The organism is Flavobacterium sp. B330r (assembly GCF_056824325.1).
The window spans coordinates 2,537,544-2,595,214 of record NZ_CP124860.1 but is presented as its reverse complement, the minus strand read 5'-3'; the positions used below and the strand labels follow the sequence as shown (position 1 = coordinate 2,595,214).

The 57,671-nt window shown below is 33.8% G+C and carries 60 protein-coding genes, 2 tRNA genes and 1 riboswitch (2 of these 63 cut by a window edge); of the genes, 37 read left to right on the top strand and 25 right to left on the bottom strand.

All coding sequences use genetic code 11. The annotated features are described in order from the left end of the window. On the bottom strand, positions 1 to 571 hold the 5' portion of the coding sequence (nusA, locus tag QLQ95_RS11680) for a transcription termination factor NusA (RefSeq protein WP_095927936.1). It extends 683 nt beyond the left edge of the window; 571 of the gene's 1,254 nt are visible here — the first part of the coding sequence; it begins with the start codon at positions 569 to 571; its stop codon lies beyond the left edge, outside the window. 19 nt (positions 572 to 590) lie between these two features. Then, positions 591 to 1,055 (bottom strand): ribosome assembly cofactor RimP, encoded by a 465-nt coding sequence (rimP, locus tag QLQ95_RS11675; RefSeq protein WP_172426838.1) that lies wholly within the window; start codon positions 1,053 to 1,055, stop codon positions 591 to 593. A 174-nt stretch (positions 1,056 to 1,229) separates the two neighbouring features. Between rimP and QLQ95_RS11670 the strand changes: the two genes are divergently transcribed. Then, the gene (locus QLQ95_RS11670; protein WP_095927938.1) at positions 1,230 to 2,054 is read left to right on the top strand and encodes a universal stress protein; all 825 of its coding nucleotides are present in this window, start codon (positions 1,230 to 1,232) and stop codon (positions 2,052 to 2,054) included. Between the two features lie 79 nt (positions 2,055 to 2,133). On the opposite strand, the gene QLQ95_RS11665 is transcribed toward QLQ95_RS11670, so the two are convergent. Further along, on the bottom strand, positions 2,134 to 2,301 hold the full coding sequence (locus tag QLQ95_RS11665) for a hypothetical protein (RefSeq protein WP_172426839.1): 168 nt from the start codon (positions 2,299 to 2,301) through the stop codon (positions 2,134 to 2,136). A gap of 319 nt (positions 2,302 to 2,620) precedes the next feature. Between QLQ95_RS11665 and QLQ95_RS11660 the strand changes: the two genes are divergently transcribed. Continuing rightward, positions 2,621 to 4,042, top strand: coding sequence for an aldehyde dehydrogenase family protein (locus QLQ95_RS11660; protein ID WP_482503897.1), 1,422 nt, complete (start codon positions 2,621 to 2,623; stop codon positions 4,040 to 4,042). A gap of 62 nt (positions 4,043 to 4,104) precedes the next feature. Further along, complete coding sequence (locus QLQ95_RS11655) at positions 4,105 to 4,911, top strand: AraC family transcriptional regulator (RefSeq protein ID WP_095927940.1); 807 nt, start codon at positions 4,105 to 4,107, stop codon at positions 4,909 to 4,911. Positions 4,912 to 5,010: 99 nt separating this feature from the next. Here the strand turns inward: QLQ95_RS11655 and QLQ95_RS11650 are convergent. Together QLQ95_RS11650 and QLQ95_RS11645 are read right to left on the bottom strand one after the other, a co-directional pair. Beyond that, a tRNA-Gln gene (locus QLQ95_RS11650) sits at positions 5,011 to 5,081 on the bottom strand. Between the two features lie 109 nt (positions 5,082 to 5,190). Next, positions 5,191 to 5,261: transfer RNA gene (locus tag QLQ95_RS11645), tRNA-Gln, on the bottom strand. Between the two features lie 245 nt (positions 5,262 to 5,506). On the opposite strand from QLQ95_RS11645, the gene QLQ95_RS11640 reads away from it, so the two are divergent. Together QLQ95_RS11640 and QLQ95_RS11635 are read left to right on the top strand one after the other, a co-directional pair. Continuing rightward, entirely contained in the window at positions 5,507 to 8,788 is a 3,282-nt protein-coding gene (locus tag QLQ95_RS11640; RefSeq protein ID WP_320493325.1) for a glycosyltransferase family 117 protein, read from the top strand. 97 nt (positions 8,789 to 8,885) lie between these two features. Then, a complete protein-coding gene (locus QLQ95_RS11635; RefSeq protein ID WP_320493326.1) occupies positions 8,886 to 9,527 on the top strand; it encodes a polysaccharide deacetylase family protein in 642 nt (213 codons plus the stop codon). A 24-nt stretch (positions 9,528 to 9,551) separates the two neighbouring features. Here QLQ95_RS11635 and QLQ95_RS11630 read toward each other — a convergent pair whose 3' ends face one another. The 6 genes from QLQ95_RS11630 to QLQ95_RS11605 form a co-directional block, all read right to left on the bottom strand. Then, positions 9,552 to 9,854 (bottom strand): thioredoxin family protein, encoded by a 303-nt coding sequence (locus QLQ95_RS11630; protein WP_008466807.1) that lies wholly within the window; start codon positions 9,852 to 9,854, stop codon positions 9,552 to 9,554. A gap of 73 nt (positions 9,855 to 9,927) precedes the next feature. Further along, entirely contained in the window at positions 9,928 to 11,163 is a 1,236-nt protein-coding gene (locus QLQ95_RS11625; protein ID WP_320493327.1) for a metallophosphoesterase, read from the bottom strand. Positions 11,164 to 11,323: 160 nt separating this feature from the next. Beyond that, the gene (locus QLQ95_RS11620; RefSeq protein WP_248729350.1) at positions 11,324 to 11,524 is read right to left on the bottom strand and encodes a hypothetical protein; all 201 of its coding nucleotides are present in this window, start codon (positions 11,522 to 11,524) and stop codon (positions 11,324 to 11,326) included. Between the two features lie 105 nt (positions 11,525 to 11,629). After that, complete coding sequence (locus QLQ95_RS11615) at positions 11,630 to 12,958, bottom strand: sensor histidine kinase (RefSeq protein ID WP_320493328.1); 1,329 nt, start codon at positions 12,956 to 12,958, stop codon at positions 11,630 to 11,632. 10 nt (positions 12,959 to 12,968) lie between these two features. Next, positions 12,969 to 13,643 (bottom strand): response regulator transcription factor, encoded by a 675-nt coding sequence (locus QLQ95_RS11610; protein WP_320493329.1) that lies wholly within the window; start codon positions 13,641 to 13,643, stop codon positions 12,969 to 12,971. A gap of 185 nt (positions 13,644 to 13,828) precedes the next feature. After that, positions 13,829 to 14,056 (bottom strand): hypothetical protein, encoded by a 228-nt coding sequence (locus QLQ95_RS11605; protein ID WP_248729347.1) that lies wholly within the window; start codon positions 14,054 to 14,056, stop codon positions 13,829 to 13,831. Positions 14,057 to 14,383: 327 nt separating this feature from the next. Here QLQ95_RS11605 and polA point away from each other — a divergent pair, with 327 nt between their 5' ends. Next, positions 14,384 to 17,224: a DNA polymerase I gene (gene polA / locus QLQ95_RS11600; protein WP_482503894.1), complete on the top strand. Its 2,841-nt coding sequence runs from the start codon at positions 14,384 to 14,386 to the stop codon at positions 17,222 to 17,224. Positions 17,225 to 17,332: 108 nt separating this feature from the next. On the opposite strand, the gene QLQ95_RS11595 is transcribed toward polA, so the two are convergent. Continuing rightward, positions 17,333 to 18,358 carry a LacI family DNA-binding transcriptional regulator gene (locus tag QLQ95_RS11595; protein ID WP_095927950.1) on the bottom strand — a complete coding sequence of 342 codons (1,026 nt, stop codon included), beginning with the start codon at positions 18,356 to 18,358 and terminating at the stop codon, positions 17,333 to 17,335. 208 nt (positions 18,359 to 18,566) lie between these two features. Between QLQ95_RS11595 and QLQ95_RS11590 the strand changes: the two genes are divergently transcribed. From QLQ95_RS11590 to tsf, 6 genes are all read left to right on the top strand, one after another. Next, the gene (locus QLQ95_RS11590) at positions 18,567 to 19,313 is read left to right on the top strand and encodes a ferritin-like domain-containing protein (RefSeq protein ID WP_095927951.1); all 747 of its coding nucleotides are present in this window, start codon (positions 18,567 to 18,569) and stop codon (positions 19,311 to 19,313) included. Between the two features lie 26 nt (positions 19,314 to 19,339). Continuing rightward, entirely contained in the window at positions 19,340 to 20,152 is an 813-nt protein-coding gene (locus tag QLQ95_RS11585; RefSeq protein ID WP_320493331.1) for a ferritin-like domain-containing protein, read from the top strand. A 194-nt stretch (positions 20,153 to 20,346) separates the two neighbouring features. Continuing rightward, positions 20,347 to 20,802, top strand: coding sequence for a 50S ribosomal protein L13 (rplM, locus tag QLQ95_RS11580; protein ID WP_095927953.1), 456 nt, complete (start codon positions 20,347 to 20,349; stop codon positions 20,800 to 20,802). Beyond that, the gene (gene rpsI, locus QLQ95_RS11575; RefSeq protein ID WP_035645327.1) at positions 20,802 to 21,188 is read left to right on the top strand and encodes a 30S ribosomal protein S9; all 387 of its coding nucleotides are present in this window, start codon (positions 20,802 to 20,804) and stop codon (positions 21,186 to 21,188) included. The genes rplM and rpsI overlap by 1 nt, the downstream gene beginning before the upstream one ends. A 176-nt stretch (positions 21,189 to 21,364) precedes the next feature. Next, entirely contained in the window at positions 21,365 to 22,129 is a 765-nt protein-coding gene (rpsB, locus tag QLQ95_RS11570) for a 30S ribosomal protein S2 (RefSeq protein WP_095927954.1), read from the top strand. A gap of 140 nt (positions 22,130 to 22,269) precedes the next feature. Then, positions 22,270 to 23,232 (top strand): translation elongation factor Ts, encoded by a 963-nt coding sequence (gene tsf / locus QLQ95_RS11565; protein WP_095927955.1) that lies wholly within the window; start codon positions 22,270 to 22,272, stop codon positions 23,230 to 23,232. A gap of 61 nt (positions 23,233 to 23,293) precedes the next feature. On the opposite strand, the gene QLQ95_RS11560 is transcribed toward tsf, so the two are convergent. Then, entirely contained in the window at positions 23,294 to 25,357 is a 2,064-nt protein-coding gene (locus QLQ95_RS11560) for a M3 family metallopeptidase (protein ID WP_482503891.1), read from the bottom strand. 169 nt (positions 25,358 to 25,526) lie between these two features. Between QLQ95_RS11560 and QLQ95_RS11555 the strand changes: the two genes are divergently transcribed. The 13 genes from QLQ95_RS11555 (at position 25,527) to QLQ95_RS11495 (ending at position 35,767) form a co-directional block, all read left to right on the top strand. Next, a complete protein-coding gene (locus tag QLQ95_RS11555; protein ID WP_095927957.1) occupies positions 25,527 to 26,189 on the top strand; it encodes a queuosine precursor transporter in 663 nt (220 codons plus the stop codon). Positions 26,190 to 26,206: 17 nt separating this feature from the next. Continuing rightward, positions 26,207 to 26,887, top strand: coding sequence for a hypothetical protein (locus tag QLQ95_RS11550; RefSeq protein ID WP_482503890.1), 681 nt, complete (start codon positions 26,207 to 26,209; stop codon positions 26,885 to 26,887). Between the two features lie 165 nt (positions 26,888 to 27,052). Beyond that, positions 27,053 to 27,478 (top strand): lipocalin-like domain-containing protein, encoded by a 426-nt coding sequence (locus QLQ95_RS11545; protein WP_141248110.1) that lies wholly within the window; start codon positions 27,053 to 27,055, stop codon positions 27,476 to 27,478. A 70-nt stretch (positions 27,479 to 27,548) separates the two neighbouring features. Further along, positions 27,549 to 28,112: a DNA-3-methyladenine glycosylase I gene (locus QLQ95_RS11540; RefSeq protein ID WP_095927960.1), complete on the top strand. Its 564-nt coding sequence runs from the start codon at positions 27,549 to 27,551 to the stop codon at positions 28,110 to 28,112. An 85-nt stretch (positions 28,113 to 28,197) separates the two neighbouring features. Next, positions 28,198 to 28,295, top strand: a riboswitch (TPP riboswitch). A gap of 67 nt (positions 28,296 to 28,362) precedes the next feature. Further along, positions 28,363 to 28,569: a sulfur carrier protein ThiS gene (thiS, locus tag QLQ95_RS11535; RefSeq protein WP_095927961.1), complete on the top strand. Its 207-nt coding sequence runs from the start codon at positions 28,363 to 28,365 to the stop codon at positions 28,567 to 28,569. 113 nt (positions 28,570 to 28,682) lie between these two features. Continuing rightward, entirely contained in the window at positions 28,683 to 30,506 is a 1,824-nt protein-coding gene (gene thiC, locus QLQ95_RS11530; protein ID WP_320493335.1) for a phosphomethylpyrimidine synthase ThiC, read from the top strand. Between the two features lie 19 nt (positions 30,507 to 30,525). Further along, a complete protein-coding gene (locus QLQ95_RS11525) occupies positions 30,526 to 31,131 on the top strand; it encodes a thiamine phosphate synthase (protein WP_320493336.1) in 606 nt (201 codons plus the stop codon). Beyond that, complete coding sequence (locus tag QLQ95_RS11520; RefSeq protein WP_320493337.1) at positions 31,098 to 31,838, top strand: hydroxymethylpyrimidine/phosphomethylpyrimidine kinase; 741 nt, start codon at positions 31,098 to 31,100, stop codon at positions 31,836 to 31,838. The genes QLQ95_RS11525 and QLQ95_RS11520 overlap by 34 nt, the downstream gene beginning before the upstream one ends. Further along, complete coding sequence (locus QLQ95_RS11515; RefSeq protein ID WP_320493338.1) at positions 31,831 to 32,469, top strand: thiamine phosphate synthase; 639 nt, start codon at positions 31,831 to 31,833, stop codon at positions 32,467 to 32,469. The genes QLQ95_RS11520 and QLQ95_RS11515 overlap by 8 nt, the downstream gene beginning before the upstream one ends. After that, positions 32,450 to 33,226, top strand: coding sequence for a thiazole synthase (locus tag QLQ95_RS11510; protein WP_095927966.1), 777 nt, complete (start codon positions 32,450 to 32,452; stop codon positions 33,224 to 33,226). Before QLQ95_RS11515 ends, QLQ95_RS11510 begins: the two co-directional genes overlap by 20 nt. Before the next feature lie 140 nt (positions 33,227 to 33,366). After that, positions 33,367 to 33,744, top strand: coding sequence for a GxxExxY protein (locus QLQ95_RS11505; protein ID WP_095927967.1), 378 nt, complete (start codon positions 33,367 to 33,369; stop codon positions 33,742 to 33,744). Positions 33,745 to 33,818: 74 nt separating this feature from the next. Further along, positions 33,819 to 34,931 (top strand): 2-iminoacetate synthase ThiH, encoded by a 1,113-nt coding sequence (gene thiH, locus QLQ95_RS11500; RefSeq protein ID WP_095927968.1) that lies wholly within the window; start codon positions 33,819 to 33,821, stop codon positions 34,929 to 34,931. 125 nt (positions 34,932 to 35,056) lie between these two features. After that, a complete protein-coding gene (locus tag QLQ95_RS11495) occupies positions 35,057 to 35,767 on the top strand; it encodes a HesA/MoeB/ThiF family protein (RefSeq protein WP_482503886.1) in 711 nt (236 codons plus the stop codon). Here the strand turns inward: QLQ95_RS11495 and QLQ95_RS11490 are convergent. From QLQ95_RS11490 to QLQ95_RS11475, 4 genes are all read right to left on the bottom strand, one after another. Next, a complete protein-coding gene (locus QLQ95_RS11490) occupies positions 35,764 to 36,558 on the bottom strand; it encodes an MOSC domain-containing protein (protein WP_482503884.1) in 795 nt (264 codons plus the stop codon). The two genes, QLQ95_RS11495 and QLQ95_RS11490, sit on opposite strands and share 4 nt — an antisense overlap. Positions 36,559 to 36,561: 3 nt before the next feature. Next, positions 36,562 to 37,200, bottom strand: coding sequence for a leucyl/phenylalanyl-tRNA--protein transferase (gene aat / locus QLQ95_RS11485; protein ID WP_428238843.1), 639 nt, complete (start codon positions 37,198 to 37,200; stop codon positions 36,562 to 36,564). A 121-nt stretch (positions 37,201 to 37,321) separates the two neighbouring features. After that, positions 37,322 to 37,693: a DUF3127 domain-containing protein gene (locus tag QLQ95_RS11480; RefSeq protein WP_095927972.1), complete on the bottom strand. Its 372-nt coding sequence runs from the start codon at positions 37,691 to 37,693 to the stop codon at positions 37,322 to 37,324. A 33-nt stretch (positions 37,694 to 37,726) separates the two neighbouring features. Continuing rightward, the gene (locus tag QLQ95_RS11475; protein WP_428238842.1) at positions 37,727 to 38,602 is read right to left on the bottom strand and encodes a flavin reductase family protein; all 876 of its coding nucleotides are present in this window, start codon (positions 38,600 to 38,602) and stop codon (positions 37,727 to 37,729) included. 160 nt (positions 38,603 to 38,762) lie between these two features. On the opposite strand from QLQ95_RS11475, the gene QLQ95_RS11470 reads away from it, so the two are divergent. Next, a complete protein-coding gene (locus tag QLQ95_RS11470; protein ID WP_095927974.1) occupies positions 38,763 to 39,914 on the top strand; it encodes a sensor histidine kinase in 1,152 nt (383 codons plus the stop codon). Positions 39,915 to 40,004: 90 nt separating this feature from the next. Here the strand turns inward: QLQ95_RS11470 and QLQ95_RS11465 are convergent, their stop codons facing one another. Then, positions 40,005 to 40,394 (bottom strand): HIT family protein, encoded by a 390-nt coding sequence (locus QLQ95_RS11465; protein WP_095927975.1) that lies wholly within the window; start codon positions 40,392 to 40,394, stop codon positions 40,005 to 40,007. A gap of 55 nt (positions 40,395 to 40,449) precedes the next feature. Beyond that, positions 40,450 to 40,926, bottom strand: coding sequence for a transcription elongation factor GreA (gene greA, locus QLQ95_RS11460; RefSeq protein WP_057117494.1), 477 nt, complete (start codon positions 40,924 to 40,926; stop codon positions 40,450 to 40,452). Positions 40,927 to 41,083: 157 nt separating this feature from the next. Between greA and QLQ95_RS11455 the strand changes: the two genes are divergently transcribed. Further along, positions 41,084 to 41,500 (top strand): Rieske (2Fe-2S) protein, encoded by a 417-nt coding sequence (locus QLQ95_RS11455; RefSeq protein ID WP_095927976.1) that lies wholly within the window; start codon positions 41,084 to 41,086, stop codon positions 41,498 to 41,500. A gap of 52 nt (positions 41,501 to 41,552) precedes the next feature. Here QLQ95_RS11455 and QLQ95_RS11450 read toward each other — a convergent pair whose 3' ends face one another. The 5 genes from QLQ95_RS11450 to QLQ95_RS11430 all read right to left on the bottom strand — a co-directional run bounded on the left by QLQ95_RS11450 (position 41,553) and on the right by QLQ95_RS11430 (position 47,851). Continuing rightward, a complete protein-coding gene (locus tag QLQ95_RS11450; RefSeq protein WP_482503880.1) occupies positions 41,553 to 43,715 on the bottom strand; it encodes a TonB-dependent receptor in 2,163 nt (720 codons plus the stop codon). A gap of 281 nt (positions 43,716 to 43,996) precedes the next feature. Next, entirely contained in the window at positions 43,997 to 44,401 is a 405-nt protein-coding gene (gene arfB, locus QLQ95_RS11445; RefSeq protein ID WP_095927978.1) for an alternative ribosome rescue aminoacyl-tRNA hydrolase ArfB, read from the bottom strand. A gap of 1 nt (position 44,402) precedes the next feature. Further along, positions 44,403 to 46,517 carry a DUF4301 family protein gene (locus QLQ95_RS11440; RefSeq protein ID WP_095927979.1) on the bottom strand — a complete coding sequence of 705 codons (2,115 nt, stop codon included), beginning with the start codon at positions 46,515 to 46,517 and terminating at the stop codon, positions 44,403 to 44,405. Then, on the bottom strand, positions 46,478 to 47,101 hold the full coding sequence (gene pnuC, locus QLQ95_RS11435; protein ID WP_095927980.1) for a nicotinamide riboside transporter PnuC: 624 nt from the start codon (positions 47,099 to 47,101) through the stop codon (positions 46,478 to 46,480). Before pnuC ends, QLQ95_RS11440 begins: the two co-directional genes overlap by 40 nt. A gap of 21 nt (positions 47,102 to 47,122) precedes the next feature. Next, a complete protein-coding gene (locus QLQ95_RS11430; RefSeq protein ID WP_095927981.1) occupies positions 47,123 to 47,851 on the bottom strand; it encodes a phosphoglycerol geranylgeranyltransferase in 729 nt (242 codons plus the stop codon). A 95-nt stretch (positions 47,852 to 47,946) separates the two neighbouring features. Between QLQ95_RS11430 and QLQ95_RS11425 the strand changes: the two genes are divergently transcribed. From QLQ95_RS11425 to QLQ95_RS11415, 3 genes are all read left to right on the top strand, one after another. After that, positions 47,947 to 48,543 (top strand): Crp/Fnr family transcriptional regulator, encoded by a 597-nt coding sequence (locus tag QLQ95_RS11425; protein ID WP_095927982.1) that lies wholly within the window; start codon positions 47,947 to 47,949, stop codon positions 48,541 to 48,543. A gap of 82 nt (positions 48,544 to 48,625) precedes the next feature. After that, the gene (locus QLQ95_RS11420; protein ID WP_095927983.1) at positions 48,626 to 48,913 is read left to right on the top strand and encodes a hypothetical protein; all 288 of its coding nucleotides are present in this window, start codon (positions 48,626 to 48,628) and stop codon (positions 48,911 to 48,913) included. Beyond that, positions 48,910 to 49,308: a group III truncated hemoglobin gene (locus QLQ95_RS11415; RefSeq protein WP_095927984.1), complete on the top strand. Its 399-nt coding sequence runs from the start codon at positions 48,910 to 48,912 to the stop codon at positions 49,306 to 49,308. The genes QLQ95_RS11420 and QLQ95_RS11415 overlap by 4 nt, the downstream gene beginning before the upstream one ends. 52 nt (positions 49,309 to 49,360) lie before the next feature. Here the strand turns inward: QLQ95_RS11415 and QLQ95_RS11410 are convergent, their stop codons facing one another. Continuing rightward, positions 49,361 to 50,011 (bottom strand): 4'-phosphopantetheinyl transferase family protein, encoded by a 651-nt coding sequence (locus QLQ95_RS11410; RefSeq protein WP_482503877.1) that lies wholly within the window; start codon positions 50,009 to 50,011, stop codon positions 49,361 to 49,363. A 317-nt stretch (positions 50,012 to 50,328) separates the two neighbouring features. Here QLQ95_RS11410 and ahcY point away from each other — a divergent pair, with 317 nt between their 5' ends. The 7 genes from ahcY to QLQ95_RS11375 form a co-directional block, all read left to right on the top strand. Next, positions 50,329 to 51,645, top strand: a complete 1,317-nt coding sequence (ahcY, locus tag QLQ95_RS11405) for an adenosylhomocysteinase (protein ID WP_320493347.1) — start codon at positions 50,329 to 50,331, stop codon at positions 51,643 to 51,645. 203 nt (positions 51,646 to 51,848) lie between these two features. Further along, complete coding sequence (locus QLQ95_RS11400) at positions 51,849 to 54,167, top strand: patatin-like phospholipase family protein (protein WP_320493348.1); 2,319 nt, start codon at positions 51,849 to 51,851, stop codon at positions 54,165 to 54,167. A gap of 275 nt (positions 54,168 to 54,442) precedes the next feature. Further along, positions 54,443 to 54,727: a hypothetical protein gene (locus QLQ95_RS11395; RefSeq protein ID WP_095927987.1), complete on the top strand. Its 285-nt coding sequence runs from the start codon at positions 54,443 to 54,445 to the stop codon at positions 54,725 to 54,727. Between the two features lie 10 nt (positions 54,728 to 54,737). Then, positions 54,738 to 55,817 (top strand): hypothetical protein, encoded by a 1,080-nt coding sequence (locus QLQ95_RS11390; RefSeq protein ID WP_482503875.1) that lies wholly within the window; start codon positions 54,738 to 54,740, stop codon positions 55,815 to 55,817. Positions 55,818 to 55,856: 39 nt separating this feature from the next. Then, complete coding sequence (locus tag QLQ95_RS11385; RefSeq protein ID WP_095927989.1) at positions 55,857 to 56,189, top strand: DMT family transporter; 333 nt, start codon at positions 55,857 to 55,859, stop codon at positions 56,187 to 56,189. An 18-nt stretch (positions 56,190 to 56,207) separates the two neighbouring features. Further along, positions 56,208 to 56,669, top strand: coding sequence for a GNAT family N-acetyltransferase (locus QLQ95_RS11380; RefSeq protein WP_320493351.1), 462 nt, complete (start codon positions 56,208 to 56,210; stop codon positions 56,667 to 56,669). A gap of 222 nt (positions 56,670 to 56,891) precedes the next feature. After that, positions 56,892 to 57,671: the 5' portion of a bifunctional helix-turn-helix domain-containing protein/methylated-DNA--[protein]-cysteine S-methyltransferase gene (locus QLQ95_RS11375; protein ID WP_482503874.1), read on the top strand. The gene runs 63 nt beyond the window's last position; only the first 780 of its 843 coding nucleotides appear in the window; the start codon lies at positions 56,892 to 56,894; its stop codon lies beyond the right edge, outside the window.

The following is a 57,671-nucleotide window of genomic DNA, read 5'->3' as shown; positions in this document are numbered from 1 at the left end:
ATTCAACGCTTTCAATAATTCCACGCACATTATCTCCTTTACGGAAGAAATCTGACGGAATTTGTTTTTCTTTTGGAAGTACAATTTCATTTCCTTCGTCATCCACTAAGATTACTACTCTTGGACGTACGTGGTGTACTTCGGCTGTATAAATATCACCGATAATATCTTTAAATTGCTTGTAAAGATTTGTATTATCGTGTTCGTGAATTTTAGATATTAAATTTTGACGAAGCGCTAAGATAGCTCTTCTTCCCAAATCAATCAATTTTACTTCTTCAGAAACTTCTTCACCAATTTCAAAATCCGCTTCAATTTTTCTTGCTTCAGTCAATGTAATTTCCTCATTTTCAAAATCAAGATCCTCATCAGCAACAATTACTCTTCTTCTCCAGATTTCCATATCACCTTTATCAGGGTTTATAATGATATCGAAATTTTCATCTGAACCGTATTTTTTCTTTAATGCATTTCTAAATACGTCCTCTAAAATTGCCATAAGCGTTACACGATCAATAAGTTTATTATCTTTAAACTCTGAGAATGAATCGATTAATGCTAAATTTTCCATGCGAATTTTTTAATTAAAATTAAAATGTTACCGTAACAACTGCCTCTTTAATTTCTGTATAAGGTATTTGTTGCTCTTTTTGAACTGTTTCTTTTCCTTTTCCTACTTTTTTCGGTTCTCTTGCTTTCCAAGACAAAATTATAAAAACATCATTAGCTTCTACTAATTCTGCTTCTATTTTTTCCGTATTTGTGGTAACAATCAACGTTCTACCAACATTTTTCTTGTATTGTCTTACCATTTTCAATGGCGTTCCTACTCCAACCGATGCTACTTCAAGAGAAAAATCTTGTTCTTCACGATCCAGATTATTCTCGATTGCACGACTAATGTCGATACAGTCTTGCAACGCCACTCCATTATCACCGTCTAAACCAACACTAATTTTAAAAGAATCCGAAACTGCCAAATCAACCAAAAAGACTGATGGTTTTTCCAGAAGAGCTTCTGTAATTAATCCGTTTACTTTTTCTTTAAATGTCATAATTTTATAAAAAGAGGGGACACTTAGTCCCCTCATTATTTAGATTTTAATAAATAACAGTGCAAATATAGTGTTTTTTTTATAAATCAAATAAATTGATTGCTCTAAAATAATTCCGTATCTTTATAATAGCATCAAAACATGTAATTATTCATATTTTTAACCCTCAAAATCATGAAACGAATTTTAGTACCTACCGACTTCTCAGAACATGCAGAAGACGCTTTAAGAGTTGCCGCTCAAATCGCAAAAAAGAACAATTCTGAAATCATTCTTCTACACATGCTCGAATTACCGCAACAATCTAACGACGCTATAGTGGGCGGAACAAGCATCCCTGAAACTATGCTTTTTATGAAAAAAGCAAACGAAACACTAGATGAAGTTGCCTCAAAAGAATATTTAGAAGGAATACCGGTAACTGAAATTGTAAAAATGGACAAACCGATACACGGAATTACGCAAATAGGAAAAGATTATGATGTCGATTTAATAATAATGGGATCTCACGGCTCATCTGGCGTTGAAGAACTATTAATTGGCTCTAACACTGAGAAAGTAGTTAGAAATTCAGAAATCCCTGTTTTAGTCATCAAGAAAAACATCCCAAATTTTAACGCCTCAAACATTGTTTTTGCTTCTGATTTTTCTGAAGAAGCAAAAAAACCATTTGAAAAACTTTTAAGCTTTACGAAACTATTTGATTCAAAACTCCACCTGGTTACCATTTGCACACCTAATAGTTTTAAACCAACTCATGTTAGCGAAAAAGCAATGAACGATTTTGTGGCAGAATTCGACATTACCAATTATACAACCCAAATTTATAATGACACCAATATCGAAAAAGGAATTATCAATTTCTCCAACAGAATAGATGCTGATGTAATTGGAATGTGTACACACGGAAGAACTGGTTTTGCACACTTCTTTAACGGAAGCATAAGTGAAGGATTAGTAAACCATGCCGTTAAACCTGTAATTACATTTAAAATATAAATACAAAAAGCTTCTCAAATGAGAAGCTTTTTTTTACTAATTAAACATTATAGAATTGACAACATTCTTTTATTTGTTATCACAACCCAAGTAAATCTCGTACCTGCTGCACAGTCATACCAAGAAATGCGGCAGCAGCATCAATACCAATAGCATTAACAATTTTTTCGACCTCATCAACCCAGTTCCCTCCTTTTACTTGTTTCATCTCATAAGGAGTTAACTCCGTAAAATCTAAATTCTCCATAGCTTCAATTATTAAATTATTAATCAGTTAAAAACAAAGAAATAGTATGTAGTATTTCCACTACAACAAATACACACAAAACATTGACAATCAATATAATAAATAAAAAAAATATTTTAAAGAAAAACTCCAAGATAGATTTGACAACATTTTTAAATATTTATTTGCATAACAAAAACCAAACAATTAGCTTTTTTTTCCTTCTAAAAAAAAAACTCCTCATTCATGAGCTTTTCAACAAAGTTTATTTGAGCCTTACAACAAAGTTACCAACAAGCTTTATGCGGAACTTTGTCAAATAAATCAAAAAGTACATATCATGAAAACAATAGACAAAATTTACATTAACGGAGAATTTGTTACTCCGCAAGGAACAGAATATTTTGACCTTGTTAGCCCAACAACAAATGAGAAACTAGGAAAAGTTCTTTTAGGAAATACCGAAGACACCAAAAAAGCAATCGAAGCTGCGAAAAATGCATTCAAAATTTTTTCAAAAACAACAATCTTAGAAAGAATTCAGTACCTCAAAAACATTAAATCTTCTATTGAAAAAAGAAAAGACGACTTTATCAATATAATGATAGAAGAATATGGCGGAACATTTCAATTTGCAAGCGTAAGTTACGATTACATGATAAAAGGTTTTGACTCCACAATCAATCTGCTTAACACCTACAACTTCACCAAAACAATGGGCGAATCTGAAGTTCAAATGGCACCAATTGGCGTTGTAGGAATTATTATCCCATGGAATTCAAGCAACGGCTTTATCAGCAGCAAATTATCTACCGCAATCGCAGCAGGATGCACAACCGTAATTAAACCAAGCGAAATGAGTGCTCAACAAACACAATTAATTACCGAATGTCTTCATGAAGCAAATCTCCCGAAAGGCGTATTTAATATTGTAAATGGTTTGGGAGAAATTGTTGGAGCAGAAATAAGCAGAAATCCAGATATTGCCAAAATATCTTTTACAGGATCAACCAACGTTGGAAAAATAATCGCAAAAGAGGCTGTTAATACGATGAAAAGAGTCACCCTCGAACTTGGCGGAAAATCTCCCAACATCATTCTAGACGATGCCGATTTCTCAAAAGCCATTCCGCTTGCACTTGGAGCAGCGTTTATGAATAGCGGACAAGCTTGTATTGCAGGTACTAGGTTACTGATTCCAGAACATAAACTAGAAGAAACAAAACTTCTCATTAAAGAAATAGCTTCAAACTTCATTGTCGGCGACCCAAAAAACCCAAATACAGCCGTAGGACCAATGGTTAGCAAAAAACAATACAATCGCGTTCAAGATTATATCCAAACCGGAATTAATGAAGGCGCAGAAATACTGATAGGAGGATTAGGAAAACCAGAAGGATTAGAAAACGGAAATTTTGTTAAACCTACAATCTTTACCAACGTAAACAATCAAATGCGTATTGCACGAGAAGAAATATTTGGACCTGTTCTATCTATTATTACTTATAAAACCGAAGAAGAAGCAATCGAAATTGCGAATGACACCACTTATGGATTACAGGCTTACGTGAGTTCATCAGATTCAAAAAGAGCCTATACCGTCGCATCACAAATTAATGCTGGCCGCGTACAAGTTAACGGAATCGGCCATGACCCGATGGCTCCTTTTGGAGGATTTAAACAATCAGGAATCGGACGCGAATTTGGAACACTTGGCCTAGAAGCATACTTAGAACCAAGAGCATTAATTCAGCCAAAATAATCCTCATTAATCTGGAAATCTTTCTGTTTAAAGATTTCCAGATCTTTTAGTATTTTTACAATATGAGCACAGAAACACATACAAAGCCAAAAATACTCTACTCTTGCTACTACTCACGAAGCCGAGAAGGAGAACATTTTATACCCGAACATGTTTTTAGCTATCAGATTTCTGGCGAAATGATCGTTACAGACAATCAAAATACTTTTCACTCAAAACCAGGAGACTTCCGTTTTAGCAGAAGAAATCATTTGGCCAAGTTTACGAAGATTCCGCCCGAAGGAGGAGAATTCAAAACCATTTCTCTTTTTCTCGATCAAGAAATCTTAAGGGAGATTAGCAAAGAGCACAACATAAAAGCAGATAAGAAAGCTGACACAGATGCTATGTTCTCATTAGCTCCCAACCCACTCTACAAATCTTTTATGGAATCACTGATATCCTATTTAGAAGTCGACGAAGAAAACAACGAAGCTTTATTCAATTTAAAAATCAAAGAAGCTATTCATCTTTTATTAAAAGTAAATCCTGAATTAAAAGACATTTTATTTGATTTTAATGAACCTGGAAAAATTGATCTAGAAGCTTTTATGAACAAAAACTTCCACTTTAATGTTCAAATGCATCGATTCGCCTATCTTACAGGGAGAAGTCTAGCAACATTTAAAAGAGATTTTCAGAAAGTATTTGAACAAACGCCCGGAAAATGGCTTTTAAACAAAAGACTTCAGGAAGCTTATTATTTAATCAGCCAAGGAAATCCGCCATCAGAAGTATATATTGGTGTTGGTTTTGAGGATCTTTCACATTTTTCATTTTCATTTAAAAAGAAATTCGGAATCGTTCCCTCTTCTTTAAATCACAAATAAAAAGACCAAGGCGATTCAAAATCAACACTTAAAAAGAACAACCACTCATTTTAAATTTACGGCATAAAAAAAGCCTCTCATTTCTGAGAGGCTTTTCTGTTGGTCTACTAGGACTCGAACCTAGAAAGACGGCACCAAAAACCGTAGTGTTACCATTACACCATAGACCAGCAGTGCGGTTAAGCGGGTGCAAAATTAAAACTTTATTTAATTTATGCAAATTTTAAGCAAAACTTTTTTAAATAAAAAAAAGTCTCTCATTTCTGAGAGACTTTTCTGTTGGTCTACTAGGACTCGAACCTAGAAAGACGGCACCAAAAACCGTAGTGTTACCATTACACCATAGACCAGCAGTGCTATTAGCGAGTGCAAATTTAAGTCTTTATTTAGTTTGTGCAAACTTTTTGGCCAAAAAAAATCATTTTTTTTGATTTTTCTCCGTTTGAAATCCCTAACAACAATAGAAGTTCCTCATAAACAACATATTGCTCTTTCCCGATAGTTTTATAGAATTTTTTGTTAATGCTCGTTTCTTTACATAAAAAAACATTTTCTTTGTAGGATAGAAAAACACTCAAATTTTTAACACCTAAATATGGCACAATTCAATTTCAATAAATGGAATACAATTATTGGTTGGTTTGCATTTGCAATCGCTTTAATAACTTATACATTAACAGTAGAACCTACAATGAGCTTTTGGGATTGCGGAGAATATATTGCTACCGCAGCTAAACTTGAAGTAGGTCACCCACCGGGAGCTCCACTTTTCCAGATGATGGGTGCATTTTTTGCAATGTTTGCAATAGATGCTCAACATGTGGCTCTAATGGTTAACATGATGTCTGTTTTCTCTAGCGCATTTACCATATTATTTATGTTCTGGTCTTCTTCTATGATCTTAAAAAAGATTGTGGCTCGTTTTGCAGAAATTGACCAAAACAATTCGATTGTTATTTTAGGAAGCTCTTTTGTTGGGGCTTTGGCTTATACGTTTTCTGATAGTTTTTGGTTTAACGCAGTAGAAGCCGAAGTTTATGCAATGGCATCTTTATTAATCGCATTGCTTTTCTGGCTTGGTTTACGTTGGGAGCAAGACATGGACAAACCAAAAGGAAACAAATGGCTTTTAATTATTTCTTTAGTTATTGGTCTTTCGTTTGGAGTTCACTTCATGGCTCTTTTAACTATTCCTTCTATTGGATTCTTATATTATTTCAAACATTACGAAAAAGTTACCATAAAAAACTTCCTTATTGCCAATGTAGTTGTTATCGGAATCTTGTTATTTATTTTTAAATTACTTCTTCCATTGACGATGGCATTTTTCGGAAAAACCGAAATCTTCATGGTGAATAGTATGGGACTTCCATTCAATTCAGGGACTATCTTTGTTGCATTAGTATTTATTGCGTTTTTCTATTTTGGATTAAAATACACGAGACAAAAAGGTTTAATATTCTACAACACTATTATATTATGTGTTTTATTTATCCTGATTGGTTTCTCAACTTGGTTAATGCTTCCTGTTCGTGCAAATGCGAATACCGTTATTAACGAAAACAAACCATCAGATGCTACTGAGGTTTTAGCTTATTACAATCGTGAGCAATATGGTGTAAATCCTTTGTTTTACGGACCTCAATACACGGAACTTTTTGCTGGTCTTGATGCTAAAACACCTTATTTAGACAAAAAACCAAACTACGAAAGAGATTATAAAACAGGTAAATATATTATTACCAATAATTATAAGAATGCAGAACAAAATTCTGACGATAACCAGAAAGCAATTCTGCCAAGAATGTGGAGTACAGAAACGGGTCACATTCAAAACTACATCAACTTTACAAATCCTCCGAAGTTCCGAATCAATCCTAATTACAATTATGATGAAGATTTGGCAAAATACGGAATCGATGCTAGCCAATTAAGCGAAGATGAATACAATAAAGCTACGGCTCAATTGCGTAATGAGGTTGAAAAAACAGTTTCTGAATTCAGAAAAGCTTACGCTCAAAAACAAATTGACAACGAAGGTTACGTAAAATTCTTAAGAAGCTACGGCGAGTATTTACTTATCGAAAAACCTTCTACAGCAGACAACTTCAGTTTTATGTTTGAATACCAATTTGGATATATGTACTGGAGATATTTAATGTGGAATTTTGTTGGACGCCAAAACGATGTTCAAGGTAAATACGATAATCTTGACGGAAACTGGATTAGCGGGATCAAAGCTTTAGATTCTGTTCATTTAGGTTCTCAAGACAATTTACCTTCTGATGTATTAAATAACAAAGGGCGTAATGTTTATTATTTCCTTCCGTTTATTTTAGGATTAATTGGTATTATGTACCATGCCAATAAAGATTTGAAGAGTTTCTATGTTCTTCTGGCTTTGTTTTTATTTACAGGAATTGCACTAAAAATATATTTAAATGAAAGACCTTTTGAACCTCGTGAAAGAGATTATGCTCTGGTAGGTTCCTTCTATGTCTTTGCCATCTGGATCGGATTTGGTGTTTATTCGCTTTATGAAAGTCTGCAGAAATACTTGGCTCCAAAAATTGCTGGACCAGTAATTATTGCTGGAAGTTTATTGGCAGCTCCTGTTTTAATGGCTTCTCAAAACTGGGATGATCACGATAGATCTGGAAGATATACAGCAGTTGCTATGGCAAAAGCTTATTTAAGTTCTTGCGATAAAGATGCTATTTTATTTACCATTGGAGACAACGACACCTTCCCTCTTTGGTACGCGCAGGAAATTGAGCATTTTAGAACCGATGTGAAGATTGTAAATACAAGTTTATTTATGACAGATTGGTATATTGATCAAATGAAAGCGAAGTCTTACGAATCAAATCCGTTGCCTATTTCTTTTGTACACAGCCAATATGTAGGAGATAACTTGGATTACACAGCTTACATTCAGAAAATTGATACACGCTGGAATATTAAAGATTTTATCGATTTCATCAAAAACCCTAAATCGACTGTTGGTTTACAAAACGGACAAACGATCCATTTCTACCCAACAAACAAGATTAGAGTGAATGTTGACAAAAACACTATTATTCAAAATAAAGTAGTTAATCCTAAATATTATGATTCTATTGTTCCTTATTTAGACATTGATATCAAAGGAAGCGCATTATACAAAAACCGTTTAATGATGCTTGATATCTTAGCAAATAACAACTGGAAAAGACCAATCTATTTTAGTGGTGGTGCTTTTGATGATGAAGATTATTTATGGCTAAAAGATTATCTGCAATTGGACGGAATGGTTTACAAATTGGTTCCAGTAAAAAACACTCCTTCTAAAGATGGAGGACCATTAGATATGGGACAAATCGATGCAGATAAAATGTATGATATTGTAATGAAATGGGATTGGGGCAATAGCGAAAGTGAAAAAATCTATCACGATCCTGAAACTAGAAGAAACAGTATTACATACCGTACGAATCTTTCGAGATTAATGAACGAGCTTATTGCTGAAGGCAAAATTGATAAAGCCAAAAACATAATCAATTTAGCAATGACCAAAATGCCTTTAGACAAATATGGTTATTATTCATTAGTTGAAGCTTTTGGAGATGGTTATTATAAAGTTGGTGAAAAAGCTAAGGCGCAAGACCTTTTAAATAAATTAGTTCAGAAATATAAAGAGAATCTAAACTATTACAGCACATTGCCTCCTTCTGACCAAACTTCTTTAGCAGTAGACATTATTACTGATATTGAACGTTACAGAAGCTTGCTACACGTAATGGACGACAATAAAGACAATGCTTTTTACAACCAGCACAAAACTACGTTTAACACTTATGTAAATGTTTTCGAGCGTTTTGGACGTGAAAAAGAGTAATTAATATACGTAAATCTTACTTATTAAAAAAATGCAGCGCTGTTTGATAAATAGCGCTGCATTTTTTAATTTTATACTATTGTAATTTTAATTCAAAATGAGCTTCTATTGGGTAAAAACTAACGCATTTATCAAAAAGGTATTTTCTAAATATTGCTGGGATATTCCTAACAACGAAAAGAAAATATACCTCACTTTTGATGATGGCCCTACTCCAGAAATTACAGACTGGGTTTTATCTGAATTAAAAAAATTTGATGCTAAAGCCACTTTCTTCTGTATCGGAAAAAACATTAAAGCCAATCTGGCTTTGTTTGACAAGTTAATCACCGACGGACATTCAATTGGAAACCATACCATGAATCATGTTAATGGATGGAAAAGCCACACGAATGAATATATTGAGAATGTACAAAACTGCGCCGCTATTTTAGACGAGCAAGAGAAAACCCCTCACCGTTTATTATTTCGTCCTCCTTATGGAAAAATTAAAAAAGCACAGTCTAAAATTCTTAGAAGCTTAGGCTATAAGATTGTAATGTGGGATGTTTTAAGTGCTGATTTTGATCAAAGTATTACGCCAGAAAAATGTCTTGAAAACGTAACGAAAAATGTAAAATCAGGTAGCGTAATTGTTTTTCATGACAGTATTAAGGCTTCTCCAAATTTAAGATTTGCCCTGCCTAGAACACTGCATTTTTTAAAAGAAAACGGATATAAGTTTGATATTATTCACTAAATAACATCAATTAAAAGAAGTTATTTAGACATTAAATTGTTCCTGAACAATTCCGATAATAGTATTAGCATCAAGCTCTCCAGATTGTCTCCAGATCATTTGTCCTTCTTTGTAAATCATTAAAGTGGGAAGTCCTTTAATACGAAGTGCTTCTGCGAGTTCCTGATTTTTATCTACATCAATTTTGATTACTTTGGCTTTATCGCCAAGTGCAGCCGCTACGTCCTTAATAACAGGATGCATAGAAACCGAAGATTCATTCCAATCTGTGTAAAAATCAATTAACACTGGAACTTGGGCATTTATTAGTTCTCCAAATTTTGACATAAAACCAAAAATTTAAGTTTTTTAAATCTCTTAAAAGAAATAAATATTATACAAATGTAGCATTTTTAACGAATTAAGCGACATTACGGCCTTTTTTTAGTTCAATTACTGTTATTTCAGGCATAATTCCAACTCGTCCTGGATAAGCGTGAAAACCAAATCCGCGGTTAACATAAACGTATTTTCCGACGTTTTCGTACAAACCTGCCCACTGTTTATAAATGTATTGTGCCAAACTCCATTTAAAATAACCTGGAATTTCAATTCCAAACTGCATACCGTGAGTATGGCCAGCAAAAGTCAGATGAAAATTCTTTGGATGGTCTTTAATTTCAGCATCCCAATGGCTCGGATCATGGCTCATTAAAACTTTAAAATCGTCTTGATGCACATTTTCTGAAGCTTTGTTTAAATCGCCTGCTTTTTTAAAATTCACTCCCCAATTCTCTACTCCAATCAAAGCGATTTTATCGTCACCTTTTTGAATATAAGTATGCTCATTCAACATTAATTTAAAACCAATCTGACCATAAAGGTCTTTAATCGCCTTGAAATTTTCGTCTTTTTCTTTCTCAGATGGCCATGTTACATATTCGCCATAATCATGATTTCCTAAAACAGCAAACTTCCCGTATTTATAATCTTTAATACGCTTAAAAGTTTCCAGCCAAGGATGCATTTCTTTGGCATGTGTATTTACAATATCTCCTGTAAACAAAATCAAATCTGATTCTTGTGCATTGATCAAATCAATAGCATAATTAATTTTTTCTGGATTATCAAAACTTCCGCTGTGAACATCAGAAATCTGCGTGATTTTAAAACCGTCAAAAGCATCTGGAAGATCTGGAAAAAATATGGTTTGTTTGATTACTTTGAAATTATATTTCCCTTCAAAAATTCCGTAAATAATAGAAAGAAACGGAATTGCCGCCAAACCTAAAGCAATCTGGCTTACAAATTTTCTTCTGTCGGGCATCATCTCCTTTCGAGGAGTATTGTAAACAAAATAATTCAGTATACTGGCCCCTACTCTAATAATATCCTCGCCAAACATTATTAATGTAAGTACAATTTTTGGCACATATACGACAAGCATCAAACCTGTAGTAAACATAAATTGCCTAGTCTGACCAACTGATCGGTCTACCTGCGAAAAAGAATAGATAATAAAAATTAAAACCAGCAAGCTTATAACTTGATAGCCAATCAAAACCCAACGTGCTTTGATTAAAGTTCGAAAAGCCTGATAAGAATAGAACTCAATAAATAATAAAAGAGCGCATAGAATTATAAAACGAAAGATCATTTAATTTATAGTTTTAAACAAAGTAACAAAGAATGAAAATTCTATTTCTTTTTATTATAAAAAATTTAACGCTGTTAAAATAAAAAAGCTGAAAGATGGCTCTTTCAGCTTTAACCTACCAACCTTTAAAACTATTTACTCTAAGACCTAAAGTCTCGTTTTATTTTGCTTTTGGAGCTTCTGTTTTTGCAGCTTCTGCTTTTTTCTCACCTTTAGCTTTTTTGTCTGCTTTCTTTTCTGCTTTTTTATCGTGTTTAGCGGCTTTCACTTCTTTCGTTTGCGCTGGCGCTGGAGTTGTTTGTGCGTTTACCATTGAGAATGTTCCTAAAACTGCTACTGCTAAAATTGCTAATTTTTTCATGACTTTAAATTTTTTATGATTGTTTATTTTCATTTTTACAAGTCAAAGATATAATCGCAAAATGAAGACAAAATGAAGAAAAAGTCTTACAGAAAATTTTAACTTTTAATTGGCTTTTTCAAATAACAACGTAAAAATTGTACCTTGATTTAAAGCCGATTTAACTTTGATTTGAATATGATGAAAAGAAGCAATACTTTGTGCAATTGCAAGGCCTAGCCCCTGCCCTTCTTGATCTGAATTAATTCTCGCAAAACGGCTAAATATTTTCTCAAGTTGCGATTCGTCCATTCCTATTCCTGAATCTTTTACCGAAATAAAATAATGTTCCTCTACAAAACCGTCTTCTATAATTATTTTTCCTTTGGGCTTATTGTATTTTATAGCATTGGTTACGAGATTATAAATAAGAATATGAACTAGGGTTTTATTTCCTATAAAAACAAAATCATTTTCCATTTCGTTCATAAACTGAATATCTTTATCCTCAATTCGATCCTGAAGATCTTCCTGCAAATCAATAACAATTTCTCTAAGATTGATTTCTTCATTTGCTTCATATTGATTATTATCTATTCTAGAAATCAACAGTAAATTATTAATGATTTTTTTCAGCATATCTAATGTCTTCAAAGAACCTGCAATCTTATCAATCGCATGATCATCCAAAGATTCATTCTGCAACAAGTTTTCAAGTTTGTTTTTAAGAAGTGCAATTGGAGTAAGAAGTTCGTGCGAAACATTCGAAATAAACTGTTTTTCCTTTTTAAAAACTTCAGTAATTCTATCCATCATTTGATTTAAAACAAAATCCAATTCTCTAAAATCTCTTGAAGTTGCTTTTATTGGAGTATGATCAAATGTTTCTGGCTCGTTTACACGCCTGATTTTGGTATCGATAATTTTGTAAAATGGTTTTAAAAGATATTCGATATAAAAAGTATCGGCCAAAAAAGTAATCAGAAGAATTACCACAAAAACAATGATAATGAAAAGTTTAATCGCAAAAGTCAGATCATTAACCTCGCTCAAACTACTTCCTATTTCAAGCTGATAATCTTCGCCTTCATACGTAAAATGATGCTGCAGGATTCGATACTCGCTTTCTTCCCCTTCTATTTTTCGATATTCGTTACTAAAAGTTGTTTTTTTCTGATGTGGTTTTATGGAAACTCTGGATAAAACCAAAAATTCGCTGTGAAGTGTCGAAAACTCAGAAAAAGCATCGGTTGAATCGTCTGGATTTTCTATAAAATCATTTATTTCTTCCTTATTCAGATGTTCAATAAATTTTTTCTTTTTCTCTAGCAGTGTATTATTAATGTGATGATACACCACATTTTCTACCAAAATTGGAAGCATTAGCCATAAAACCAAAATGACCAGCAGTCTGGTCAAGGCGTTAAAAATAGCTAATTGATGTTTAATTTTCACAAGAATCGATTTATTCGTTTATACGATAACCAACATTTCGGACCGTTTCAAACCAATCTATAGCAGTATGCTTATCCAGTTTTTTTCGAAGATTACGAACATGCACATCTATAAAATTAGAATCAGAATTAACTTCTAGAATATCTCCCCAAATATGCTCTGTTAATTGCAATCTGGTAATAACACGGTTTTTATTGAGAACCAAATACTGAAAAATATCAAATTCTTTTTTGGTAAGACTGATTGGCTGATCACTAAAGCTCACCTTATAATCCTGAAGTTGCAATAGAAAACCATGAATGCTTAAATTGTTTAAAGTAAAACCATGAATTCTGCGAACTACGGCAAACATTCTTGCGGCCAATTCTGTCAAAGCAAAAGGTTTGGTTAAATAATCATCGGCCCCCAAATGCAGTCCATTTATTCTATCATCCAACTCTCCACGGGCAGTAAGAACAATTACCGCTATTTTCGATTTTGTTTTTCTAATTGCCTGCAAAACCTCAAAACCATCACCATCGGGCAAACCAAGATCTAAAAGCATAATATCGTAATCATTGCTTCCAAATTCTTCAAGCGCTTCAGCACAATTGTTTGCAATTTTACAAATATATCCTGCGTTGCATAAAAAATCGTAGACCTCTACGGCAAGTTCCTTATTATCTTCAACAATTAAAACATTCATAAGCACAACATTTAAGCGCAATTAAAATTAATCAATTATAAAAAATTGAGTAGCGTATTATTAAAAAATTAACGAATGAAAAAAGCTGATAAATTTCTTCATCAGCTTCTTCAATCGCATTCTCATAATCATTATTCCTGTTTTGCCTTCGTTACAAAGCTTCGAAAACAAAACGAGAGCAATTTTTATTTTTTAGCCTTTGCTGTTTCTGGTTTTACAGCTTCTGGTTTCGCAGTTTCTGTTTTTGTTGCTTCAGTTTTTGCTGATTTTGCTTTTTTATCAGATTTGTGTTTAGGGTGTTTGGTTGCTTTTACTTCTTTAGCTGGAGCTTCTTTTCCATCTTTTGCAGGAAATGCGTGAACCATTGCACTTGTTCCTAAAACTGCTACTAGTAACATTAATAAATTTCTCATGATTTCTAAGATTTAAGAATTAATAACCTTTTATTTTATACCTCAAAATTACCTTCGCAACATGAAGAGAAAATGAAGAAATCCCTGAATAAAAAATTTTAACTTGATATTAACGCTTTGCGTTTTTTTTACCATGTAAGTTATATAAGTTCATTTTAAACATTCACTACAATAACATTAACGATAAAATAGGAGACGCACTGCGGTGCGTCTCTACAGGCGCATCTCAGCTAAAATGAACTTATATAACTTATATGGTAAAAATTTTCTTTTTTGATTAATTTTTGCAATCTCAATTGTTTATTTTTACAGACTAATATTTTTAATATGTCAACTCAAAAACGCCTTTTTCTTCTAGATGCTTATGCACTAATTTTTCGTGGTTATTATGCTTTTATAAAAAACCCGAGAATCAACTCAAAAGGAATGGATACATCTGCAATTATGGGTTTTATGAACTCACTTTTGGATGTTATTAAAAGAGAAAAACCAGATCATTTAGCCGTTGCTTTTGATAAAGGCGGTAGCCACGTAAGAAGTGAAATGTTTGTAGAATATAAAGCCAATCGTGATGCAACGCCTGAGGCTATTAAAATTGCCATTCCGTATATTCAGGAATTATTACGAGCAATGCATATTCCTATTATTGAAATTGAGGGCTGTGAGGCCGATGACTTAATTGGAACAATCGCTAAACAAGCAGAAAAACAAAACTACAAAGTCTACATGGTAACTCCAGATAAGGATTTTGCCCAACTAGTTTCTGAAAACATTTTTATGTATAAACCTGCTCGAATGGGTAACGGAATCGAAATCTGGGGCGTTCCTGAGGTTTTGGCAAAATTTGAGATCGAAAGACCGGAACAAGTAATTGATTTTCTTGGAATGATGGGCGACGCCGTGGATAATATTCCTGGATTGCCTGGAGTTGGCGAAGTTACAGCTAAAAAATTCCTGAAAGAATTTGGAACCATGGAAAACCTTTTAGAAAATACCCATTTACTAAAAGGTAAAATGAAGGAGAACATTGAAGCGAACAAAGAAAAAGGGATTCTTTCTAAAAAATTAGCCGCAATTATTACCGATTGTGATGTTACTTTTAATGAAGAAGATTACGAACTTTCTCGTCCTGATATCGAAAAAACAGATGCTATTTTTCAAGAATTAGAATTTAGAAGAATGGCAGAACAGTTTGACAATTTATTTAAAACTGATGGCACTCAAAGTACTGCTCCAGCTCCTGATGCCAAATTATACAAAAAAGCACAGCCTAAAAACGAAGACCAATTTGATCTTTTTGGAGGCGGAAATACGAATGGAGAAAACGCTGAAATCGAAAGAACTTCGTTTTATAATACTTTAGAAAACACAGAACATTTTTACCAAACCATTCAAGGCGATTTAGGTATTAAAATGCTTTTACAAAATTTACAAAAACAGACTTCAGTTTGTTTTGATACTGAAACTACAGGAATCGATGCTTTACACGCAGAACTTGTGGGAATGTCTTTCTCTTATGAAAAAGGAAAAGCATTTTATGTTCCGTTTCCAGAAAATCAGGAAGAAGCAAAAGCTTTAGTAGATAAATTTGTTCCGTTTTTTGAAAATGAAAACATTGAGAAAATCGGACAGAATTTAAAATACGATCTAAAAATCCTTTCTAATTATGGTGTAACCGTAAAAGGAAAACTTTTTGATACGATGATTGCGCATTATCTGATTAATCCGGATATGCGTCATAATATGGATATTTTGGCAGAAACATACTTGAAATATTCACCAAAATCTATTGAAACTTTAATCGGTAAAAAAGGAAAAAATCAGCTTAATATGCGCGATGTTCCTTTGGAAGACATTAAAGAATATGCTGCTGAAGATGCCGATGTTACTTTACAATTAAAAGAAATCTTCACAACCGAATTAGACAAAACCGAAACTAAAAAGTTATTTGACGAAATCGAAATTCCATTAGTAAGCGTATTGGCCGACATGGAAACGGAAGGAATTCGTTTGGATGTAGATTTCTTAAAAGCAATGTCTTCTGAAATGGAAGTCGAAATAAAATCGTTAGAAGAAAAAATATATGAAACTGCTGGCGAGAAATTCAACCTGGCTTCTCCGAAACAATTAGGAGATATTTTATTTGACAAACTAAAAATTGGTGGCGCAAAGCAAAAGAAAACCAAAACGGGTCAGTACGCAACTGGCGAAGAAGTTTTGACTTATTTGGCCAATGACAACCCAATTGTAAAACAGATTTTAGATTGGCGTCAGATGGTAAAACTGCAAAGCACTTATATCTTGGCTTTACCAGAACAAGTTGATAAAAAAACGTTACGCGTTCATACCGATTATATGCAAACTGTTGCTGCAACGGGACGTTTGAGCTCTAATAATCCGAACTTGCAAAATATTCCGATTCGTACTGAAAGAGGCCGTCAGATTCGTAAAGCTTTCGTGGCACGCGACGAAAATTATACTTTAATCTCTGCCGATTATTCGCAAATCGAATTAAGGATTATTGCTGCTTTGAGTGGTGAAGAAAATATGATTGCAGCTTTCCAAAACGGAGAAGACATTCACAGAGCAACTGCAGCAAAAGTTTTTGATGTGGCGCTGGAAGAAGTTTCCCGCGAACAAAGAAGTAATGCAAAAACAGTAAACTTTGGAATCATATACGGTGTTTCTGCTTTTGGATTGAGTAATCAGACTTCGTTATCAAGAAGCGAAAGCGCTGCCTTGATTGACGCTTATTATAAAACATATCCTCGTCTTAAATCTTATATTTCAGAACAAATTGAATTTGCACGAGAAAAAGGTTACGTACAAACCATTTTAGGCCGTCGCAGATATTTAAAAGATATCAATTCTGCCAATGCCGTTGTAAGAAGTGCCGCTGAACGAAATGCTGTAAATGCCCCAATTCAAGGAAGCGCTGCTGATGTGATTAAAATTGCAATGATCAACATTCATAAAAAACTTCGTGACGAAAACTGGAAATCTAAAATGTTGCTTCAGGTACATGATGAGCTTGTGTTCGATGTTCATAACGATGAACTCGAAAAAATCCAGCCAATGATTAAACATGAAATGGAAAATGCATTTAAAATGTCGGTTCCATTGGAAGTTGAATTAGGAATGGGTAAAGATTGGTTAGAAGCGCATTAATAATTATAGATTTCAGATTGTTGATTTTAGATTTTTGATAACTTTAAAACAATCTGATTTTACAATTCATAAAAAAAACCATCAGTTTCAGCTGATGGTTTTTTAGTTTTATTTTTTTCTAGTCGATTCTCTTTCTTTCAATTTTGTTTTAATGACGATTGTTTCGTATTCAGAAATTGTTCCTTCTGGCTCTTCCAATCTTTCGATTAATCTTTTTGCAGCAACTTCTCCAATTTCAACTCCATGCTGACTTACAGTAGTCAGACTTGGTGACAAACGTCTTGAAGCCAAAATTCCGTCAGCAAAACCAATGATTGAAATATCTTCGGGAACTCTATACCCTTTTTTCAAACTTACTCTTAAAGCCGCAACAGAATCATTTTCGTCTAAGGCAAAAATTCCGTCAATTTTATGATCAAAAATCGAATCAATTTTTGCTTTCATATCATCTTCAGAATCGGTACGAAGAATAATTTTTTCGTTAACCGGAATATTATTATCTGCCAAAGCTTTCAAATATCCATCTGCTCTCAATTTTCCAACACTTAAATTATCTACAGAAGAAATTAGAGCAATATTTTTGCATCCTAAATTAATTAAATGCTGTGTTGAGTTTAATGCAGAATCAAAATCATCTACCACAACTTTATCGCAATCTACTTCATCGGCAATACGGTCAAACATCACGATTGGTGTTCCATCATTAATTATTTCCGAAAAATGATTGTAATCTTGAAGTTTTTGAGCTTCTTCAGAAACCGAAAGAATAAATCCATCAATTGTTCCGTTGCTCAACATTTCAAGCGTATGAATTTCTTTCTCCAAAGATTCGTTCGAGATACAGGTAATTACATTATATCCTTTTTTATCGGCAACTTTCTCAATACCGCTAAAAACTTTCGCAAAGAAAGAATTTAAAATATTAGGAATAATCACGCCAATCGTTTTTGTCTTACGATTCTTAAGATTCAAACCAATAACATTCGGCTTATAATTTTTGAGTTTGGCATACTCTTTAATCTTCACCTTGGTTTGTTCACTAATTTCTGGACTGTCATTCAATGCTTTAGACACAGTCGAAACCGAAACTCCCAGTTCCTTCGCAATTTGTTTTAGAGTTGCTTTAGCTTTCATCCAATTGAATTTTATGTAATTAATACAAATATAGTAGAATTACCTAAAATAAAACAAAAACAAGCCATTAGTATTTAAAAATATAAGTCATTTCGAAATAATAATTAATTAAACCGAGATTTTAAAACCGCTCTTACTAAAATTTCGTTAATAACTAAATACCCGTTAACTAAAAACCAATGTTGTTAACCTAATAAAAAACTTGATTATGAAAAACGAAGTTAAAATTCATGAAGTTGACCCTTCACTGAATAGCAGAAGGAGCTTTCTTAAGCTCAGCGGATTAACATTAGTCACCACAGGTTTGGTTCTAGCTGGCTGCAGCGACAATGACAATGATAATGATATGCCAGACACCTCATTGCCTGGAATAAGAAATGGTGTTTTTGATTTAGGCTCTGGAGATTTTGGAGTTTTGACTTACGCATACGCTCTCGAACAACTAGAAGCCGACTTTTATACTAAAGTTGTTAATGCAAGTAGTTTTAATACTGTATTTAGCAGTCTTGAACGTGAAGTTCTAACCGATTTATACCACCATGAAGTGGTTCACAGAGATTTCTTCAAAGCGGCTTTGAATGGAGCACTTCCTGATCCAAGTTCGCAATTACTACCTTCTTTAGCCTTTAATTATGGTTCATTAAATTTCAATAGCCGTACCGAAGTTCTCGCAACTGCAAAAGCATTAGAAGATACTGGCGTTGCTGCTTATAACGGAGCTGGAAAACTAATTAAAACAGCAGACTACTTATTATTGGCAGGAAAAATTGTTTCTGTTGAAGCCAGACATGCTGCAGCAATAAGAAGTTTAATTAATCCGAATTCGAAAGATTTTGCCGGAGATGATATTGTAAATATGTCAACAGGATTAGATGATGCAAAAGATCCATCTAAAATACTGCCAATTGCTGCTGGTTTTATTACCACAAAATTCACAGCTAAATACCTACCTTAATCTTAAACGTCAAAAACTTAGAAATTATGAACATTTTAAAATTTATAGAATCCTTTACTGACGATAATTTGATGAACAGTACTGGTTCTCGAAGAGACAGTTTTACACAGTTTGGAAATATCGGAAAAAATTTAGCTTTAGCATCAATTCCATTCGGATTGTCGGCTCTTACCAATAAGGCTTTCGCAAAAGACATTACAGCAACTCCGGCAACACCTATTGGAGCTCTGCAATTCGCGCTAACGTTAGAATATCTTGAAAACGAATTTTATGCAATGGCTTTAGATTCTGGAGTAATTCCAGCTTCAGAAAACGCAGGAAGAGACTTAAAAGTATTCCAACAAATTGCTGCACACGAATCTGATCATGTTAAATTTTTAATTGCAGGCTTAGGCGGCACCGCAAGTGCCAACTTCGTTCCTAAACCTACTTTTGACTTTACAGTTGGAGGAGCATTTAATCCGTTTGGAGATTACCCAACCTTTTTAGCTTTGGCACAAGCATTTGAAGATACAGGTGTTAGAGCCTATAAAGGACAAGCTGCAAACTTGATAACCACACCCGATTTATTGACCGCCGCATTGCAGATACATTCTGTTGAAGCGCGCCATGCATCTGAAGTGAGAAGATTAAGAGGTTTAAAAGGATGGATCTCTAATGCCGAAAGAGGCGCTGGCATGCCGGCAGCAACTCAAGCCGTTTACGATGGCGAAGGCGTAACCGTTCAAGCAGGATTTAATACCGCAGCCGCTTTTGGTGCCGCAGCGGGCTCAGAAGCTTACGATGAGCCACTTACGACACAGCAAGTTGTTGATATTGCCAATATATTTATTGTATAATCACTTTTTTTCATAAATATTTAACCGTCTTTACTTTATTGTAGAGACGGTTTTTTTATTCGCAAATTATTTAAAAAACTGAAGCCCTGATTTTCAGCAGATAAAATATTCTTTCAGGTATTTGGTTTTAAAATAATTAATTGTACTTTTGCATCCCCTTTATTGGGGATGGAATGTTTAATTAAAATAATATTATGGACGCATTAAGCTACAAAACAGTTTCAGCAAGCAAAGCCACTGTAACTAAAGAGTGGATTGTTGTTGACGCTGAAGGTCATAACTTAGGACGTCTTGCTTCTAAAGTTGCAATGATTTTAAGAGGTAAGTACAAGCCAAGTTACACACCGCACGTTGACTGTGGAGATAACGTAATTGTTATCAACTCAGAAAAAATTAACCTTACAGGTACAAAATTGAATGACAAAATTTACATGCGTCATACAGGTTACCCAGGAGGACAAAGAACTTTAACTGCTAAAGTATTGCAAGCTAAAAACCCTGCATTATTAGTAGAAAAAGCTGTAAAAGGTATGTTACCTAAAAACAAATTAGGAGCTGAACTTTTTAGAAATCTAAATGTTGTTGTAGGATCTGAGCACACTCACGGAGCTCAAAAACCTAGAACTGTTAACCTAAATGATCTTAAGTAATGGGAGTTATTCACAAAATCGGTAGAAGAAAAACCGCTGTTGCACGTGTATACGTTTCTGAAGGAACTGGAAACATCACTGTAAACAAAAAAGAATTCGCAACTTACTTTCCAACTGCAACTTTACAATACAAAGTTTTACAACCGCTTTCTATGACAGAAAACGCTGGTAACTTTGATGTAAAAGTAAACGTTTACGGAGGTGGTACAACTGGTCAGGCAGAAGCTGTAAGAATGGCATTAGCACGCGTAATGTGTGAAGTTAACGCTGAAAACAGAGGAATCCTTAAACCAGAAGGTTTATTAACAAGAGACCCAAGAATGGTTGAACGTAAGAAATTCGGTCAGAAGAAAGCTCGTAAGAGATTCCAGTTCTCTAAACGTTAATATTACCTGTCTTGTTCAAATGGGACAAGACATTATCAATTATTTATTGAAATTAAAAAACACAGTTATTGTTGCTCTCCTACCGAGGTAGGATATAGTTTAGCATCTAAATGTATAAAGCCAGAGAAATCGCCATTTATACATTGCTAATCAACAGAACGTAAACTAGTACAAAAATGGCAAACAAAATAGAAGTAAAAGAATTACTAGAAGCAGGTGTTCACTTCGGACACATGACTAGAAAATGGGATCCAAACATGGCTCCTTACATTTATATGGAGCGTAATGGTATTCACATTATCAATCTATATAAAACTGCAGCTAAAATTGAAGAGGCTAACGAAGCTTTGAAAAAAATCGCTGCATCAGGTAGAAAAATCTTATTCGTAGCTACCAAAAAACAAGCAAAAGACATCGTTGCTGATAAAGCAAAAGCTGCAAACATGCCTTACATCACTGAAAGATGGCCAGGTGGAATGTTGACTAACTTCGTAACTATCAGAAAGGCAGTTAAAAAAATGTCTTCTATCGATAAAATGAAGAAAGATGGTACTTTCAACACTTTATCTAAAAAAGAGCGTTTACAAGTTGATCGTCTACGTGCTAAATTAGAGAAAAACTTAGGTTCAATTGCTGATATGTCTAGATTACCTGCAGCATTGTTCGTAGTAGATATCAAAGCTGAACACATCGCAATAAAAGAAGCTCAAAAATTAAACATTCCAGTTTTCGCAATGGTTGATACGAATTCTGACCCAAGAGAGGTTGATTACGTGATTCCTGCAAATGATGACGCTTCTAAATCAATTGACAAAATTTTATCTTTAGTAACTACTGCAGTAATCGAAGGTCTTTCTGACAGAGGTGCTGAAAAAGAAGTTGAAGCTGCTGAAGAAGCTCCTGCTGTTGAGGCTGAAGCTGCTCCTGCAACTGAAGAATAAATCAAATTTTAAATTCCAAATTTTAAATTCCAAAGTCCAAATACAAAATTAAAAACGTTATGTTGATAATTTATTAAAATTGGAGTTTGGGATTTAAAAGCTGGAATTTTTTACTTTTAACATTAAAAATTCAAAATATTATGTCAACAATTACTGCTGCAGACGTAAATAAATTAAGACAATCTACAGGTGCCGGAATGATGGACTGCAAAAAAGCTTTAGTTGAAGCTGAAGGAGATTTCGATAAAGCGATCCAAATCCTTAGAGAAAAAGGACAAAAAGTTGCTGCTAACCGTTCTGACCGTGATTCTTCTGAAGGAGCTGCTGTTTCTTTTATCAATGCAGACAACACTAAAGGAGCTATCATTACTTTAAACTGTGAAACTGACTTCGTAGGTAAAAATGAAGCTTTCGTAACTTTAGCTAAAGATTTAGTTGAAAAAGCGATCAACTTCTCTTCTAAAGAAGAATTTTTAGCTTCTGATTTCAACGGAATCACTGTTGCTGAGAAATTAATCGAGCAAACTGGTGTTATCGGTGAGAAAATCGAAATCGGTGGTTTCGAAATTTTAGAAGGTGCTTTCGTTGGATCTTATGTTCACGTTAACAAAATTGCCGCTTTAACAGCTATTTCTGCTCCAATCGCTAATGCTGAGGCTTTAACAAAAGACGTTTCTATGCAAGTTGCTTCTATGGGAGCTGATACATTATCTTACAAAGATTTTGATCCTGCTTTCGTTGCTTCTGAACTTGCTGCTCGTATTGCTGTAATCGAAAAAGAAAATGAAGAAGCTGCACGTTTAGGAAAAACTTTAAAAAATGTTCCTAAATACATCTCTTTCTCTCAATTAACTCCTGAAGTTATCAAACAAGCAGAAGAAGATGCTAAAGCTGAATTAAAAGCTGAAGGAAAACCAGAGCAAATCTGGGATAAAATTCTTCCAGGAAAAGTTCAACGTTTCATTTCTGACAATACTACTTTAGATCAAGAAAAAGCTTTATTAGATCAAAACTTCATCAAAGATGATAGTAAAAAAGTTGGTGATTACGTAAAAGGATTCAATGTTGAAATTACAGGTTTCAAAAGAGTTTCTTTAGGTTAATATATTATTTTTTCAATATTAAAAAGCCCGAATATTTAGTTATTCGGGCTTTTTTTTATTTTTAGCTTTCAATTGGAAAATTTCTTGCTCGCATCAATGCATCAGATTTCGGCGCATGCCCTCTAAAATTTTCATACATCTCTTCATTATCAATAGTATTACCCACGCTTAAAACTGTCTTATAAAGACGTTCAGAAACATTCTTATCAAAAGGTCCATAACCTTCTAAAAAAGCTTCGTACGCATCTGCATTAATTACATCTGCCCATAAATAACTGTAATAACCTGCCGCATATCCATCGCTTGAAAAAATATGAGCAAATTGAGGAATTCTATGTCGCATCACGATTTCTGAAGGCATATTAATTTCACTTAAAACTTTCTTCTCAAATGCATGCGGATCGACTGTTTCAGTTGTTAAATGCAATTTCATATCAACAAAAGAACTTGAAATCGTTTCGACAGTTGCAAAACCTTCATTAAAATTAGCCGCTTTTCCTATTCTTTCTACCAATGATTGTGATAAAGGTTCGTTCGTTTTATAATGAAGCGCAAATTTATTCAACACTTCTGGAGTCGCTAACCAATGCTCTAGCAATTGCGAAGGAAACTCTACATAATCTCTGGCAACTGAAGTCCCAGAAAGACTTGGATAAGTAACATTGGAACACAATCCATGAAGCGCATGACCAAATTCATGAAACAAAGTTGTGGCATCATCCCACGAAATCAAAACAGCTTCATCGCTATTTCCTTTAATAAAATTGCAATTATTTGAAACAATTGGAAGTACATTTCCTTTTATCTTCTGCTGATCTCTATGCGAATTCATCCACGCGCCTGAACGTTTACCAACACGTGCATAGGGATCAAAATACCACAAACCAATTGGTTCTCCTGTTTTTTTATTATTCACCTCCCAAACACGAACATCGGAATGATAAACGGGAACATCAAATAATTGTTTAAATCCTAAATCAAACAATTCACCGGCCGTCCAGAACATTCCTTCTCGCAAATTCTCTAACTGCAGATATTTTTTTATTTCATTTTGATCCAAATCATATTGTGCTTTTCTCACTTTTTCCGCATAAAAACGGTAATCCCAAGGCTGTATTTTAAAATCTCCACCCTCATTATTTACCATTTCCTGCATGGCCAAAACATCATTTTTCACCTTTTCTACGGCAGGTTTCCACACCGAGTTCATTAAATCGAGCGTTTTCTGTGGGTCTTTGGCCATTTTATTAGACAAGCTCCATTCAGCAAAGTTTTTAAAACCTAAAATCTTCGCCTTTTCAGCCCTTAATCTTAAAATAAATACCAATATTTCATTTGTATCATTTTCATTCTTATTATCACCTCTTTTTACGAAAATATCAAAAGCTTTTTCTCTTAAATTTCTTCTGTTTGAGAAAGTAAGAAAAGGCTCAATCGAAGATCTCGTGTTTCCAATACACCCTAAAACATTTAGATTTCTTTCTTTCGCTTCGGCAATTGCTGCATTCTTAAATTCTTCAGGCAAACCGTCAAAATCAGCTTCTGTATTTAGCTCTATATATTGATTGTTTTCTTCTGCTAACAACTTTTGACTAAAAGCGGTAAAAAGTCCTGCTAATTCCTGATTGATCTTAGCCACTTTATCTTTATCCGCTTCATTTAGCTCTGCTCCTTCCCTAACAAAATCGGTATAATAAAGCCAAAGCAAACGTTCCTGTTCTTTAGTCAAATTCTCCTTTCCATCTGATTTGTATAAGGTTTCAATTCTAGCAAACAGTTTATCATTTTGATACAGTTTATCATTAATCTCTGCCAATTTTGGAGACATTTCGGTATCAACTACATTAAATTCTGGAGTACTCAAATTGGATCTGTAAATACCGTAAACCGCATGAATTCGATCTAATTTTTCGCCAGAAAGTTCTAAAGCTTCGATTGTATTTTCAAATGTCGGCTTTTCTGGATTATTGGCGATTGCCTCAATTTCTTCTAATTTTTCCTTGATAGAAAATTCTATTGCGGGCTGAAAATCTGGAACTTTATAAGCTGTAAAATCTGGAACTCCTCCATATGGACCGGACCAACTTTTTAATAATGAATTATCTAATTCTATTGGTGTTTTCATAACAAATACATTAATTAAGTCTGTGCAAAATTTCAATTTAAAAAAGCAACAGAATCTCAAAAATAACCAATCAAAAGCAAACTTCATATCGAAACGGATTATAAAAATTAATCCGTTTCAAAGATTTAAAAGAAATAGTTTATTTTTGAAATATCAATTTAAAAATGACATGTTTAAAACCAGAAAAGAAATTGTTTTTGTAATTTTAGCAGGAATATTTATAACCAACGCCGTTGTGGCTGAGCTAATTGGGGGAAAGCTAATTCAAATTGGTCCTTTTGTGATGAGTATAGGAATTTTGCCTTGGCCAATTGTATTTCTTACAACCGATTTGATTAATGAATATTTTGGCGAAAAAGGAGTAAAAAAGCTTTCTTTCATTACAGCATGTCTGATTGCTTATGCTTTTCTGATACTTTTTATGGCAATTGTTATTCCCGCCGCAAAAGGAATCAGCCCTGTTAACGATCAGCAGTTTGAAGCTGTTTTTGGGCAAAGTATGTGGATTATCGTCGGAAGTTTAATTGCCTTTATGGCCTCTCAGCTGATTGACGTCTGGATATTTTGGTTTTTCAAAAACAGAACTGGCGAAAAGAAAATATGGCTAAGAGCAACTGGTTCTACTGTTATTTCGCAATTGTTTGATTCATTTATTGTTCTAGGAATTGCTTTTTGGCTTCCGGGAAAAATTGATTTTGACACTTTTATATCTTCAGGGTTAATAGGATATACTTTTAAATTAGCAATTGCTATTTTATTAACTCCCGCAATTTATTTAGGGCATCATCTGATTAAAAAATATTTAGACCAAGATCCTGCACACAAGGGATAAAAAAACATATTTAGGTCATGAAAAATAATTATTTACTTATTTTATTCTCTGTTACCTATTTCTTTTTCAGCTGTGGCAATGACGAAAAAAAACAGCCTAAAAAAGTCATTCAGTCTGTCAATAAGTTGACACCAGCAACTATGAAGATACCCCATAAAGTTTCTTCAAAAAACATCACCGCTCCAAAAGAGTTTGAATCAAAGAAAACTACTGCTCAAAAAAATCCTTTTTCACTTAAAAATCCGATAGAAGTAAACAAATTAAACTCTCAAGCGGAAAATACTGTTGTAAGTCCTCCAATCTCTGTAAAAAAAGAAGTCAATGAGGAATTATTGAATTTTGTTAATGTCCGTAAAATATTAGCAAAATGCAAAATGGGCCAGACGATGACTCAAAAACAGTTAACGGAACACTTTGAAATTCCCGAAGAAGCTGTCAAACTAGTAAAAAGCGTAACCAAAACGGCAGAAAATGAATTGGCCGTAAAATGGCAATCTACTTGGCTTGTTGAAAGAGTATCTGACGCAGAACTTGAAGACGGCAAAATGAAAGTAGTCTTTAAGGCCAATAAAATGTACACTTCTGGAAATGCAATTGGTATAAAATACAATCGAAAAATCTACACTAATTTAGTCATTGTTGGACGTTCTGCTTATATCCCGAGTGTAAAAGGATATAGCTGGCAAATAGGAAGATAGAAAAAGAAAAAAACTATTAAAAAGCAAAAAAAAATCATATTTACCTAAAAACCAACAAATTATAAAAAAATGTTAAATAAATACGAAAAAACTGATTTTAAAAGCTAGTTTTTCTTAAAAAAGATTTTACTTTTGTTAAAAAATTTAACAAACAAATCTACCAAAATGAAAAAACTAAGTATTTTTTTTGTGTCTGTATTGGCACTAGGATTATCAGTATCTTGCAGCAGTAATGACAGTGATAACGCGTCTCTTGAAGGGAAATGGGAAGTATACCAAGACGGAACTATTGTTGACGGAAAAGAAAAATTAACTCCAGTAGTTTACGAAGGAGGTTGCAACAAAGATGTTTTTGAAATTCAAGCAGGAGGAAAATTCATCGATCATTATTCTGAATACAGCAATTCAAAATGTAATGATTATTCTGAAAATGGAACTTGGACTAGAAAAGACAATACAATAACTGTTAAATATGACGGTGATACTTCTGTTGATAATGGAGAAATCTTAGTATTAAATAAAACAACTTTAAAAATTAAATATACATACAGTGTATCTGAAACATATGTAGTTGAGTTCAAACGCATATAATTTTTTTGAAACTTTTTTTAAACCTCAAGCCTTCAAGTTTGAGGTTTTTTTTTACATTTAAAATAAAAAGATGGAACCAATAAGATGCAGCTGGTGTTCTGCCAGCGATTTATATAAAAAATATCATGATGAAGAATGGGGCGTTCCTGTTTATGATGATCCTACTTTATTTGAATTTTTAATTTTAGAAACTTTTCAGGCTGGTTTAAGTTGGATTACAATTTTAAACAAAAGAGAAAACTTCAGAGCTGCTTTTGATTATTTCGATTATAAAAAAATAGCTCTTTACTCTGAAGATAAAATTGAAGAGCTAATGCAGAATACAGGAATTATTAGAAACAAACTAAAAATTAAGGCAGCGGTTTCTAATGCTCTCGCTTTTATGAAAGTCCAAGAGGAATTTGGTTCTTTCTCCGATTATATTTGGAAATATACTGATGGAAAACCGATTGTAAACCATCTAAAAAATTCAAAAGATGCCCCAGCTACTACTCCTCTTTCAGATGAAATCAGCAAAGATTTAAAAAAACGCGGATTTAAATTTGTTGGCTCGACAGTTATTTATGCACACATGCAGGCAACTGGAATGGTCAATGATCATGTGGAAGATTGCTTTACCCGAAAAAGAAAATAGTCTCTGTTTTCAGTCACAGTTTTCAGTTTTTTTGAACCTGAAACTTGAAACCTGAAACTTTTAAACAAAAATTACATATATTTGCTTCACACTTTAGGGGTGTCTACAAACTTGTAGGCTGAGATTTTACCCTCTGAACCTGATCTAGTTCATACTAGCGTAGGGAAAAGTAAGATGACTTCTGCACGCATTTCTATGCGTTCTTGTAGCCATTCCTAAGGTGTATCTATACACTAAACTCAAATAAGGAATGGAACTAAAAATCAATCAACAAACTAAAAAATTCAATGCTGAATCGCTAAGCGTTCAATCATTGCTCGATCTCGAAATTCCGCACAAACAAAACGGAATCGCTATTGCCGTCAACAATACTGTTGTTCCAAAAAACAAATGGAGCGAATTCTTCGTACAAGAAACTGACGAAATTTTAATTATTTCTGCAACGCAGGGAGGATGACATAAATTCCAATCTAAAAATTCCAAATTCCAATTATATACTGGATGCAGACGCACTGCGGTGCGTCTCTACAATTCACATTTTACATCTAACTTTTTACAATATACAAGATTATGACAACAGAAGAACAAATATCCAGAACCCCGTTTCCGAATTCTAAGAAAGTATATATCGATGGAGAAATTCATCCCATAAAAGTAGCAATGCGCGAAATTGGTTTAAGCGATACTAAACTTTCAAATGGCGGAATTGAGAAAAATCCACCCGTAACCGTTTATGACACTTCGGGCGCTTACACAGATCCAAATATTGAAATTGATATTAGAAAAGGATTGCCGAGATTAAGAGAACAATGGATTTTAGATCGAAATGATGTTGAAATCCTAAACGAAATCACCTCAGATTATGGCTTAAGCCGATTAAAAGATGAAAGTCTAAATCATCTTCGTTTTGAATATTTACATCAGCCAAAACGTGCTAAGAAAGGCGCGAATGTAACACAATTGTATTACGCCAAACAAGGCATTATTACTCCAGAAATGGAATATATTGCGATTCGTGAAAACCAGCGTATTGAACTTTTAAATGAGCAAACCAAAGCCATGCAATGCCAGCACGGTGGGAATAGTTTTGGTGCAAATACCCCAAAAAACAAAATCACTCCAGAATTTGTACGCTCTGAAGTTGCCTGCGGAAGGGCGATTATTCCAAACAACATCAACCATCCAGAAAGCGAACCTATGATTGTGGGACGTAATTTTTTGGTGAAAATAAATGCCAATATCGGAAATAGCGCCGTGACTTCAAGCATTGAAGAAGAGGTTGAAAAAGCCGTTTGGGCTTGCCGTTGGGGAGCTGACACTATAATGGATTTATCCACAGGAAAAAACATTCACGAAACCAGAGAATGGATTATTCGTAATTCTCCCGTACCAATTGGAACCGTTCCAATTTATCAGGCATTAGAAAAAGTAAAAGGAATTGCCGAAGATTTAACTTGGGAAATTTTCCGTGATACACTGATTGAACAAGCAGAACAAGGCGTTTCGTATTTTACTATTCACGCTGGGGTTTTACTTCGTTATATTCATTTAACTGCCAATCGTGTTACCGGAATCGTTTCACGAGGCGGATCTATCATGGCAAAGTGGTGTTTGTTTCATCATAAAGAAAACTTCCTTTACACGCATTTTGAAGAAATCTGCGAAATCATGAAACAATATGACGTTGCCTTTTCTTTGGGAGATGGTTTACGTCCAGGTTCGATTGCGGATGCGAATGACGCTGCACAATTTGCCGAATTAGAAACTTTGGGTGAATTGACAAAAATTGCTTGGAAACATGATGTTCAGGTTTTTATTGAAGGTCCAGGGCACGTACCAATGCACATGATTAAAGAAAACATGGACAAACAGCTGGAACATTGTCATGAAGCTCCATTTTATACTTTAGGCCCTTTAACTACGGATATTGCGCCAGGTTACGACCATATCACTTCGGCAATTGGGGCCGCTATGATTGGCTGGTACGGGTGTGCAATGTTGTGCTATGTTACACCGAAAGAACATTTAGGTCTACCGAATAAAAAAGATGTTAAAGATGGGGTAATCACTTATAAAATTTCTGCTCATGCTGCCGACTTAGCGAAAGGCCATCCGGGTGCGCAGTATCGCGATAACGCGTTGAGCAAAGCAAGATTTGAATTCCGTTGGGAAGATCAGTTTAATTTGGCCTTAGATCCAGATACAGCAAGAGAATTCCACGATGAAACACTTCCTGCTGATGGCGCAAAAGTAGCACACTTTTGCTCGATGTGCGGTCCTAAATTCTGTTCTATGAAAATATCTCAGGAAATTAGGGATGTTGCTGCAGCTGAAAAAGGAATGCAGGAGAAATCGGAAGAATTTATTGAACAGGGGAAAGAGATTTACATCTAAAAGAACATAGAGGAAAGATATGATTGTGATTACAAATCCTTTTTTTATTGAAGATGAAACTCAAATTCTTCATTCTTTATTGGAAGAAGGATTGTATTCGCTTCATATCCGCAAACCTGATTTTTCAGAATTAGAAATGGCAAAGTTCATTCATCAGATCAAATTAGAATTTCGGACTAATCTGGTTTTGCACAGTCATCATCAGTTAGCCGAAGATCTTGGCATTGAAAGATTTCATTTTTCTGAGAAAGATAGAAAAGAATTTCCTGCAAGGTTTCCAAAACCTTGTAGGTTTAAATGCGAATCAATTTCAACATCAACGCATTCCATCGAAGATTTCAATTCGTTAGAAACGAAATTTAATTATGCGTTCTTAAGTCCTGTTTTTAAAAGTATTTCTAAAGAAAATTATTCTCCTCAAAAAGATCTTTTTGAAGAAATAAAATCAAGAAAAAATCATAAAACAAAAATGGTTGCTTTGGGCGGAATTGATTCAGGAAACATTCAAAAAGCATTTGAAAATGGTTTTGATGATGTCGCACTTTTGGGAACTATTTGGAAAAATGAAAATCCGTTAAAACAATTTAAATTATGTCAGAAAATCGTCCATTCGCACTTACAATAGCAGGTTTAGATCCGTCTGGAGGCGCTGGAATTTTGGCTGACATCAAGACATTTGAACAGCATAAAGTGACTGGTTTTGCTATTTCTACAGCGAATACTATTCAAACTGAAAATCAGTTTTATGAAATTCAGTGGACTGATTTGAGTTTTGTAATTCGTTCGATCGAAACTTTGTTTTTAAATTATAAAATCAGCGTTGTGAAAATAGGAATTGTGTCTTCTTTACATGATTTAAACCAGATTCTTTCAATTATAAAACAGCTTTCTCCTTCAACAAAAATTGTTTGGGATCCTGTTTTGAAATCGACTACAAAATTTGAATTTATGAATATTGAAGATCAATTAGATTTAAATAAAATACTGTCAAAAATAGATTTGATTACACCGAACTATCATGAAGCTGAAATTTTATTTCCTGATTATATTTCTAAAAAAAATAGATTTTCAACGAACATTTTATTAAAAGGCGGACATAACGAAAAGGCACTAGGAACAGATCGTCTGTTTCTAAAAGATGAAGTATTAGAATTGCTTCCATCAGAAAAAAACTGCTTTGAAAAACATGGCTCAGGTTGTGTACTTTCTTCTGCCATTGCTTCGAATTTAGCTTTAAATCAGCCTGCAAAAGAAGCCTGTAAAAACGCTAAAATCTATATCGAAAATTACTTGAGCTCAACTACAACTTTAATAGGATATCACTATGTATAGCAAACTTCAATATATTTCGCAGGGCGAAACTATCGAAAATCAATTGTATAATATTCATAAAGCACTTGACGCTGGTTGCAATTGGATACAAATGCGTTTTAAAAACCAAACACAAAAAGATGCTTTCACTTTAGCGGAAGCGGTAAAATGTTTGTGCGAAAAGTACACCGCCAATTTTATTGTAAATGACGATTTACATCTTACCAAAGAAATAGACGCTTGTGGAGTTCACTTAGGGTTAACCGATACCAAAATCGACGAAGCAAGAGCAATTTTAGGCGCTACAAAAATTATCGGAGGAACTGCAAATACTTTTGAAGATATCGAAAATCATGTTAAAAATGGCTGTGATTATATTGGTTTAGGGCCTTTTCGCTTTACTGCCACAAAAGAAAAACTAAGTCCAATTTTAGGGCTATCAGGCTATTTCGATATTCTTCAAAAACTGAAAAAAAATAAAATCGACATTCCGGTTTATGCCATTGGAGGAATCACATTAAGAGATGTGAGTCCGTTAATGGAGACTGGAATTCATGGAATTGCCGTTTCTGGAATCATTACCGAAAGTGATGAGAAAGAAAAATTAATTCAACAACTAAACGAAAAATTACATGCAAACATCATTGTTTAATATAGGAGACAAAACCCTTCAATCCCGCTTGTTTCTTGGAACGGGAAAATTTGGTTCTAATGAAGAAATGGAAAGCGCTATTTTAGCTTCAGAAAGTGAATTGGTTACGGTTGCCTTAAAACGTATCGATCTGGAAACTGATACAGATGCTATTTTATCGCATTTAAATCATCCAAATATTAATTTATTACCCAACACTTCAGGAGCAAGAAATGCCAAGGAAGCTGTTTTTGCAGCACAACTGGCTCGTGAAGCTTTAGAAACAAACTGGGTAAAACTCGAAATTCATCCCGATCCGAAATATTTAATGCCAGATCCAATTGAGACTTTAAAAGCAACAGAAGAATTGGCTAAACTCGGCTTTATTGTACTTCCTTACATTCATGCTGATCCTGTTTTGTGCAAACATTTAGAAAGTGCAGGAACTTCTGCCGTTATGCCTTTGGGTTCGCCAATTGGAAGCAATAAAGGTTTAAAAACGATTGATTTCTTAGAGATTATAATTGAACAAAGTGCGGTTCCTGTTATTGTCGATGCAGGAATTGGAGCTCCTTCTGATGCCGCAAAAGCAATGGAAATTGGTGCCGATGCTGTTTTGGTAAATACTGCAATTGCTGTTGCAGGAAACCCGAAATTAATGGCTGAGGCTTTTAAGGAAGCTGTAATTGCAGGAAGAAAAGCCTTTGAAGCCAAAGTTGCCAATCAACAAAATTATGCTTCGGCTTCTAGCCCTTTGACTTCTTTTCTTTATGAGTAATTTTTGGTTTCACGCAGATTTCTGCAGATTAAAGCAGATTTAATTTGATTTTTTTTATCGCTCAAATCTGTATAAAACCAATACCTTAAAAAGAAAGAAAATTCTTTGATTTTGTTTTTTTTAATAAAATTTAAAGAATTATGACTGAGAATGAAATTTCGTATCTGATAAGAGGAGCAATTTTTAAAGTGTATAACAATTTAGGGCCAGGTTTGTTTGAATCTGTTTATGAAAGCGCTTTGTTTTATGAATTAGAAAAGCTGGATTTAAAGATTCAAAAACAAGTTGAAGTTATAATTCCATATGAAGAAATAACGTTAGATCCAGCTTTTAGAATTGATATTTTAGTAGAAGACAAAGTAATTATAGAATTAAAATCTGTAGAGGATTTAGCCCCTATTCATTACAAACAAGTAGCAACATACTTAAGATTAACAAACAAAAAATTAGGCTTGTTAGTAAATTTCAATACGACAAACATTCTTAATGACATTAAAAGAATTGCAAATAAAATCTAATCAATCACACAGATCAAAATTTAAATCATTTTAATCAGCTTAAATCTGTAAAATCTGCGTGAAACCAAAACAAAATGAAAACATTCAAATCTATTTTTGAGCAATATAATTGGGATGAAATCCAATCCAAGATATATAAAACCACGTCAAAAGATGTTGAACGCACTTTGGCCAAAACCAAATACAATCTTGATGATTTTTTAGTTCTAATTTCACCTATTGCTCAAAATTATTTAGAGCAAATGGCACAAAAATGCCATGAAATTACCAAGAAACGTTTCGGGAAAACCATCCAGATGTATGCCCCGCTTTACTTAAGCAACGAATGCCAAAACATTTGTACCTATTGCGGATTTAGTCTAGACAATAAAATCAAAAGAAAAACACTTTCTGATGCTGAGATAAAACTGGAAGTAGAAGCCCTAAAAAACACTGGCTTTGATCATGTTTTATTGGTTACAGGCGAGGCGAATTATACTGTAAACATCAATTATTTCTTGAATGCCATTAACTTAATCAAAAAAGATTTTTCGATTATTTCTGTTGAAGTGCAACCCCTTTCTACAGAAGATTACGAACGTTTACACAATGCTGGAGTATATTCGGTTTTGGTTTATCAGGAAACGTATCATCAGGAAGTTTACAAAAAGTATCATACAAAAGGGAAGAAATCAAACTTCGATTATCGATTAGAAACTCCAGATCGAATTGGAACTGCCGGAATTCACAAAATAGGTTTGGGCGTTTTATTAGGTTTGGAAGACTGGCGAACAGATAGTTTTTTTAATGCTTTGCATTTAGATTATCTGCAAAAAAAATATTGGCAAACGAAATATTCTGTTTCTTTTCCGCGTCTCCGTCCTGCTGAAGGCATTATCGAACCTAATTTTATTATGGATGATAAAGATTTGACACAACTTATCTGTGCTTACAGATTGTGGAATGAAGATTTAGAAATTTCGATTTCAACTCGCGAAAACGAAAAATTCAGAAACCACATTATTCCAATTGGGGTTACAAGTATGAGTGCTGGTTCTAAAACCAATCCGGGTGGTTATGTTGTAGATCCGCAATCTTTGGAACAATTTGAAATCAGCGATGAGCGCTCAGCAGAAGAAATTTCAAAAATCATTAAAAACGCGGGCTATGAACCCGTTTGGAAAGACTGGGACAAAGCTTATAGTTGAAATGTTTCAAGTTTCAAGTTTCAAGTTTCAGGTTTCAGGTTTCAGGTTTCAGGTTTGAAAACTTAACATTTTACAATTCACAATTCACAATTCACAATTCACAATTCACAATTCACAATTAAAAAATGAGTATTATCAAAGAATTCCTTCGTTACAACAGACAAACTATTCTGCCTGAAATTGGTGATGAGGGTCAGGAAAAATTAAAAAAAGCTAGAGTTTTAGTAATTGGCGCAGGAGGTTTGGGCTGTCCGATTTTACAATACATTGCAACTGCAGGAGTTGGTTTTATTGGAATCATGGATTTTGACATTATTGAAATTCACAATCTTCACAGACAGATTTTGTATACCGAAAATGAAATTGGTCAACATAAAGCAATTGTGGCAAAAGATGTAGTTTCAAAACTCAATCCGTTGATTGAAACTGTTGCAATTAATGAAAAACTAACTGCTGAAAATGCTTCAGAAATCATTCAGCAGTATGATATTGTTGTTGATGGTTCTGATAATTTTTCAACTCGCTATTTAGTCAATGATACTTGCATTGAGCACGGCAAACCTTTAGTTTACGGAAGTATTTTAAAATTTGAAGGGCAAATTGCGGTTTTCAATCATAACGGAAGTAAAAATCTTAGAGATTTATTTCCCGAAATGCCAGATCCAAAAGATGTTCCAAATTGCAATTTAAACGGTGTTTTGGGAACATTGCCAGGAATTATTGGCAACATGATGGCGCACGAAACCTTAAAATTAATTTTAGAATTACCAACTTTAAAAAATGAATTGGTCATTTTTAATACTCTAAATTGGAATTTTACAAAACTGAATTTCTAAAAAATAACCTCATCACCAACGCTAATAATTCCAGAATTCAAACTCACGATATTAGTCCCAAATAAAACCGAATTATCTACATTTCGGTATTTACTTAAAGTTTTCAAAGGTTCTTTTTTTAAACGCCCGTTTTCTGGATCATTGTTCACCATAACACATCTTCCACAGGGTTTTATATTTTTAAATTGAACTCCGCCTATCGCAAAAGTCTTAAAATCATCTTCTTCATGAGGATTTTCAGTGCTTACTACAATGTTGGGACGAAATCTTTTTATAGTAATTTTTTCATCGAGCCTCTCATTCAAAAAATCCAAGCTTTTGGATCCAATTAATAAATATGGATAACCGTCTGCCAAACTTACATTGAATGTTTCTTTTAACCTGGAACTTTCGTGCTTACGGGCTCCATTTTTAAGTATTTTAACCAATTTGCATTCAAAACCTAAATGCAGGCTAAACCATTTTGATGTTTCTAGATTTACCTCAACAACTTGGCTTTTATCATCCCACACATTTACTTCTATTGCATCTTCTAAACTTTCGTCAGTAGAGAATTCATGTTTTTGATCCTGAAACGTAATACTGATTTTTCCATTTGAGATCTGCGGATAAAACTGGCTCATAATGCGATGTTCTCTCTGCGTCAGCATTTGATTTTCTGCATCAATGAGCATCCAACGTCGATCGTTTTCAAATCCCATTTCTTCAGCTTTTGCAGACGCAAGGCTGATTCCTGCCAAACTCTTTATCGGATAAATATAAATTTCTTTTACGCTGTAAATTGCATTCATTTTCTATTTACTTTTTAAAATGGACATAAACTCTTCACGATCAATTTCGCGACAACCCAAACTATCCAAATGTGGATTATAAACCTGACAATCCAATAATTTATAATTCTCTTTTTCTAAATGATTTACTAGAGATATAAAAGCCACTTTAGAAGCATTTGACACTTTCGAAAACATACTTTCTCCACAGAAAATATGTCCCAAATCGACGCCATACAAACCTCCAACTAAAACATTGTCTTGCCAAACCTCAACCGATTTTGCAATTCCTTGACGATTAAGTTCACAATACGATTCTACTATATCATCTGAAATCCAAGTTCCGTCCTGGCCAATACGTTGTATTTTCTGGCAGTTCGAAATTACTTCTTTAAAATTGGTATTAAAGGTAACTGTAAATTGTTTTCTATTTAAAATATTCCGCATGCTTTTAGAAATAACTAATTCGTCTAAAAACAAAACCATACGAGGATCAGGTGCCCACCAAAGTATAGGCTCACCTTCATTAAACCAAGGAAAAATTCCTTTTTGGTACGCCAATTTTAAGCGTTCGGGACTCAAATCACCACCAACAGCCAAAATACCTTCTTCATCGGCTTCTGAAACGGGCGGAAAATATAAATTATCAAATAAGAAATACATTATTTAAATTTCAATGACAAAATTCTAATTAGAATTATTAATTCAAAAACAAAATTCCAAATCCCAAACTCACGTGAATGAATTGGAATTTGGAATTTATAATTTGGAATTTAAACCTTTTTTAGAACGGTAAATCGTCTGGTTCGTCTTCGTTTATACTTGTTGCTGGTGCAAAAGTTTCTGCAGCTGGCATTGGTGCTCCTTGTGCAGGCCCTTCTGGAGCTAATCTTTCGATTCTCCAACCTTGAATACTATTGAAATATCTAGTTTCTCCTTGTGGGTTAACCCATTCTCTTCCTCTTAAATTGATAGAAACTTTTACTGCATCTCCTTGTTTATAGCTACTCAATAAATCGCATTTATCTTGTGTAAATTCGATTAAAATATGTTGTGGATACTGCTCCTCAGTAGTAACAACTAACTCTCTTTTTTTGAATGAGGCACTAACTTGCTGCTCTGGGTTAACCACTTTTACTTTTCCTGTAACTTCCATCTTCGTCTATTTAATTATTGTTTCTATTTCTTTTTATTTTTTAGCTAAAAGTACTTTCCAAGCCGATTCTACATCGCCATTATCCAAGTATTTTTTGGCCTCTAAGTGTACTTTTTTCTGGTCGTCTGAGCTTAAAACTCCTTTGACTGCGAAATTTTCTTTCACAAATATAGTAACTTCTTCTTTTGTAGGCAAGGCTTCTATATTACCTAATTTTCCTAAATCATTTCCATCAAAAACATTGCTTTCTTTTACAAAATCTGGTATTGCATCTACTCCAACCCCTAGTGTTGTCAAGGGTTTTGCGACTTCAAAAAGTCCTTGATTAGATCTTGAATACCAATTATTTCCAAGTCTCGAAACTAAGTCAATTTTATGCTGATCGATTGCTCCATTTTCATCTAGAATCGATTCATCGATATGAATTTTCACCACTTCGCACAAAATCAGATTTCCTGCTCCACCTTCTGTTCCTAACGGAATAATCTGCGTAATCTTACACTCAAACTGAACGGGAGATTCTTTTACACGATATGGTTTTACTAAATCTGAAGGAATTTGGGTTAATCCCGCTTTAATAAATTCGTTTACTCCGTCTCCATATTCTGTGCTTGCTAAAGAAGTTTGCTGTACAATATCGTAATTTACAACATTTATCACTACTTCTCGAGTTGCTTCGGCATTAATTAAAGTATGTTTAATCGTATTATCGCGAACACGTCTTGATGGCGAAAAAACCAAAATTGGCGGATTGGCACTAAATACATTAAAGAAACTAAAGGGAGATAAATTTGGAATCCCTGTTTCGCTAATTGTACTTGCAAAAGCAATAGGCCTAGGTCCGATTGAACTCTGCAGATAGCCTTGCAATTTGGCCGTTGGAATTTCTTTTGGGTTAACGCTGATCATACTTTAAAATTTAGACAGAATCTCATTTTAGTAGCTACAAAAGTATTGAAATGGTTTAATTCGAAGAAATAGTTTTGCAGATAAAAACGAAAAATCTTTCCACATCGGCAAAATATAAAATGTGTATATTTCGTTATATTTATACCTCAAAAAAACTGATATGTCTTTTTCTGAAAGAACAAATACAACCCGCTGGATTATTATTTCGGTCTGTTTTATAATCATTTCTCTAATTCTTTGGAACACTTATACTTTCTTCCAAATTTTTAAAAATGAAGAACGCTTGAAAATGAACCTTTTTGTAAAGGCTCAAATTTCAATAGTTAATGCCGATGAAAATACGGATGTAGAGCTTCCTCTTCAGATTTTCAACAATAACACTTCAATTCCGGGTATAATAATGCTGTATGATAAAGTGGTGAGTGCGGTAAATGTTCCCGACGAAATTCTGAATGATAAGAAAAAAAGAATTGCTTTCTTGAATAAGCTGAAAAATGAAAATGAACCAATCACTTTCGAATATGCGCCAGGAAAATATCAGACGTTATATTATGGCAACTCTTCATTGCTAAATAAACTCAAATATTATCCAATTGCACTGCTTCTAATTATATTTTTATGTATTGCTTTAATTTACAACTTTTATAAAAGCACCAAAATGGCAACCCAGAACAAACTTTGGGCAGGGATGGCAAAAGAAACAGCGCATCAGATTGGCACACCACTTTCTTCATTAATTGGCTGGGTTGAAATATTAAAAACAGAAGATATTGATCCGTCTATTAGTATCGAAATCGAAAAAGATATCGAACGTTTACAGACTATTACAGATCGTTTTTCCAAGATTGGTTCGATACCCGTTTTAGAACTTCATGACATCGTACAAGAAACTAAAACTGCTTATGAATATCTACAATCTCGTTTTTCAAAGCAAGTCGCGTTTTCGTTTCAAGCTCCAAGCGAACCTATTTTAGCTATGATAAATCCAACACTACATAGCTGGACTATCGAAAATTTAGTTAAAAATGCTATTGATGCTATGAAAGGAAAAGGAACACTAGATCTTTATCTCGAACAAGATGCAAATCATGTAAAAATCAACATTAAAGATTCTGGAAGCGGAATTCCTAAAAAACAATTTAAAACTATTTTTGAAACTGGTTTCACCACTAAAAAACGTGGCTGGGGTCTTGGTCTTTCTTTAACTAAAAGAATTGTCGAGGAATATCACAATGGAAAAATAAAAGTCCTGCATTCTGAAATTGGGAAAGGAACTACTTTTCAGATTTCATTAAATAAAAAAGTGCAGTAATATTGCTGCACTTTTTTGTTTTCTATATAATTTTTCAGCTTTATATGGCTTCGACTCCGCTCAGCCTGACAAGCTTATTCTATTTGAATCTTATAAATTTGACTGAATATCTTTTGCTAAAGCTTCGAATTCTTCTTTTGAAAGAGAAACTTTATCAATAAAACGCATTTCATCCATATGATTTAACGGAATCAAATGTACGTGTGCATGGGGCACTTCAAGCCCAACAACTGCAATTCCGATTCTTTTGCATGGAACTGTTTTTTCTAATGCTGCGGCAATTCTTTTTGAGAATTTCATTAACCCTAAATACAGTTCTTCGTCCATATCAAAAATCTTATCGATTTCTTGTTTCGGAATGCAAAGTGTATGTCCTTTAGCATTTGGATTTACATCTAAAAATGCTAAATAGTTCTCGTCTTCAGCGATTTTGTATGCCGGAATTTCTCCGTTAACTATTTTAGTGAATATTGATGCCATGGTTTATTTGTGTAATCGGTTAAACGAATAAACGATTAACCAGTTAAACTAAAATTTAGTCTCTAGAAATTTCTAGAATTTCAAATTTCAAAATTCCGTTTGGAACTGTAATTTCAGCTACTTCTCCAACAGATTTTCCTAATAAACCTTTCCCGATAGGAGAAGTTACAGAGATTTTACCTGTCTTTAAATCTGCTTCACTTTCAGCAACAAGCGTATATTTCATCTCCATTCCGTTGCTTTGATTTTTGATTTTTACATTCGATAAAACCAAAACTTTAGAAACATCCAATTGAGATTCGTCAATTAATCTTGCATTTGCATATACTTCTTCTAGTTTAGAAATTCTCATCTCTAACAAGCCTTGTGCTTCTTTTGCCGCATCATATTCTGCATTTTCAGACAAATCTCCTTTATCTCTTGCGTCTGCAATATCTTGAGATGCTTTTGGACGCATTACACTTTTCAGGTGCTCCAATTCATCTTTTAATTTTTTTAATCCTTCAGCTGTATAATAAGATACTTTACTCATAACTTCATCGTTTATATAAATACAAAAAATCCCATCGCGACGGGATTTTCTTACCACAAATATACTATAATTTTTAATAGTACATAATTATATGTTAATCATATAGATTTCAAATCTAAATAAATTATTTTTGTTTTAACTAATTCTTATTCAAATAATGAAAAAAATCTGGTTTTTTATCGCATTTACTGCTATTTTATTCTCTTGTAGTGACAATAGCAAGAGCAACAACAATCCTTACATTCCTAATTATTCTGTAAACGCATATCTTGATACCAATTTGCCAACTTATAACAAGTTAATGTATCCGAGCAACCCTGTTTATGTTGCCAATTACGGTGCAAAAGGAATTATTGTTATGAAAACTGGCGAAGGAACCTACACCGCTTTTGATGCTGCGTGTCCAAATCAAGCCTTAACTTCTTGCACTGCAATGACAATTGACGGAATTTATGCTGTTTGTTCTTGTGATAAAACTCAATATAATTTATACACGGGACTTGGAGACAAAGAATATCCGATGAAACAATATCGAGTGGAATCTTCTGGAACTGTTATTCACGTATACAACTAAAAACAAAAAAGCCTGAAAAATAAATTTCAGGCTTTTTTTGCATTTGGCTTAATTAGAATTTCAAACTCAAACCAATTAAGAAATTGGTTCCCGCTTGAGGATAATAGTATGGATAAACATCGTACATGTATCCGTTTGAAACATATTTTTTGTCGAAAATATTATTAACCAAAGCCGTTACGGTTATCGATTTAAAAATCTTATTAGGAATTATTTCGTAAGAAGCATTAAAATCATTTACGAAGTAATCTGCCAATTTTGCCGCAGGAAGTTCAATGTTATTCATGTATTGTTCTCCAACATATTTCTGCAATAATGAAAGATACAATCCCTTAAGCGGTTTATATACCACTACGTTTCCTGCAATAACTTCTGGAGAATACGCAATTTTAGTTGTTCCATAGTATTCGCCATCAACAGCCAAATCTACATTTTTGTTGCTGCTTAAAGTAAAGTTTGGTCGTAAAGTAAATTTCTCAGAAAGCGCAATTGTGGCGTCAAATTCAAAACCTAAACGGTAACTTTTCTCTGTGTTGGCACGAATTGGGTTTCCAACATCGTCTAATCTACCTGTTAAGATTAATTGATCTTTGTAAGCCATATAATACACATTAGAATTAAGTTGGAATTTCTCTGTATTAAATCTCCATCCTAACTCGTAATCATTTAATTTTTCAGGTTTTACATTTCCGCCTTCGTAATCAGTTCTATTTGGCTCACGATTCGCTCTTGCATAAGAAAAATACAAAGTGCTGTTTTGAGTAAAGGCATAATTTAAACCTGCTTTAGGATTAAAGAAATTGAAATTATCATCTACCAAACCAGTTTCTGCACTATTAGCCTTGTACTTTACATTTCTATATTGTAAATCGCCATAGAAACTTAATTTTTCTGTGAATTGATAATTTGCTTTCGCGAAAATATTACCGTCTGTTTTTGATGAATAATCATCGTAGTAGTGATCTCCTAATTCAGACTGAGAAGCATATCTCGCCCAAATTACTTTTCCGAAATGATCTCCTTCATATTTATTCCAGCCTCCGCCTAAAATCACATTCAAGTCCTCTGTTACATATTTAGCAGAAAAAGTAGTTCCGTAGAAATCATTATCCAACCATTTTTGACGAATCAAATCTGTCGTTGTTACTGCTCCAACAGGATTTAAACTATAATCGGCCATGTCTGCATCTTCTTTATAATTTTCGAAATAACCTTTTCCTTTTGTATAATGCAATGCAAAATTTGTACTCCATTTATCAGAAATTGATTCGCTCCAATGCAATTGATAATGATCTTGATTGTAATTATCGGTTTCGTTATCATAATAACGTGTTACACCAAACTCATCTGTATATACTCCTGCCGAATTATATTTTCTGTTTTCGTTTAATGTTTCCCCGTCAATTCCATTCCAGGATTGATATGTTTTTTGAGTTCCGCCAAAAACCAAAGCTTTAATCAAAGTCGTTTTGCCAACATAAGTCCCTTGAAGGAAATATGATTTTAAGTCTGCGCTTCCACGATCAATATAACCATCTGTTTTTATTGTAGATAAACGTCCCGCAATTTCAAAATGATCATTCATCAAACCAGTACTAAATTTCACTGTATTTTTAAATGTATTGAAAGATCCTGCAGAACTAGAAATTTCGCCAGTTGCTTTATTAGCATAATTATCTGTTAGTAAATTTAAACTAGCTCCAAAAGCACCTGCTCCATTTGTAGATGTCCCAACCCCGCGTTGTAGTTGAAGGCTTTCTACAGAAGAAGCAAAATCAGGCATATTTACCCAAAAAGTTCCTTGACTTTCTGCATCATTATACGGAATTCCGTTTATGGTTACATTTACACGAGTAGCATCACTTCCACGCACACGAATTCCGGTATAACCTACACCGTTACCTGCATCTGAAGTTGTTACAACCGAAGGAAGATAATTCATCAGAACAGGAATGTCCTGACCTAAATTTCTGTACTTAATTTCTTTTTTATCCATATTGCTAAAACTCACTGGGGTCTTAGAAGTGACACGAACTGCAGAAACTAGAACATCGTCAAGCTGATTAACCTTTGTAGAATCTTGCTGTTGCGCAAAAGAGAAAAGAGAATAGAAAAAAGAGAATAGAAGAAATAAAATAGATTTGGTTCTGCTCATTTTTTGAACCTTAGAACCTTTGCAACTTAGTACCTCAGTACCTTTAAAGATAGTTTTCATTCGTAAAGAATTACGAATAAAAGGGGGAATTATTCTTTTGTTAAATTAATAAATGTGTTTCCCGACAAAATAAAGTGTGTACGCTCGATTGTGTCGTTTTTCCCTTAGCAACATTACTCGCTCAGGTTCTTTGGGTATGATCTCAGCTCGTTATTTAGAGCACCCCTTTGAGACAGTGCAAAGGTAATGTTAAAATATTTAAAACTCCAAAAAAGAAATTCCAAATTCCAAAACAGACTAATTCTGATTCTTTTGGAATTTGGAATTTTAAAACTTGGAATTTATTCCAAGTTCGGTTTTCTTCGAGATTGTTTTAAATCAGAAACATTCTTTTTGTCTTTAATTCTCTTTTTAATTACCGCTTTCGGAACTTTTGTAGCCTTCCTTACTTTCGGAACATGCAATCCTTTTTTGATAATTTCCAAAAATCGTTTAATTACAATTTCTTTATTTTTAAGCTGACTTCTGTCTTCGTCACAATTTAAAATCAGGAGATTTTCTGAAGTTAATCTTGCTGAGAGATTTTCCTGCAAGAGTAGTTTTTCTTCATCAGACAAAGCTTGAGAAGCATTCAAATCAAAATTCAGAACTACTTTTGATGAAACTTTATTTACGTTTTGTCCGCCCGAGCCGCTACTGCGAACGGCTTTAAAGCTTAATTCTGATATAATTTTTTCTGCATCCATATTATTGTGGCTGATGTGCCGCTTTCAATAAATCGTTTACCGTTTTTACGGGATTAAAAGTAATCAAAGGAACAGCGACAAAAACGGTTAACCAGTTGGCCATTGATCCGTTCCATAAACCAGGTAATTCGTAATTTTTAACTGATTTTCCCTCAACACTTTTTTCAACAATAAATCCTGCTTCTTGATCTACATATTGCAGCAGATTAAATTTTTCGTTTTTATAGTTTTTTATACCACAAACCAAATCTACAGGATTAAAATGTGTTGCCTCGGCTAAAATTTTCTCTTGTTTTTTATCTTCTAAATCAACTTGTGAAGTCTCTACAATCTGAAGCGATTTTATTCCTTTTTTATTCATAACCCAAAAAGGGCCACCGCCTGGTTCTCCTTCATTTTTAACCATTCCGCAAACGCGAATTGGTCTATCTAAAAGCTCTTTCAGTTTACTTATTTTATTTTCAAAAGTAAATTTATTGAAATCAGCAGTCATTTCAACGCTAAAACCCTTCTCTAAAAAAAGAAGTATTTCTTCAATATTATCTTCTTTAATTTTCTCTTGATCAATTAATCTTAAATATTCAAAAACCTTTTGCTGCATCTCAACCAAAACGCCTGCCAAAGCTTTTTTATACAATGTAATTTGATCAATATGATTTTGGATTACATTATCTATATTTTTAATAAAAATTACATCGGCATCCAGATTATTTAAGTTTTCAATCAAAGCGCCATGTCCTCCTGGCCTGAAAACCAAATTGTCGTTCTTATCTTTTACCAGCTTATTTTTTGTATCTATTGTGATAGAATCTGTGCTTTTACTTTGATAGGAATATCCAATGTCAATCTTAATACCTGAAGGTTTTTCGATTTTATCTTTAATTTCAGCAACCGCTATTTCAAATAAGTTTTGATGTATCTCTGAAACTGTAAAATGCAAATTAGATACATTTTTTGATGATGCATAATGTACGCACTCATTCAAATGTTCTTCAATCGGATTGGCAATGTGGGTATCATATTGATGAAATGGTAAAACAGCTTTGGGTTTGTTCGCTGAATTAAAATATTCTGGAGACAGGAGTAATTTTATAAAATAGTAATTTTTATAATCTCTTTCTAAACTCTCAAATTCAGGATAAATTTCTCTTAATTTTTTATCTACCGTCTCAAAGAAGGGAAACTTCTCCATACCAACAATAAAAATAGCAAGTTCTTTATCGTTTTTTCTGTTTATGTATGCATTTATTGTTTCTTTTGTAATATCAAAATCATTCAGAAATGCTATTAAGAATTTATACATTCTTGTTGCCGCACCTGATGCTGGAACAAATTTTTTAATTTTAAATTTATCCTTTTGCTGATCAAAAAATAAGGCTTTCTGCTGAAATTCATTCTCCGATAAATTTAAAATCCCATCATTGATTGTGGCTGGTCTAATTAAATTACTTTTTGCAATTCCTTTTTTAAAACTTTTTAACTGTTTTAGAATAGCATCAAAAGAAATACCTCTATTGTATATCTGCACAAAATCATTCGATGAGAAATCATTTTCTTTAGCAATAGTCAAATTCTCAATAATGGCTGTTGCTTTTTCCAATCTCGTTTCTTTATTACCAGATAAGATTATAAAGGGCTTTTTTGTATCTATTAAAGTTTGTTTAAAAGCAGAAAAAACAGTTTCTCTTCCTTCGGGAGTATCGCGAATATCGTCTTTTTCCCAAGGAACATCAATATCGGTCAAGAAAAATAAATCGTATTCATGTTTTAATGCCGCCTCATTCAAAAGCGGGTCACAAAAACCATAATACATTTCAGAGAATACTTTAGTCACCATTAAGTTGGTGTCACAAAACAAATATTTGTTTGCACTGGCCAATTTTTCGTTTTCTAATGCAGTCTGTCCATAAGCAATTGGCAACATATCATCTGCTACACAAATATGCTGATTTTCTTCCCATTTTTCTTGCAAATAGTCACGTGCAAACTCAGGAACCCATTCTGTTTCGTAGTAATCGGCAAGCTGTTTTGCTAAGGTTGTTTTCCCTGTACTTTCAGGTCCAAACAAAGCAATTTTTATGATATTTGTTTTTTGCTGTCTAAGATCTTTCTCCATTCTAAATAAGCTGAAATAGCCAAAATTGTAAAAATTATATACTGAAGTGACAGCATCCCTAGGCCACGATAAGCATAAAGAGGCACAACAATAATATCACCAATAATCCAAAGTGTCCAGTTTTCTATTTTTTTTCTGGCCATGTACCACATTCCAGCAAAAAATATCCCAGACGAAATCATATCGACATAATTGTCTTTATGAATTTCATAGTCAAAATATTTATAAATCCCGAAAACTACAAAAACGGTCACAATAAACAGTAAGATTCCGATTATTTTTTCATTAAAACTTGTACGGGTAATCGGCAGATTGTCTTCAGTCGTTCCTCCTTTTGCCCAAACGTACCATCCATAAATACTCATTATTGAGAAATAAGCATTAATAATCATGTCTCCTATATAACCCGCAACATAAAGCAGATAAACCGATATTACGGTAGCAATTAGTCCTGTTGGATATACCCAAATATTTTCCTTTTTAGCAAACCAAACGCTCAAAATTCCGCAAACAAATACTAAAAACTCTAAAGCAATATGCCATAGCGGTGCATTTTTATAACTTTCTAAGAAAAAATCTATCATCGGAAATGTGGTATTTGGCGTTTATTGTTCAAAAAAATGACTGTTGTTTTCAAAAGCAGTTCCAATAACAACCAAATCTGCACCAGCCTTATATGCTTTCTGAATTCCGTGCAAATCTACAATTCCTCCACCAACAATAACAGGAATTTTAATATTTTGAGAAATCAGCTCAATCATTTCTGTCGGAACAGACTGTTTTGCGCCACTTCCGGCTTCTAAATAAATCAGTTGATTTCCTAACATTTCTCCTGCCTGTGCTGTCGCCAAGACCAAATCAAGATTTTCGCGACTTAAGGGTTTCGTTTTACTTACACGAGCAACAGCGGTTTCGTTACCGCTTTCTATCAAAATATAACCAGTAGAAATAACTTCTAAGTTTGTTTTCTTAAGAATTGGAGCAGCCTGAACTTGATATTCAATTAAATAATCGGGATTTCGGCCAGATAATAAAGACAGAAACAAAATACCATCTGCTTTTGGTGAAATCTGCGAAGGATCTCCAGGAAACAAAATAACAGGCAGATTCGTTTCTTGTTTTAATGCCGTAATTAATTCCTCCAAAATATTATTCTGAACAATACTTCCTCCCACAAAAATATGAGTTGCTGGAGACTGAATGATTTTATCAATTAAATGATTTAAATTTTCCAGTACAATTTTATCAGGATCCAAAAGCACTGCCAGTAGTTTTTGACCGTTGCTTTTAGCTTCTAAAATCTGTTGTCTAATAGTGAGTAATTGTTCTTGCATACCAAGGTGTAAAAGTAAAAGTTTTTTAATGCAGAAGAACTATTTTGAATAAATTATATTTGTTCTACGTCTTTTGATAACATAAATAATACATTATGATTACAGTTGAATTACTAGAAAAATATGGTGTTGCAAAAAAATCATTTGATAAAAATGACATTATTTTCGAAGAAGGAAATCTGCCCTTACACTATTATCAGATTATTTCGGGTGAAATAAAAATGAGTAATTATAATGATGACGGACGAGAATTTATTCAAGGTATATTTTATAACGGACAATCTTTTGGCGAACCACCTTTATTTTTAAACCAAAAATATCCAGCAAATGCTATTGCTGTAGAAAAAGCTGAGGTTTTCATTCTTCCAAAAGAAAACTTTATGAAGCTTTTAGAAGAAAACCCAAAAGTCAGCATTAAAGTAATTGAGAATCTTGCGCAGCGATTGTATTATAAATCGGTTATGGCCGCCGAAATTTCTACACACGAACCCGAACATCGTGTATTGAAGCTCATAGATCACGGTATTGCCTATTTCAATTTTCAAAAAGACAAAAATGGATATCTGATTAATTTTACCAGACAGCAAATTGGAGACTTAACAGGTTTACGTGTTGAAACAGTTATTAGAACCATAAAAGCATTGGAGAAAAAAGGCGAATTGAAGATTATTAACCGAAAAGTATACAGATAAAAAAAATCCCATTTTATGATTTTAATCATAAAACGCAGCACTATTGTAGGCGTAATTTTGTTGGTATAAAAAACTGAATACCATGACACTATATCAAACAACATTCGACATTTTCAATAGAAACTATATGGGCTCTGCTGCAATGGCAGTTATTGGACAAAGCTGTTTAGGAGGCGCTGCAGCTATGTATGTTTTAGCCAATGGAACTTCAATTCCGCAAATGATTCAGCTAGGAATTATTGTTTTAGCTTGTGTTTTTGCAAACACATCTATTTTGGCACAAATGAAACATAAAGTAGTTTTCAACCTTATAATGCTAAGTGCATTTTTAAGTTTGTTCTTTATACTTTTAAATAGTTTAATTCTATGAAAAAACAAATAGACAATAGAGCTGATGTTTCCTTTTTGGTTCATCAGTTTTATGCTAAAATAAGAGCCGATCGAGAAATCGGCTTTTATTTTAATGAAATGATTTCTGATTGGGACGCTCATCTCGAAAAACTGACTGATTTTTGGGAAACCAATCTATTTGGCGTTCGCAAATACAAAGGAAATCCTCATGCGGTCCACAATGAAGTTGACGCTCATTTTGACGAAAAAATAACAACAAACGAATTCGGAATCTGGTTGAATCATTGGTTTCAAACTATTGACGAACATTTTGAAGGCGAAAACGCAGAAACATTAAAAAGACGCGCTCGAAAAATGAGCACTTTTTTATACATGAGCATGTTTCAGCACCGTCAAAAAGAAAGTGAAGTTTAAATATAAATCTTGGAATTTGGAATTTGGAATTTGGAATTTTTATATTAAAAATCTATTTCTCAAAAGCATAAACCAAAGTAAACTTACCCTCAAAATTATCTGATTGGACTTCTTGATAATGTACATCAAAATCCTTGATCAGATTATCAAAATGAAGACTTGCCTGCGTTTGGGTTTCTCCTAAAGAAAAGTTGCTCACCTTAATATGATCTTTAAAACTGATTCCTTTTTCATTTCTGATTTTAAAGATCGCCTCTTTGGCTCCCCAGATTACGGTAAGTTTTTTTATGTATTCTTCTATAGATGAAGGATCTAAATAATCGCATTCAAAGTCTGTAAACTTATCTGCAATTCTCTGGATTTTTTCTCGCTGCAATTCCATGTCAATTCCAACCTTTTCTTTGCTTATAATTATCGCCGCAAAATGGTAAGAATGTGTAATTGAGATATGATTATCACAATCAAAATAAGGTTTTCCAAACTCATCATAATGCAAATCTTTATCTGTAAAACCCATTTCCTGAATCAGCATACGAACACTTAAAAAAGCACGCTGATGCATTTGCGATTTCATTCCGTCCAATCTCTTTTGTGTTTTTTCTTTCAACACCACTTTACTCAATAATTCTTCGAGAGATTCTGTGATTTCCCAAATTAAAATTTTAGTCGTTTCATTGAATTGTATGGTCTGAAATAAAGGCATTACTTTTTAATTGTAAATTATGAATGGTGAATGATAAATTATTTTCTTGATTACTAAACCATATAAGTCATTTAAGAAGATATAACTGCTGGTTCAAAAAATGTATTAGTAAATATAAGCAATTTGCAGCAAAGGTAATAGTTTCAGAATCTTTTTTAAAATGAACTTATATTACTTATATGGTTTAAAACGATTCAGAAACTAACATTCTAGAGATTAAGAAATTAAAGATTTCACAAATCTGTCAGAAATTAGTAAAAATAAAAAGCTATTCCTTAAATTTGCAAAAAATTTACAATTCTACAAATATAATATAAATGAGTACAACGACTACGCCTTACGTGGCTTTCAAAGTAAAAGACATTTCTCTAGCGGCTTGGGGAAGAAAAGAAATTGAACTAGCTGAAGCTGAAATGCCAGGTTTAATGGCACTTCGCGCTGAATACAAAGACGAACAACCATTAAAAGGCGCTCGTATTGCTGGATGTTTACACATGACGATTCAAACTGCTGTTTTAATCGAAACTTTAATTGCTCTTGGTGCAGAAGTTACTTGGTCTTCTTGTAACATTTTCTCTACTCAAGATCAGGCTGCTGCTGCTATTGCTGCTGCTGGAATTTCAGTTTACGCTTGGAAAGGTCTTGACGAAGAATCATTTGACTGGTGTATTGAGCAAACTTTATTCTTTGGAGAAGACAGAAAACCATTAAACATGATTTTGGATGATGGTGGAGATTTAACTAATATGGTTATTGATCGTTACCCAGAATTGGTTCCTGGAATTAAAGGTCTTTCTGAAGAAACTACAACTGGTGTTCACAGACTTTACGAAAGAGTAAAAGCTGGAACTTTACCAATGCCTGCAATTAACATTAATGACTCTGTTACTAAATCTAAATTTGATAACAAATACGGATGTAAAGAATCTGCTGTAGATGCTGTGCGTCGTGCAACTGACTTAATGTTAGCTGGGAAAAGAGTAATTGTTTGCGGATACGGTGATGTTGGAAAAGGAACTGCTGCTTCTTTTAGAGGTGCTGGTTCTATTGTAACAGTTACTGAAATTGATCCAATCTGTGCTTTACAAGCTGCAATGGACGGTTATGAAGTTAAAAAATTAAACACTGTAATTGCTAATGCTGATATCATCATTACAACTACAGGAAATAAAGATATCGTTCTTGGAGAGCACTTCGAGCAAATGAAAGATAAAACTGTTGTTTGTAACATCGGTCACTTCGATAACGAAATCGACATGGCTTGGTTAAACAAAAACCACGGTGCATCTAAAATCGAAATCAAACCTCAGGTTGACAAATACAACATCAACGGAAAAGATATCATCATCTTGGCTGAAGGTCGTTTGGTAAACCTTGGTTGTGCTACAGGTCACCCAAGTTTTGTAATGAGTAACTCATTTACAAACCAAACTTTGGCTCAAATCGAATTATGGAACAACAGCGCAGCTTACAAAAACGAAGTTTACATGTTACCAAAACACTTAGATGAAAAAGTTGCTGCTTTACACTTAGCTAAATTAGGTGTTGAACTTGAAGTTCTAAGAGAAGATCAAGCTGCTTACATCGGTGTTGAAGTTCAAGGACCATTCAAACCAGAGTACTACAGATACTAATTGATTTTAGATTGAAGATTTCTGATTTTAGATTTCTTTAATTACATATTTCAAACCCGACAAGTTTTAAAAACTTGTCGGGTTTTCTGTTTTTATGTTTCAGGCAAAACATTTTTATCAAAAAATTGTACTTTTATAAATATCTGCTTACTTTTAATAACCAGAATAAGAATCTATTTATCAAATACTTAAATAGTAAAAAATTGAAAAAAACATCTTATTTACTCGTCTTCTTATTTTTATTAACCCTTCCGCACTTTCTTTTCTCTCAGGAAAAAAAGCCTAAAGTTGTATTAGTATTAAGTGGTGGCGGCGCAAAAGGAATTGCACATATTCCTCTTTTGCAAAAATTAGATTCTCTTCACATCGTTCCAGACCTTATTGTTGGAAACAGTATGGGAAGTATTATAGGTGGCTTGTATGCAATGGGATATTCTGGTGACAGCATAGAAAAAATCACCAAAGATATTTATTGGGATAAACTCCTAGGCGGAGGACAGGCGCTACGATCTGTAAGTGCCGAAGAAAAAAGAGAATTTCAACGATATTTAGTCGGAATAGGTGTTAAAGACGGGAAACTTAACAGCATTGGTTCTCTATTAAATGATCAAAATCTAAGAGAATACCTTTCTGAATTAACTTTCCCTGTATACAATGTTAAAGATTTTGACAGTCTTCCGATTCCCTTTAGAGCCATGGCTACGGACTTGGTAGAAGGAAAAGAAGTTATTTTAAGCAAAGGAAGTTTATCCTACGCTATGCGCGCTAGTATGTCGCTACCCGCTATTTTTAAGCCAATGCCTTACGGAAAAACGGTTTTAGTAGACGGCGGAGTATTGAATAATTTCCCAACAGATGTTGCCAAACAAATGGGGGCCGACATTATTATTGGAAGTGACGTCGGAGGCGGAATGGAACCCGTAGATAAGCTAAACAATCTTATGACGATCTTAATGCAGACCAGTATGTTTCCGAGTAACATTAAAAATCCTGCAAATCGTGATTTATGTAATATATTGGTTGATCATCTACCCAATCTCCGTTTCTCAACAGCCGATTTTGCCGATAGCAACGAAATCTACAAAGATGGAAAAATAGCAACAAATCAAAATCTCCCAGCTTTAATTGCTCTTTCAGAAAAATTAAAAGGATTTCAGCAGCGAACGCACAAATTGCCCGATATGCCAAATGAGTTTGTTCTAGACACCATTGTTTATAAAAAAATAAGCCCCGAAAATCTTCCTCTTGTTGTTGGAAGAGCCAATCTTAAAACCCATGTAAAATACACTACAAAAGATTTAATAGCAGGCATTAACAGAGCAATGGGAACCAATCTTTTTGATGAGATTACATACAGTTATTTCATCCAAGACGGTGATAAATTAGGCATTACATTGTTTGGTTTTGAACGTGCCAAAAATCAGCTAAACACATCAGTGCATTATGATACATATAGAGGTGTTGGAATAATTTTTAACTACACCGGAAGAAATATCTTAGCTGATGCCTCACGACTTTTGATAACTGCCGATATTGCCGAACAGCCAAAAGCTAGAATCAATTATCAGAAAAATTTTGGAGGCCATAGAGAATGGTGGTGGGCAACTGAAGCTTATGGAGCTTTTCTCCGTCAAGAAATTTATATAAATGGTAAAGCATCAGACAATATACTCTACAATACTTTTGAAATCAACAGTGAAGTAAACAGAAACATAAATTCCCTGAAAAGCTATTTAGGCTTTGGACTAAATTACAGCTATACGAATCTAAAACCAAAATATGACCGAGAATACAACCCAAATTCTGTGAGTATTAACGACTACAACTTTAACAACATCGAATTCAACCTGCATTATTCTTATAATGACATGGATCGAGTTTTCTTTGCCACAAACGGAACCATTATAAAATCAAACATAGCACGGTCATTTCTTACCGATCTTAATGCCGCATTTTCAGATCCAGACTTAACACGTGTTTCTGGCTCAACAAATGGCTACACCAAATTTGGTTTAACCTACGAAAAGAGATTGCCTATAAAAAAGAAAATTACAGGAATCGTAGGGTTTGATTCTTATTTTATTTTTCAAGACAAACTTAAACATGACGATATTCCATTTTCAGGATTTGGTTATGCTGCAAAATATTTCATAGGCGGTATTATACCTAGTTCTGGCAGCAATCGCTTCTCGTTTGCTGGGCTCCATGAAGACGAACTTAATGTTACGCAATATATGGGAGTCAAACTTGCATCTCAGATCAATCTAATCGGAAAAATTTATCTAACGCCCCACTTCAATATCGCATCTGTAGGTTTTGACACTTTTAACGATTATCTAAAACATGCCTTCAATCCAAAAGGAAATTGGGACGAAAATATCGAGACCAGTCTCGTAATATCGGGAGGCGCCGCAATTTCCTATCAATCCATTTTAGGCCCAATCCATTTCGATACTTCATGGATCAATAATATCGACAAAGTACGATTATTTTTTAGCGTTGGACTATCCCTTAATCCTTAAAAGAAAAACCTAACGCCTAAACTTGAAACCTGAAACCTGAAACTTTAAACAAAAAAACAATCTGGGCGTGCCACCATCCCGATAAGAGGGCAAAAATACTTTATGCTCATTCGCCTTCTTATCGGGATGCTGTCGGGCTATACGTGCTACTTTGGTAGCCTACTTCTATCCCTCACGCTCACGTAGATCAAGAACGACTTAATTTAACAAGACATTTACAAGGTTTTTAATTTATAGCTTTAAATTTGAACTTAAAGCTTTTTAAAATTCAAAAAATGATCGAAAAAATTTCCTGCGACATACACGGCTCAAAAGAAATGTCTTTTACCTGCATTCATATCGCAACTGCAATAGATTCAAAAAATCAAGTTGGATTTTTCTATTCAGAAGCCGAGGAAGATCTTCCACAAATTGCTTGGTGCGGTTCCTGCGAACAATATCTTTTGGATAATGGAGAAGAATGGACAGAAACTTTTCAATCTCTTGCCGATTTCAAAATGTTATGTTCTGATTGTTTTGAAGAAGCAAGAAACAACGAAACAGAAGTTCATATTCGATAACTGCCTTTTCATGAAAAAAATCCTTATCCTCATTCTATTCTTTCTCTTTAATTCTTTAACATTTGCTCAAAGCAATGACATCTGGACTGCATTTCCTAACAAAGACACTACATTAACCGGGTTTAAAGACAAAAATGGAATAATCAAAATAGAACCCAAGTTTAGTGGTTTTACCATTGCGCGCAAATTCGAAAATATAATTGCTGTTACTGAAGAAGAAAACGGTAAATGGAACAGCTATTATTTAACCAAACAAGGAAAGATTATCGGGCAAGATAGCCTGTATGTATTTGATAATGGTCCTGACTGCGAAAACGAAGGTTTTATAAGATTTACAGATCGTAAAACTGATAAAATGGGAGTATTTAATGCCGAAGGAAAAATTGCAATTCCAGCAGAATACAGCGCCTTAAGCAAAGTTACAAACGGAATGATAACGGTTTTAAAAGACGCCAAAAAGCAACAAGACGGAGAACATTTTTTCTTGACAGGAGGAAAAGAATTTTTAATCGATATCAACAACAAAGTCCTGATTGAAAATTTCTCCTACAATGATGATTTGAATTTTTATTCTTTAGAAAAGTCAAAAGAACCTAGCAAAGATCCAACAAGGGACAGTTTTCTTGGAGTTGATGGACAATATTATTCTTTCATAAATTTTGATAAAGAGTTTAAATATTGGTTAGAAAATACTCTCCTTAAGGATTTATCCAAAGCCAATTTAGAAAAACACACCTTCGACAAAATCACTTATTGGAAAGAACCAGACGGCTGGATAAATGCTTCGAAAACCCAATTCATTAATCAAAATTATACCTATTTAAAACTAAAACTACAGGAACTTAAAAATCCAAAAACAGATTACTTTATTTCTTCTGACGGATTAAATCAGTTTATTTTTGAATCAAGCGAATACGACATTTACTTCAACAATTGTAATGAATCTAAAGATTGGATTTATCCAACAATGGATATTGTTATCAATCCAAAAAAGCAAACCGATCGCGGGCAAGATCATTTTGAATTTCTAAGAACAGAAAACGGATACAAGCTGATCAGTGTTTCTTCTAGAACAGATAATCTTAAATAATTTTCAGCTTTAAAGTTTACCTTTGTAAAAAAGTGAACTATGAAGAATTTTATATTTTTAGGCCTTGCCATAATCTTCGAAATTATTGCTACTTCAGCATTAAAAAAATCTGAAGAATTCACCAAATTGCTTCCAAGCATTATTACTATTATTGGTTATTGTGGTGCATTTTATTTTTTAAGTTTTGCCATTAGAACCATTCCGGTTGGTTTTGCTTATGCCATTTGGTCTGGTGTCGGAATTGTTTTAATTACTGCAATTGGCGCTCTTTTCTTCAAAGAAATTCCAGATTTGCCAGCAATAATTGGTCTTGCATTGATTGTAATTGGCGTTATTGTAATTAATGTTTTTTCTAAAACTACTGCTCACTAATTTAAATCTTAGGAGAAAATGACTTTTAGAAATGCTACAATTTCAGATTTAAACGAAATGCAGCAATTGTATATCGAAACCATACAATCTGTATGCAAAAAGGATTATAATGAAGCGCAAAGAGAAGCTTGGATTTCTGGCGTAAAAAATACAGAACGCTGGATTGCCGTTATCGAAACACAATACGTTCTATTAGCGGTAATTGAAAACAAAATTGCAGGCTTCGCAACTTTAAAAGATGGAGATTACATTGATTTTTTCTACATTCACAAAGATTTTCAACGACAAGGAATTGCAGATAAACTTTTAACCAAATTAGAACTTGAAGCTCAAAAACAGCATTCAAAAATGATAACTTCGGATATTAGCATTACTGCCAAACCTTTTTTTGAAAAGAAAGGATTTGTTGCAAAAGCTGAGCAAAAAAACGTACGCTTGGGCGTTGAATTGATTAATTACAAAATGGAGAAAAATTTATAATTTTTGTACAAGGCTTTATGCCAATCTTTGTTGAGTTACTTGCGGAGATTTCTCCTTCGTCGAAATGACAAAAAGACGAACCCTTTGCACCGTTACAAGAAAAAACATAGCGAACTTTGCGTAAATCTTCGCGCTCTTTGCGGTTAGAAAAAAACTTCCGCAAGTTTCGGATTTTATACCTTCTAAAACCAATCGATATTTGTATTATAAAATGGAAAGAAGATGAACACACAGGAAACCATAAATTATAATCGTATCGCTGAAGCTATAGATTATATCAAAGCTAATTTTAAAGAACAGCCCAATCTGGATGAGGTGGCTGAGAAAGTGCATTTAAGTCCGTTTCACTTTCAGAGACTTTTTAGTGAATGGGCAGGAACAAGTCCGAAGAAGTTTTTACAATATACCAGCATCGAACACGCTAAAAAGTTACTTAAAGAAAATCAAGCCACAATATCTGAAACTGCTTTTGAAACTGGCCTTTCAGGAACCAGCCGACTTCATGATTTATTTGTAAATATCGAAGGAATGACACCTGCAGAATATAAAAATGGAGGAAAAAATCTTGAGATCAATTATAGTTTTGCCGAAAGTCCATTTGGGAATATTATCGTTGCGTCTACTCAAAAGGGCGTTTGTTTTATGGCTTTCGCCGAAGATGAAATAACCGGATTTATTGCGTTGAAAGATAAATTTCCGAATGCTCAATTTTCGAAAAAACTAGATTTATTACAGCAAAATGCCTTATTCATTTTTCAAAACGATTGGAGCAAATTATCTGAAATCAAACTACATTTAAAAGGAACCGATTTTCAATTGAAAGTTTGGGAAACTTTACTAAAAATTCCAATGGGACAGCTTTCTACATACGGAACTATTGCGCACCAAATTCAGAAACCAAATGCATCACGAGCAGTTGGAACAGCAATTGGAAGTAATCCTGTGGCGTTTTTAATTCCGTGTCACCGCGTAATTCAATCTTCGGGAACATTTGGTGGCTAT

Coding starts and splice junctions, on each gene's coding strand:
- rimP (WP_172426838.1), bottom strand. CDS start 1,055: ATGACATTTAAAGAAAAAGTAAACGGATTAATTACAGAAGCTCTTCTG.
- QLQ95_RS11670 (WP_095927938.1), top strand. CDS start 1,230: ATGAAACGAATTTTAGTACCTACCGACTTCTCAGAACATGCAGAAGAC.
- QLQ95_RS11665 (WP_172426839.1), bottom strand. CDS start 2,301: ATGGAGAATTTAGATTTTACGGAGTTAACTCCTTATGAGATGAAACAA.
- QLQ95_RS11660 (WP_482503897.1), top strand. CDS start 2,621: ATGAAAACAATAGACAAAATTTACATTAACGGAGAATTTGTTACTCCG.
- QLQ95_RS11655 (WP_095927940.1), top strand. CDS start 4,105: ATGAGCACAGAAACACATACAAAGCCAAAAATACTCTACTCTTGCTAC.
- QLQ95_RS11640 (WP_320493325.1), top strand. CDS start 5,507: ATGGCACAATTCAATTTCAATAAATGGAATACAATTATTGGTTGGTTT.
- QLQ95_RS11635 (WP_320493326.1), top strand. CDS start 8,886: ATGAGCTTCTATTGGGTAAAAACTAACGCATTTATCAAAAAGGTATTT.
- QLQ95_RS11630 (WP_008466807.1), bottom strand. CDS start 9,854: ATGTCAAAATTTGGAGAACTAATAAATGCCCAAGTTCCAGTGTTAATT.
- QLQ95_RS11625 (WP_320493327.1), bottom strand. CDS start 11,163: ATGATCTTTCGTTTTATAATTCTATGCGCTCTTTTATTATTTATTGAG.
- QLQ95_RS11620 (WP_248729350.1), bottom strand. CDS start 11,524: ATGAAAAAATTAGCAATTTTAGCAGTAGCAGTTTTAGGAACATTCTCA.
- QLQ95_RS11610 (WP_320493329.1), bottom strand. CDS start 13,643: ATGAATGTTTTAATTGTTGAAGATAATAAGGAACTTGCCGTAGAGGTC.
- QLQ95_RS11605 (WP_248729347.1), bottom strand. CDS start 14,056: ATGAGAAATTTATTAATGTTACTAGTAGCAGTTTTAGGAACAAGTGCA.
- polA (WP_482503894.1), top strand. CDS start 14,384: ATGTCAACTCAAAAACGCCTTTTTCTTCTAGATGCTTATGCACTAATT.
- QLQ95_RS11595 (WP_095927950.1), bottom strand. CDS start 18,358: ATGAAAGCTAAAGCAACTCTAAAACAAATTGCGAAGGAACTGGGAGTT.
- QLQ95_RS11590 (WP_095927951.1), top strand. CDS start 18,567: ATGAAAAACGAAGTTAAAATTCATGAAGTTGACCCTTCACTGAATAGC.
- QLQ95_RS11585 (WP_320493331.1), top strand. CDS start 19,340: ATGAACATTTTAAAATTTATAGAATCCTTTACTGACGATAATTTGATG.
- rplM (WP_095927953.1), top strand. CDS start 20,347: ATGGACGCATTAAGCTACAAAACAGTTTCAGCAAGCAAAGCCACTGTA.
- rpsI (WP_035645327.1), top strand. CDS start 20,802: ATGGGAGTTATTCACAAAATCGGTAGAAGAAAAACCGCTGTTGCACGT.
- rpsB (WP_095927954.1), top strand. CDS start 21,365: ATGGCAAACAAAATAGAAGTAAAAGAATTACTAGAAGCAGGTGTTCAC.
- tsf (WP_095927955.1), top strand. CDS start 22,270: ATGTCAACAATTACTGCTGCAGACGTAAATAAATTAAGACAATCTACA.
- QLQ95_RS11560 (WP_482503891.1), bottom strand. CDS start 25,357: ATGAAAACACCAATAGAATTAGATAATTCATTATTAAAAAGTTGGTCC.
- QLQ95_RS11555 (WP_095927957.1), top strand. CDS start 25,527: ATGTTTAAAACCAGAAAAGAAATTGTTTTTGTAATTTTAGCAGGAATA.
- QLQ95_RS11550 (WP_482503890.1), top strand. CDS start 26,207: ATGAAAAATAATTATTTACTTATTTTATTCTCTGTTACCTATTTCTTT.
- QLQ95_RS11545 (WP_141248110.1), top strand. CDS start 27,053: ATGAAAAAACTAAGTATTTTTTTTGTGTCTGTATTGGCACTAGGATTA.
- QLQ95_RS11540 (WP_095927960.1), top strand. CDS start 27,549: ATGGAACCAATAAGATGCAGCTGGTGTTCTGCCAGCGATTTATATAAA.
- thiS (WP_095927961.1), top strand. CDS start 28,363: ATGGAACTAAAAATCAATCAACAAACTAAAAAATTCAATGCTGAATCG.
- thiC (WP_320493335.1), top strand. CDS start 28,683: ATGACAACAGAAGAACAAATATCCAGAACCCCGTTTCCGAATTCTAAG.
- QLQ95_RS11525 (WP_320493336.1), top strand. CDS start 30,526: ATGATTGTGATTACAAATCCTTTTTTTATTGAAGATGAAACTCAAATT.
- QLQ95_RS11520 (WP_320493337.1), top strand. CDS start 31,098: ATGTCAGAAAATCGTCCATTCGCACTTACAATAGCAGGTTTAGATCCG.
- QLQ95_RS11515 (WP_320493338.1), top strand. CDS start 31,831: ATGTATAGCAAACTTCAATATATTTCGCAGGGCGAAACTATCGAAAAT.
- QLQ95_RS11510 (WP_095927966.1), top strand. CDS start 32,450: ATGCAAACATCATTGTTTAATATAGGAGACAAAACCCTTCAATCCCGC.
- QLQ95_RS11505 (WP_095927967.1), top strand. CDS start 33,367: ATGACTGAGAATGAAATTTCGTATCTGATAAGAGGAGCAATTTTTAAA.
- thiH (WP_095927968.1), top strand. CDS start 33,819: ATGAAAACATTCAAATCTATTTTTGAGCAATATAATTGGGATGAAATC.
- QLQ95_RS11495 (WP_482503886.1), top strand. CDS start 35,057: ATGAGTATTATCAAAGAATTCCTTCGTTACAACAGACAAACTATTCTG.
- QLQ95_RS11490 (WP_482503884.1), bottom strand. CDS start 36,558: ATGAATGCAATTTACAGCGTAAAAGAAATTTATATTTATCCGATAAAG.
- aat (WP_428238843.1), bottom strand. CDS start 37,200: ATGTATTTCTTATTTGATAATTTATATTTTCCGCCCGTTTCAGAAGCC.
- QLQ95_RS11480 (WP_095927972.1), bottom strand. CDS start 37,693: ATGGAAGTTACAGGAAAAGTAAAAGTGGTTAACCCAGAGCAGCAAGTT.
- QLQ95_RS11475 (WP_428238842.1), bottom strand. CDS start 38,602: ATGATCAGCGTTAACCCAAAAGAAATTCCAACGGCCAAATTGCAAGGC.
- QLQ95_RS11470 (WP_095927974.1), top strand. CDS start 38,763: ATGTCTTTTTCTGAAAGAACAAATACAACCCGCTGGATTATTATTTCG.
- QLQ95_RS11465 (WP_095927975.1), bottom strand. CDS start 40,394: ATGGCATCAATATTCACTAAAATAGTTAACGGAGAAATTCCGGCATAC.
- greA (WP_057117494.1), bottom strand. CDS start 40,926: ATGAGTAAAGTATCTTATTATACAGCTGAAGGATTAAAAAAATTAAAA.
- QLQ95_RS11455 (WP_095927976.1), top strand. CDS start 41,084: ATGAAAAAAATCTGGTTTTTTATCGCATTTACTGCTATTTTATTCTCT.
- QLQ95_RS11450 (WP_482503880.1), bottom strand. CDS start 43,715: ATGAAAACTATCTTTAAAGGTACTGAGGTACTAAGTTGCAAAGGTTCT.
- arfB (WP_095927978.1), bottom strand. CDS start 44,401: ATGGATGCAGAAAAAATTATATCAGAATTAAGCTTTAAAGCCGTTCGC.
- QLQ95_RS11440 (WP_095927979.1), bottom strand. CDS start 46,517: ATGGAGAAAGATCTTAGACAGCAAAAAACAAATATCATAAAAATTGCT.
- pnuC (WP_095927980.1), bottom strand. CDS start 47,101: ATGATAGATTTTTTCTTAGAAAGTTATAAAAATGCACCGCTATGGCAT.
- QLQ95_RS11430 (WP_095927981.1), bottom strand. CDS start 47,851: ATGCAAGAACAATTACTCACTATTAGACAACAGATTTTAGAAGCTAAA.
- QLQ95_RS11425 (WP_095927982.1), top strand. CDS start 47,947: ATGATTACAGTTGAATTACTAGAAAAATATGGTGTTGCAAAAAAATCA.
- QLQ95_RS11420 (WP_095927983.1), top strand. CDS start 48,626: ATGACACTATATCAAACAACATTCGACATTTTCAATAGAAACTATATG.
- QLQ95_RS11415 (WP_095927984.1), top strand. CDS start 48,910: ATGAAAAAACAAATAGACAATAGAGCTGATGTTTCCTTTTTGGTTCAT.
- QLQ95_RS11410 (WP_482503877.1), bottom strand. CDS start 50,011: ATGCCTTTATTTCAGACCATACAATTCAATGAAACGACTAAAATTTTA.
- ahcY (WP_320493347.1), top strand. CDS start 50,329: ATGAGTACAACGACTACGCCTTACGTGGCTTTCAAAGTAAAAGACATT.
- QLQ95_RS11395 (WP_095927987.1), top strand. CDS start 54,443: ATGATCGAAAAAATTTCCTGCGACATACACGGCTCAAAAGAAATGTCT.
- QLQ95_RS11390 (WP_482503875.1), top strand. CDS start 54,738: ATGAAAAAAATCCTTATCCTCATTCTATTCTTTCTCTTTAATTCTTTA.
- QLQ95_RS11385 (WP_095927989.1), top strand. CDS start 55,857: ATGAAGAATTTTATATTTTTAGGCCTTGCCATAATCTTCGAAATTATT.
- QLQ95_RS11380 (WP_320493351.1), top strand. CDS start 56,208: ATGACTTTTAGAAATGCTACAATTTCAGATTTAAACGAAATGCAGCAA.